Genomic DNA, 57671 nt, shown 5'->3' with positions numbered 1-57671 from the left:
CTTTTTCGTCGGTTGTGCTGCCTCGTCCTACATTAGCATACACACTATCTGGTTTCATACTGCTTATAAAAGTCTCGTCTACAAAATTCAAGGCGGTACCAGGGAGGGTGTTGATAACCAAGTCGATTTCCGGAAGGGCTTGCAAAAGGTCTTCTCTAGAAGTGATTTTTGCTTGGGGAGAAGTACGTGCAAAGAGCTGAACATGACAGCCAAAACCTACCAAGATATCCTTGATGACCATACCAATGGTGCCTGCCCCAAGGATGACTACTCTTTCGTTAAAGAGAAGACGGAGGTCCTTCCTTATGGCATGTCCTACCCATTCCGTTCGTATTTGTAGCTTGGTAAGGGTGTGTAAGCCTCGATATAGCGCCAAAATGCCACCCACTATCGTTTCTGAGCAGGGACGTCCAAACCAGGCTCCCATATTGGCTACCTTGGTGCTGGGGTCTATGATCAATCCTTGGTATTGGTCAAAACCAGCCGATTCAAGTTGCCAATAAACCAGCTTAGTCTCTTTATTCGCAAACCAGTCCATAGGTGGATTCCCTAGTACCACTTCTGCCTTAGAGAATAGTTTCCGGTTATTTTCCTCCTGCTCTCCTTTAAAATCGATCGTATAACCCCTGGGGATATCATTCTCCAGACGACTGACCAAGGGGGCTTCGAAGTTAGAGTGACAATATATATTCATGACACTTGAGTAGGTTGGTGATGGATATAAAGATATAAAATTATAACCTTCGGTTGAGTGATATTGGGGGAAAGTCATCTTTTAATGGTTTATACTCCCCTATCGGTTATCCTAGATTCATTTTGTAGTCTGAGCGCCTCAAGCCCCAGACCCATGGCGCAAAAATGCCTAGGCACAAAGTGAGCGCCTAGGCATTTTTTGAGGTGTAGATTAGCTTAATTTACTTTTTCTCCATTTTTCGTTGGTAAAAGTCCAGGAAGTCGCCAAGCTGCTCCACGGGCATTTTTCGGGCTATTATTTTATGTTCCTTATCTAGTACATATACCGTAGGAGTAGAAACAACGTCAAAGTCTTGGTAAAAATTGACCGTGTTTTTCGTATCCATTGCGTTTTTTAATTCGGCAAGGTGATAGGTGTCTATAAAGTTGGTCCATTCCTCCTTATTTCTTTCCGTGGCTATGGCTATTACTTGAACGCCCTTCTCTTTATAGCTATCATAAAATTCCTTTAGCTTCGGAGCCGACTCTTTGCAATGCCCGCAGGTAGGAGCGTAGAAGAACAATACGGAATAATTTGCCGGTAGGTCATTGGCTTTTATTAACTTTCCGTCAGGCTGGCTTAGCTCCAAGGTAGGGAAGGGCTTGTTGACCAACAGTCGCTCCATGCTTCGCACTTTTTCGGCGATCCGCTTTTTGGTGTCCGCAGTAATATCCATTTCCCCTCCGAGGTAGTATTTTTTAGCCATATGTACCCATACCCCTTCGGTGCCTACTGTCTTAGGGTTTTCATATTGATTCGTTATATAATAAATGACGTACTGTCTTAGGTCTGGATTCACCTCTGTCTTTTTTATCAAGGCATCGGCAGCCAGTATAATGGAGTCTGGGGTTTGTACCAGTAGATTGTGCAAATAGGTGTTAAGCTTTGGCTCCAAAAAGGGGGTGTTCATGATTCGCTTGTCGCTAAAGTCGAATTGATCCCAGTAATGATTTCTATAATAATGGAATGCCCACAGGGAATCGGTTTTTCCATTCGCTAGCTTCGGTGCTGGGGGAACGTCCGGTTCAGCCGCCATTTTTAACAAACTAGTGGTAAATAATGCCTGTTGGTCATCTAGAAGGGATTTTTTGTACTTCTGAAAGGCCTCTTTGGTCTCTTTTTGCTTTTGGGCTAGTTCAGGCGATTTTTCGTCGATTAGGGCTTTGAGTGTTCGTGAGTCGGCGATTAGGCGCTTTTGATATGCGTAAAATACCTCATTTTCGGGGGATCCTTGAACCTGTATTTTTCCTACCAAATCGGTGGTGTCGGTATCGAGCCTGATATCATGCTCTTTGCCAGAATATACGAGTTCGAGCCATTTGCTGTTGCCCGGGAAAAGTATAACATAGAGCCCTCCAGGCAAATTCTCCTTGCCTTCAAAGACTACCTTGCCTGTAGCGTCCGCTTTGGCCGTATCCTTCGGTATAAACTGTGTGTTGCTGCGGCTATAATGCCCCAGGATGAGGGTGGTGTCTTGCAATCCATTGATTTTCGCTTCTATTCGGTAGGCTTGAGCCCAACCTTCAGAAAGAGAAGCAGAAAATAGGATGGAGAAAATAAAAGTGATGTGAGTGAAGTGTTTGATCATTTATATTGATATTTGATAGAAGGTACATGATTAATAATAGACAATAGAACGTATCGCGATTGCCCTTATATGAGCATTTTTAATATCGGTAACGATTCGCTAGTCATAAGCTAGAAATTCGTTTTCTGGAAGGTCGGCCCCTCGAAGGTCGGCCCCTCGAAAGCCGATTGCCAGCCGCCATACGAATCAGTCGTGATAAAGTCTGAGAGACCAGTGCAAATTTAATCCAGAGACCATTAATAATAAAAACTTAAAAGTACATGTTTTATTTTCTTTCTAAAACGATTGATTTTTTCTTAATGCCATTCACTATTGCCTTGGTGCTCTTAGTAATGGGGCTCTGGGGTCCTAAAAAAACGAGGAAAAGAGGCTTTCTGATATCCAGCTTAATGATTTTAATACTGATGTCGAATCGTAGTTTGGTCAATAAAGCCTATAATGCTTGGGAGCCTGAGGCCCGCAATATCGATGATCTGCCTTCTTCTCAGAAGGTCGGCGTTTTGCTAACGGGTGGGCTAATCAACTGGTCCACCTATCGTACCGACCACCTGGGCGTAGGGGAGCATGGAGACCGATTCTTGCAGACATATTTGCTTTATGAAAGCGGCAAGATTAACAAAATAGTGATTACAGGAGCCAATGCAAACTGGATTAAGGAGCAAGGAAGAGGGGAGGGGAGACAAGTAAAAGAGCTACTCGTCAAATGGGGGGTAGAACCCTCAGATATCTTGTTGGAGGAAAAGGCCCGGAATACCAGGGAAAACGCCTTGTATACTAAGGCTTTATTAGATAATTTTTTCCCCAATCAATCCTATGTTCTGATCACATCAGCCTTCCATATGCCCAGGGCTATGGCTTGTTTTAAAAAGGTGGGGCTACAAGTAGACCCTTTTCCAGCCGATTATTATGGTGGTGATTTCTCTTTCGGATTAAGAAATACCCTCCTGCCCGAAGCCAGTGTAATGGGGCCATTTACTACGCTATGGCGGGAATGGATAGGCTATATCGTATATCACCTGGTGGGCTATTGCTAGGCTCCAGCCCCATTCCGCTAGTGATCAAAAGAAGCCTTCCCCATGGTACAGGTTCTGTATCAGTGGGAGCTATCTTTGACCACCTTAGAGTTTCTCGTATCCTACACGCTGAGGATCTTTACCATACGCATCAAATCTTCATTGATAGGCTTTGGCAACCGTATACAATCCTCAAAAGGAGTATATACCAATTCGTTATTAATGATTCCGGCCATAACATTGCGTTGGCCTGCTATAAGCCCTTCAAGAGCACCCAGTCCGAGACGGCTAGCGAGGATACGGTCATATGCCGAAGGAGGTCCTCCACGCTGGGTATGTCCTAGGGTCGTTACACGTATGTCGGCGTCTTCATCCACCTCTTTTTTGATTTTGGCTGCTACTTCTACGGCTCCGCCCTCCTCGTCACCTTCGGCCACGATGATGATCGACGACGACTTCGAACGGCTCCATCCTTGTCTTAGGGTGTCAACCACCTCCGATATGGGCGTAAGTACTTCAGGTACCATTACGAGCTCTGCTCCTCCGGCAATCCCCGATTGTACGGCAATGTACCCGGAGTCACGGCCCATAACTTCTATAAAGAAGATTCGGTCATGAGAGCTCGCAGTATCCCGTATCCGGTCAATAGCGTCCAAAGCCGTGTTGACAGCCGTATCGAATCCAATGGTATAGTCGGTCCCGTATAAGTCGTTGTCGATGGTTCCGGGGGCTCCAACTGCTGGAATTCCGAATTCCGAACAAAATAATTGAGCTCCAGTAAAGGTCCCATTACCACCTATGGCCACCAAGCCTTCTATGCCTAGTTCCATTAACTTGTCGTAGGCCTTCTGACGACCTTCGTGAGTCATAAACTCCATAGAACGTGCCGATTTTAAAATCGTACCACCACGTTGTACAATATTGCTCACCGAATGGGATTCCATTTTGTACACGTCGCCCGATATCATTCCATTGTATCCGCGACGGATACCATAGACCTCAATTCCATGGTACACGGCACCTCTAACTACGGCACGGATGCAGGCATTCATACCAGGGGCATCACCTCCTGAGGTAAAAACTCCAATTCTTTTCATCTATATTTTGGGTTACTACTAATAAAACTCTTTCGTGTTGTTTTGAAGCTATAAAGCACAAGTTCCACAAATTTATCTGGTATTTTGTTAAAATCTGCGACCTATTCTTTAATTCTGCTAAAAAAATACCAGAAGTGGATATCATTTGAACGGTTCATGGCCTTATTATTACTTATATATTTGTGAATGTTAATGAAAATTTAATACCCAAAGGTTTCCATGAAACCATGTATTTTTGCCCTTATTAACCGAATTGAATCTTAAATCAATAACCTATCCATCACTCTAAACCTTAGGTTTTCCCTTAATATTAAATTTTAGTATGAAAAATACCCTATCTTGGAGTCGGCTGTGGCCGCATGTTGTGGCCGTCATCGGCTTTATCTTCCTTTCGATATCCTATGTGTCGCCCGTATTGCAAGGTAAAAAATTGAATCAATACGACGACGTCCAGGCAAAGGCAGCCTCGAGGGAGGTGATGCAATACCACGAAAAAACGGGCGAGTGGTCGGCATGGACCAATAGTATGTTTGGAGGGATGCCCGCATTTTTGATCGGAACCGACTATCCGACAAGTCTGCCCACCAAAATGGGGCAGGCCGTCAACAAGCTCCTGCCAGCTCCTGCCAACTATCTGCTCATCGGCCTGGTGAGTGCTTATGTCTTGTTTTTGGTTTTAGGGGCTAATCTTTGGTTGGCCGCCTTGGGAGCTATAGCTTTTGCCTTTGCTTCTTTCAATTTGGTAAGTATAGAAGCCGGGCACGTCTCCAAAATGATCGCCATTTATTACGCACCGGGGGTATTGGCAGGTGTGCTACTGGCTTTTAGGAAAAACTGGCTGGTCGGTACCGCAGTAACGGCCTTGTTTTTATCCCTAGAACTATATGCTAACCATGTCCAAATTACCTATTACCTTGGATTGAGTATCTTACTATTGGTAGCCTTCGAGAGCGTCCGGCTTTCTAAAACCGGAGAAGGCGGGAAGCTGAAGTTGATTCTGCCCGGATTGGCCTTGGCCGCTCTGGTAGCCCTAGGGTCGCATACGACTCGTCTGTGGAATGCCTACGACTATACCAAAGAGACCATTCGTGGAAAGCCAGAGTTAAGTGTATCCAATGGCGCTCAAACAACACCCACCCAAACGGGGCTTGATAAAGAATATGCCTTTTCTTATAGCTATGGCTGGGGCGAACTCTTCACCCTGCTGGTGCCCAATGCCTATGGGGGAGCCTCCAATGGCTCTCTTGATGCCTCTTCCGAAACCTATAAAACACTCACTGGCCGGGGTGTCGATGCTGCGACCTCTCTAAATGTTGTCCAGGCCTTGCCCTTGTACTGGGGAGCGCAGCCCATCGTTGGTGGGCCTATTTACGCAGGTGCTATCGTTGTTTTTCTAAGCCTTTTAGGATTTTTAATAAGCCGCAAATCTCTGAAGTACTGGGCGCTTTCTATGATTGTACTTTACCTGATTTGGGCCTTGGGGAGTAGCTTTTCGGCTGTAAATTATCTTTTCTTCGATTACTTCCCCTTATTTAACAAATTTAGGGCTATTACCATGGTGCTAGCCCTTGCGCAGTTGCTAATGGTCATACTGGCCGTGATGGGACTTGTGCAGCTGGCTCAAAAGAAAATAAGTTGGCCCCAGCTGCAAAAGCCTTTCTTGATTGCGCTAGGTGTCACTGCTGGCCTTTGCTTGCTTTTTGCCGTAATGCCCACCGTGTTTTTTGACTTTCGTTCACCCAATGACGCCCAGGTATTAGCCTCTTTCGAACAAAGTACCCAGGATAAGGGCTTCGCTCAACAGTTGCTCAATTCTATCGTTCAGGACCGAATTGGGATGATGAAGGCCGATGCCTTCCGTAGTCTCATCCTGATTCTATTTGCTGCTGGCTTGGTTTGGCTTTGGATGAAAGAGAAGGCCAAGCCCATCCTAGTTTATATGATTTTTTTGCTCCTGATGGTGGTCGATATGTTTGGGGTTGACAAACGTTATCTGAACAATGATGACTTTGTTAGCAAGTTTGCCGCCGAGGCATCTCTGGCTCCATCGGCAGCCGATACCCGTATTTTGCAGGATACCGACCCCAATTTTAAGGTCTTGGATCTGTCCACTTCCCCGTTTCAGAGTGCGGCAGCGTCTTATTTTCATAAATCACTAGGCGGATATCATGGTGCCAAAATGCGCCGTTATCAGGAATTGTTTGAAAGGCAAATCGCTAAGGCCAACCCCAATCCGGGAATCCTCAATATGCTTAATGCCAAATACATTATTTCGGTCGACCAACAGGGAAATAAAGTAGCGCAGCAAAATCCTGATGCCTATGGGCACGGTTGGTTTGTCGATTCAGTCAAGATAGTCCCCAATGCCGATGCCGAAATGAAGGCTCTGGATTCCTTAAAACCGAACCGTGTAGCCGTAGTGGATCAACGCTTTGCCGAAAACCTACAGGGGCTGAAATTACAGGCCGACTCTACCGCCAAAATAAGTCTGATAACTTATAAACCTAATGAGCTCGTCTATGAGTCCCAGTCGGCGGTGGAAGGTCTGGCCATTTTTCCGGAGATTTATTATAATGTACGCGACGAGTGGCAAGTAGATATAGACGGACAACCAGCCAAAATGATACGGGCCGATTATGTCCTACGGGCCTTACGGGTACCGGCAGGGAAGCATACCATCACATTCCGTTTCAAGCCCATCTCCATTGAAATAGGTAGTAAAATAGATTTGGCAAGTTCTATCCTATTGGTTTTGCTCTTAGTAGGAGCAGTATACGCCGAATTGAAAAGAAAAGAGAGTGAGGTGGGTAGGGATTAGGCGGTTAAAGCTGCGCGACACTTGAACAGTAACGACAGCCTATATTAGGTTTTAGGTTGTTAGGGGTTAGGGATTAAAAGCGGCCGCCGGGCGGATAAAGGTTAAAGGTTAAATGCGGCAGCAGGGCGGTTAAAGGTGTGCTACATTTGATCGGCAACGAAGGCTTATTGTTTAGAGCTTACAGCCGCTAGCGTGCGACACTTGAACAGTAACGACAGCCTATATTAGGTTTTAGGTTGTTAGGGGTTAGGGATTAAAAGCGGCCGCCGCGGGGTTAAAGGTTAATAGTTAAACGTGGTGCCGTCGCACAGTTAAAGCTGCGCTACACTTGAACAGTAAAGACAGCCTATTGCTTACAGCCTCCTATGTTTACAAAGTTAATTCAAGCGGGTGGATAAAGGTTAAATTTGTAGGATAAAGTGATAAAAGGGTGAGAGTGGATTAAAGCCTAAATAACTCATGAAGTATATTGTGCTATAGAAATTGCCTCATCCTTTTTCATCTTTTCGAGTCTGAACAGAATGTAAGGAATTGAGTATTGCTCAAGATCCAGAATATCCAACCAGGAGACAAGACTAAGGGAGATTCATCACTTTATATTCACCCTTAACTTATAGAATGATGAGAGCTTTGAAACAAGTATTGGGCGTAGATGTGGCTCAGAAAGAATTAGTGGTTACGTTAGGTCGGCTGCTGGAAGATTTGAGTATAGAATTGTATGGTCATAAAGTTTTTAGGAATACCGAGAAGGGTTTTTCGTCTTTGCTCGCGTGGACTAAAAAGTTTACAGATTCCGACTCAGAAGTACGGTTTGTGATGGAAGCCACAGGAGTTTATCATCAGAAGTTTGCTTATTTTCTGGATGATAATCGTTGTGCTTTAAGCATAATTTTACCCAACAAGATTAGCAATTATATCAGGACCTTGGAGGTTAAAACAATTACTGATAAAAGCTGCTCTGAGGCTATCGCTAGATTTGGATTAGAGCGAAAGCTAGACAATTGGACACGCCCTAAAAAAACGTATCGAAGCCTCCAACAACTTACTAGAGAGCGTGATCAGGTAGTTTTAGAGCGCTCTGCGGTAAAGAACCAATTACATGCTGAAAGTCAGGAGGCGGAGCCGCATGAGCGGAGTTTAGAGCGATTGAATGAGCGGATCAGGTTTCTCAACAAGCAAGAAAAAGAAATTAAAGGAGATATAGAACAGATAGTCAACAAGCATGCTGAACTGAAAAAGGAGGTAGAGATTATCAGTAGTATTCCAGGTGTCGGAGAATTGACGGCTGTTATTATTTTGGCAGAAACAAATGGCTTTGATTTGATACGAAACAAGAAGCAACTAACCAGCTATGCGGGCTTTGACGTGAAAGAGAAACACGGGGGCGCCCGTGCGATCAGGAACTTCGGTAAAAAGCAAGCCGAGGATATCAAAAAAAGGAAACCGAAGTTTAAGAAAGGCAATGTATTTGCCTTCAATGGCAGCCGTAAAATGGGATGATAATTTCAGAAATATGTTTGTGAGAATCGTCAGTAAGCAAGGTATAAAGCCGGGTCGCCGGTGCGATGAAAGCATTGATAGCTGTCCAAAGAAAATTATTAGAGTTAGCCTATACGCTATATAAGACAAAAACAAGCTATGACAAATCATACGAAAGCAAAAAGGCAGAGCAGAAAAATAGCATGTCAGCACAAAAGGCGTAAACATGCTATACTGGCTGGCTCGGAGCCGCCTTCAAAACAAAGGTATTAAAAAATAAAATATTTATAGGTTTCCAACACAGAATCTATTGCTTATAGCCTATCGCTTACAGCTTAGAGCTTACAGCCGCTAGCCCGCTACACTTGAACAGTAAAGACAGCCTATTGCTTACAGCCTATTGCTTATAGCCTATCGCTTAGAACTTAGAGCTTACAGCCGCTAGCGCGCTACACTTAAACAGTAACGAAGGCTTATTGCTGACAGCTTAGAGCCTACAGCCGCCCGTGCGCTACACTTGAACACCAACGATAGCCTATTGCTTACAGCTTACAGCCGCTAGCCCGCTACACTTGAACACCAACGACAGCCAAAAAAATGCTTGCAATTTACTTCCAATTCAATGAGTAAATTGCAAGCATTTTCAGTTTGCCACCTAACCCCTAACCCCTAACCCCTGACCCCTAATCCCCAACGTCCTAAAACTTACTTTTCAAATACGCCAAGCTGAGCTTGTAGGCATCGGCAGTGGCGGCGGCATCGTGCTTGGGGTTGCTGGGATTGGCGAAGCCATGTACAGCATCATACATTTTTACCGTTAACTTTTTGTTAGCCGTCTTCATATCTTGCTCGAATTTGGCGACTACCTCCGGGCTTATTCCCTGGTCCTGGCTTCCAAAAATCCCGAGTACATCTACGGGTAGTTTTTTGAGGCGGCTGATATCCTGCTCTGGACGGCCGTAGTACATCACACAACCTACCACCTGGTCGGCACCGATGATGGCATTTTGAAGGGACAACATCCCTCCGAAACACCAACCGATGCTAGCGACTTTGGCCTTGGGCCCTACATAGGCGAAGGCACCTTCGGTAATAGCCTCGAGGCGTTCTTTAGAGGCCGCTTGCATGAGCTTGCCGGCCTCTTCCCGAGTCGTGCCGATTTGGCCGTCGTACATATCGAGGGCCAATACATTGACCCCTTCCAAGTCCTGATAGAGCTTGAGCGATTCTTGCTTGATATGATCGTTAAGCCCCCACCATTCCTGGTAAACAAACAACCATTTGTTCGATTTTTTTGCCGATTTTATAAGGAATCCGGACCCCATTTTCCCATCTGGCGTCTTAAACGTAACGGTCTCTCCTTGTCCCTGATAGCGAAAAGGTGCCGGTAGCTCATGCAGCATCTGGAAATTGGGATCTGCCGCCATGCTGGCCATGTCGTTGACGGTCGTATGACAGATGGGGAGCGAAATGGTACTTGTAGTTGGTTCATGGACTGTATAGGCGTTTAAGCCCAGAGCCGCCAGTAGTAGCAAAAATTTCTGATACATGATTCGATTTTGTTTAAGAGTGAAATAGTTTTTTTTTTGAATGAACAGGTGAATATAACCATAATTAAAAGGCATACTGGGTTGGAGGTAGAAATGTTCCTTAAGAATTACGAGGGGGGCAATAAGAAGATTTTATTAAGTTATTATTTCGGTGGGTGAATAACACCAAAGAGCCGTTTATTTTGTGCCGTATTAGAGCTTATTTCTATTTTTCGACCACTCAACCCACCATTTATGGTATTGCCTCTTGAGGAGGTTGAGCCACTCGATACTTAAACCATCCATCTCATATGCGGTTTTATTTCTATAAAAAATTAATGACCATCGCCCTGCTTGCTAGCTCGGGCTGTGCAATGGCCCAGGCCCCTGCTGATAAGTTGAACATCGTACAATCCTATTCAGTAGATGCCCTTGGGGCCTGCCAAGGAGTGGCGCGTATTAACGGTAAAGTGTACCTCTATGGCGACCGTGAGGTAGGGGTAATTCGGGAATATATTCCAGATAGCGACACCTTACGTTATACACAAAATGAGATTTTACTAACGGTACAAGGCGAAGACCTCATCAACCACCCGACTGGTCTTGCCTTTCATACTGGCCTGCCTACCTTCATAGGCAACAGCATTCGGCTCAATGCTGAGGGGACCAAATGGAGGGCTGTGATATATCGTGTCGATTGGCAGGGGCTATTGACGATCAAAAAACTGGATGCTAATCTTATTAATACCATTGAAGACGACGCCTGTATTCAAGGAACAAGGCCCGAATACGTCCAGTATCAGGGTAAATGGTATGTCGCCACTTCGGACTATGGCGATGCTGGAAACCAGGTGAGGCTTTATGATCCAGAAAAGCTTAGTAAGGCCAGCAAGACTTCGGAAGATGGCGTGTTGGCATATCAATTTACCTGTGGCCCTTGGGTGCAAAATCTCCATTATGATGTGGAGCGTAAAGTGCTGGTACTAATTCAAAATCAAATCGAAGGAAGAAAATGGAGACTTACCTTTTTGGATCTGGAGAAGTCTATTGCCTCAGGGACACAGCATATTATTCAGGTTTTAGATGGCGATCGTCCCGACGAATTGGAGGGATATATAGCCGCTTTTGAGGGTAGGCCTGCTGTAGCGGTAACCTCGTCTCGTCGTCAGAATGTTCATTTTGTGGGGCCCCAATAGTCGACCATTTATTAAAATATTTACAAAATGGTAATAGTGATTTCGCTTTGAGGTAATACCAGGAAAATAGTTTTGCTATTTCTATTAATCACGGTTCTGTGAGAGATAGGGTGTATTTTAAAAACTATTTTATATTGTTTTATTACAATCAAAGTTAACTCACTACTATGAGAAAATTTCTATTTGCAATGTTGCATACGTCGGTGGCGAGCATGCTGGTATTGATGCCAGGTAGCAAGCTCCAAGCATATGCCTTTGCGGCCGAGCGTTCGACGATGAATGCGGCGTCAATGAGTTCAAAGGCCGACCTTACAAGTGGGAGGGTGTTGGACGAGAATGGGGATCCTTTGATAGGGGTTACCATCCTCGCCAAAAGCAGCAATACAGGTACAGTTACCGACCAAGAAGGGAAGTTTTCTATTGAAGTTATGGAGGGAGCGACCTTGGTATTCTCTTTTGTAGGGTACATCACCCAAGAGGTTCAAGTAACTAAGCGTAGCCTCTTAGAGATTCAGCTTAAGCCCGACGCTATGATGCTCAATGAGGTAGTGGCAGTAGGGTATCAGACCTTACGGAAGAGTGATTTGACAGGAGCTATTTCCTCCGTGAAGGCCAAGGAGCTAAACCTGACCACCCCTACAGTCGGCCAAGCATTGGTAGGGAAAGTAGCTGGGGTGCAAATCTCCCAGGTCAGTGGGGCGCCCTATGTAGGTACCAAAATCAGGGTACGGGGTGTCGGTTCGGTGAATGCCAGCTCCGATCCCCTTTATGTCGTAGATGGCTATCCGGCCGGTACCGATATATTTATCAATCCCAATGATATAGAATCGATAGACATCCTTAAGGATGCCGCATCGGCGGCCATATATGGCTCAAGAGCCGCTGGCGGTGTGGTGTTGATCACGACCAAAAGAGGTAAGGAGGGTAAAGGGACCTTGGAATATGACTATCAGTTTGGTGTGCATCAATTAGCCCATAAGGTAGACTTACTTAACGCTTCTGAATTTACACAATTATTGATCGATGCCCGTAACAATACTTATCGCGATTTGATGGTCAATTCGGGTAAAGCTTGGAATGATGGCATGTTCAGTGACGACAATGCGACACGTATCAAAAACGTTGGCTCGGCTAGTGCCGTGAGTATACCCACTGACTTGTATGACCTGTCTACCCAGCAGATGATTAAGCCCCAATATGATACGGACTGGCAAGATGAACTGTACAGAAACGCAGTGGTACAACGTCATAATGTCTCGTTTAGTGGTGGCAAGGATGGCGTTCGTTACGCCTTGAGTGGTGGGTATTTGTCTCAGGAAGGGATTATGAAAGGAACCGGCCAAGATCGGTACAACTTTAGGGCCAATATCGATGGACAAGTTAATCGACGGCTGACAGTTGGAGCCAATTTGGCCTTTACTTCCAATAAAAACAAAGAGGTGCGAGAGGGTCGTTTTAATCAAGGGCCTATCCTTGGAGCGTTAATCTACATGCCAATTTTTAAGGCTTATAATGAAGATGGTTCCTTGGCCAAAAATGAGGCGGCGTCGCTAAGTTCCGCTTTTGGGTATCAAACCATAGAAAATCCCATAGCTTTGGCCACCGAAACACATATTAACAGGAACGGATTGCGAGGAACCTATAATGGGTTTGTTACCTATGAGATCCTTCCCGCCTTAAAATTCAAAGTTAATCTAGGACTTCAGACGTATCAGGAGAAGTACGAGTTTTACCAGCCTACTAGTCTGTCGAGCTCAGCAAACCCTCCCGGTTCACCGCAGGCTATAGCAGCGGCATATGCCGTGGCTCAGACGCAGAATCAGGTGGACCAAATGGCTGAATTTACCTTCGATTATAATAAACAATTTGGGGATCACCGTATCTCAGCCTTAGCTGGTTATACCGCTCAAAGGAATTCATCGGATGTGATTTCGGTTACTGCCCGTGGTTTTCAAAACGATAATATCGAAGAAATTACCGCCAAAGGTGCCGACGCCACAGCTTTTGGTCTGAATTCGGGAACAGGGAAAGTCAACTGGAGCTTGTTGTCCTATTTGGCTCGGGTCATGTACCAATATGATAGCCGGTATTATCTTACTGCCTCCTTCCGTACCGACGGTTCCTCACGCTTTGGACCTAATAATCGCTGGGGTAATTTCCCGTCGGTGTCGGCCGGTTGGAACCTTTCTAATGAGTCGTTTTACGGCGATTGGCTAGGGAAATCCTCTACCCTAAAGCTAAGAGCCAGCTGGGGGCTTAGTGGTAATAATAATATAGGTAACTACCGGTTCCTTCAAACCATGGCCACTCCAGGAGGTGTGGTATTTGGAAACGGAACGGTCAATACCGCCATGTGGGCCGAGGGGATCAAAGATCAGGACCTGGGCTGGGAATCGACCTCTCAGTTTAACTTTGGGGCTGACCTAGGTTTGCTCAACGACCGACTCTCTATTATTGCCAACTATTACATTAGCCGTTCCTTTAATTTGCTGTTCGATCAGCCTATTTCTGCTATCTCTGGATCCTCTAGCATCCTAACCAACCTGAGGAATTCTAAAGTAGAAAACAAAGGGTTAGATGTGCAGGTGGATGCACGGGTGGTATCTACTAAAGATTGGACTGTCAACGTGAATGGTAATATCTCCATTAACCGCAATAAGGTTTTGGACATGGGAGGTGCCAGCACCATCATTACAAATGGGGCGGAACGATCCTACAAAACACATATTACTGAAGAAGGCCAGCCTATCGGGATGTTCTACGGATTCAAGGTGAAGGGTATGGTGAGAGCTTCCGACATGGAAAACTTGGCTATAGATAATGCCAACTACAATGCTTCTACTCAGTCGTTTCCCGATGGTTATGTGCTTAAAGGGCCAGCTAGATCGGCTTCATCTACTAATCCACTTCAACCGGGAGATATTTATTTCGAAGATGTTAATGGGGATGGAGTCGTGAACGATAGCGATAAAACGGTCATTGGTAGCCCTCATGCCAAATTCACCTATGGTTTTGGACTATCGGCGCGCTATAAGCAGCTGGATTTTACCTCTTCCTTCAATGGGTCTTATGGAAACAAGGTTTTGGACGGGCAAGATTATTATCTATTCAATATGGAGGCTTCTGGAAACCAATATAAAAAGGTGGTCAACCGATATCGTTCGGAAGCCGAACCTGGTAATGGCCAAGTATACCGAGCCTCGCGCGGGGGAACCCAAAGCAATAGTACCCGTCTTTCGACTTTCTATTTGCAAGATGGTTCTTTCCTTCGTTGTACCAATATCAGCCTAGGGTATAATCTCCCCCAGATAGCCCAATATACCAAAGGAGCGATGAGTAATCTCCGGATATACGCCAGCGTGGATAACGCCTTTACGGTTACCAAATATTTGGGTTATAATCCGGAAGTGGATTATAACGACGGAGCCAACCTGACTCCAGGAGTCGACTACGGGAAGTATCCATTGGCCAGGGCCTATAGTATTGGCGCAAAAATTACCTTTTAAGATCTATCGACATGAATACCATAAAAAATAACCTGTTACGCATTGGGCTAAGCGCAATGTTAATGACGTTTGGCGCTTGTTCTTCTGACTTTATAGACCTGCAAGATCCCAATGCAGTGGCCAGTTCTACCTATTATAAGAATGAAAATGATGTTCTATTAGGGGTGAACGGCATCTATCAGTCTTTAAGAAGTAGTAATAGTATTGGAGAAAATTCTGGAATGTTCTTCGAAGAGAGGTCGGATAATACGGGTCGGAATGACAACCAGTCCAGCTCTGGAGAGCCGTTCCAATTCAATGACTTCTCGCTGCTGCCTAGCAATGCCTACCTGAAAAATCACTGGGTAGCCTTGTATGAAAGCGTATCACGGGCCAATCAGGTCTTGGAAGGAATAGAAAAGGTGACTTTTACTACTCCCAACCTAAAGGCTCAGTACGTAGCCGAAGCCAAGTTTGTAAGAGCGCTTATCTATTTTCATTTGGTGCGTAAATGGGGGGCTGTACCCTTGGTAACGGTGCCGTTCAAAACTACTACAGAGGTAGAAGAGGCTACATTCAGGGCAGAAGAATCGGTAGTGTACCAGCAAATTGTAGCCGATTTGCAAGAGGTAGTCGCCAGCCCATTGGAAAACCTGCCCTCGGCTAATAACAAAGGGCGTGTATCGCTGGCCGCTGGGAATGCCCTCTTAGGACAGGTGTATCTGACGATGGCCGCTACCTTGGATGGAAGCAATAAGGCCGCGTATTTGGCCGAGGCAAAAAAATATTTGACCGCCGCCTATAATATGAGGAGCTTTGGCCAGCTCAAGGAAATCCCTTACCAGGATGTCTTCGACGTAGCCAAAAAAACGACCTGTCCCGAACTGATCTTTCAGATCGTTTATAAACAGGGTGATATCAACTATTCTTCCTCTATTGCACGTAATAACCAGGCGAAGGGCGAAACCATCAATTCCTTATTTGCTAGCAATGGATTGGGTGGGAATGTAAAGCCCGATCTGGTAAACGACTATGAGTCTGGAGATGCGCGTAAAGATTTTTCGATCAAATACGCCGAAAGTGCTACTGTAAAGGACTATTTTATTACCAAGTACCGGGATAACAGTGCCGCTGCAGGTACCAATGGCTATGGGGGTAACGACTGGATCCTGATTCGCTATGCCGACGTGATCCTGATGTTGGCAGAAGTAAATATGCAGCTGGGAGATGATGTAGCGGCCATCGGTTTCCTCAATCAGGTAAGGGAGCGTGCTGGTATGCCTACTTATGAAGTTTCTATTCAAAATGCCGCATATAAGGTGGCGTATCCCTCCCTCAAGCTGGCCATTTTGCATGAGCGCCGGGTAGAACTGGCCTTCGAAAACCACCGCTGGTACGATCTGCTCCGTAATTTTACCACGGCCGAATTGGTGGCCTATTTTAAGGCTAAGAACCAAGCGGATTACGGGATTGCCAAACTAAGTAATTTTGGTCCAAAAGACCGGTACTATCCAATTCCTTTCGACGAATTCAAACTAGACCCCGTAAGGATGTATCAGAATGATGGTTACTGAGTCGGAGGGCAATCAAAGCCCAATTTTACGATGACGTGACGATGTCCAGAGGCCGCCCCAATAAGGCGGCCTCTATTTATTTGGGGCCCTAGGATTTCCGCTGTTGCCTGGGCTTAGGCACGTATTTTGTAGGACGCCCCACTAACATACTTATTCCTCAAGGCGCTTGTGCAATTCATGTAAACGGTTGAACAGGTCTATCCGGAAATAGGTATCTTTATATTGATTATAAAAATAAACTAAATGGAATCATGAAGAATTCAGATAAAAATAAGAAAGAAGAGAAAGAAGAGTTTGAAGGATATCCCCTTTACCCCTCAAAAGATGATGTATACAATAGGGGCTTGGTAGAGCGCGAGATCGATCCTGAAGATACGGACCATCTCAAAAAATGGAAGAAGGAAAACCCCCATGCTTGGAATGAAAAAGATTTCGAGCAAGACCTTGTTGGCGACGATCTGGATGTGCCCGGCGCCGAGCTTGACGATGCCGATGAAATAATTGGGAATGAAGACGAAGAAAATAATTACTACAGCCTAGGAGGCGATAATCATAATGATTTGGAAGAAAATAGAGGAGATTAGTGGCTCATATGGAACCGGCCGATTTTACTCCTTTTGCTATATCAAGCGGGCCCATCTTGGTCGGGGAGTAATCCTGATTTTTCGCTAAGACAGTGATCTTTTGTTTTCTTTTTTATTAAAATTTAATAATATCCTTATTGTTTTATAAAAATTTAATAAAATAACCTTCTGCTTTAAATTTTAGAAGTGCTTACTATATATTTGTCCATATATCGTATCCACTACATAAAATTCTAATGAAATTATTATTTGCCAATTTATTTTTGGTTTTGCACATTTTGGCTATTCCGGCTATGGCTCAGAACAGTTATGAGCTCAATAAAGGCTGGTTTGGTAGCCCCATCGAGAAGGTAAAGGACTCAGGAGTTAAAATATCACAACCTGGCTATTCTCTTAAAAGCTGGAAGCCGGCCGTTGTACCTGGTACTGTCCTAACGACTCAATTAGAAAATAAGGAGATACCGGATCCCTTCTTTGGGTTAAACAACGAAAAAATTCCAGATATCTTTGATACGGGCAACGACTTTTATACTTACTGGTTTGTCAAAGACTTCACTGAGCAAGCGAAAGCGGGCGAACAGGTATATCTTCACTTTCGTGGAGTGAACTATAGTTTTGAAGTATACTTAAATGGAAAAAAAATAACCCAAGAAAGGCCTGAAGGGATGTTCCTGCGCAGAAGCTATAACATCACAGAGGCGCTTCAGAAAAATGGATCCAACCGCCTGGCGGTGATCGTGTTCCCTCCCGACGTAGTAGGGGAGGCCAATGGAGGTCAGGGCGGTGACGGCCGTATTGCCAAAAATGTGGCCCACCAATACGTGGCAGGCTGGGATTGGATTCAGCCTATCCGCGATAGGAATACTGGAATTTGGGATAAGGTAATCATAGAGAAAACGGGGAAGGTTAATCTTAAAAATCCTCATGTGATCACCATGGTACCTGGTATACGGAAGCCTGGTGAGTCCCAGAACCCCGCCCTAATCCGCGTAAGCACCGAACTTGAAAACGCCACTGCCACTGCCGTGACGGGGACGGTATCCTATACCATTGCCGGCAAAACGGTGAGTAAGACGGTAACTGTGAAGGCCAATGGTACGATGGAGGTGGACTTGCCAGAACTTAATCTGGAAAATCCAAAGCTATGGTGGCCACATGGGTATGGGGAGGCTTACCTATACCCCATGGACTTGAAATTTGTAGAAAATGGAGTAGTGTCTGACCAGGAAACCCTCCAGGTTGGTATCAGGGAAATAAAAGCGGAGACTAACGCCCATACCAATAGCAAGCAGATATTTGTCAACGGTCAGAAGATATTTATTAAGGGAGCCAACTGGATTGTCTCCGATGCGATGTTACGCTTTACCGACGCTCGTTACGATGCTGAGATACGGTTTCATAGAGATATGAATCTGAACCTTATTCGGATATGGGGTGGTGCCCTTACCGAAAGACCAGAGTTTTATCAGGCCTGCGACCAATATGGCCTCTTGGTGATGCAAGATTTTTGGGGTTCGGGCGACTGCAATGGACGTTGGCTCGACCCCAAGAAAAAGGATGACCAGTGGGTGCGGCGGCAGTACCCTGACGACCATGGGCTATTCCTGGAGTCGGCCGCCGATCAGATCAAGATGATTCGTAACCATGCCTCATTGGCGATGTGGTGTGGAGGCAACGAGATCACCCTCCCTCAGGATATCATGTTCCCGCTTAGAGATTCCATATTACCACAGTTGGACGGAACTCGGTGGTTTGTCGATTATTCCAATTCCGACGATATGTCGTTTAACTTTTTGGGTGGCAATGGCGACGGCCCTTACGGCATACAGCCCCTCGATCGTTTCTTTAGCCATCGTACATGGCCTTTCAACTCCGAAATCGGATCGGTAGGCGTTGGGGATGCCGTTTCATTGAAACGTTTTCTGCCCGCCGAAAACCAGGTTCCACCCATCTATAACCCACTTACTCGTAAAGAGAAAGTGGATCCGGTATGGGCCTACCACAAATACATTGGCTACGAACAGCATCTTCAACCCTATGGGAAAATAGCGGATATGGAAGATTTTGGTAGAAAAGCACAGCTGGTAAACTTTGACCAATACCGTTCGATGATGGAGGGCTTTACCGCTCATATGTGGGACTGGTACACAGGGATGATGATCTGGAAGACCCAAAACCCTTGGACAGCTTTGAGAGGACAGATGTACGACTACTATCTTGATCCGAATGCCTGTTTATATGGATTGAAGTCGGGAAGTGAGCCCTTGCATATCTTCCTGAATCGGGCCGATAGCACCGTTATGATCGCCAACAATTCTTTTGAGCATGCCTACGACCAGATGATGGTCCTGACGGCCTACGACATGCAGGGGAACGCTACTTCCCTTGGACAGTCGTTTGTAGAGATGGGCCCCACCACCGTGCGCCCCATACTTTCATTGAGCAAGGCCATTAAGGAGAAGGCCCTAAAGGAAGGTATGTTCTTATCGTTGCGGCTATTAGACCTCAATAAAAAAGTGGTGAGTGATAACTTTTATTGGCTTGCCGACGGAGAAGGCCAATACAGCGGCCTGTCTTCTATGGCTCCCGTTAAGCCTGTCGTTGAAACGAAGCTGTTGGCCAAAGGAAAAGTGGCCGTAACGCTTACCAATGCCAAGGGCAATCCCGTGGCCTTCTTTAACCGCCTGTCTATCGTCAACTCGGATTCTAAAGAGAGGTTACTCCCGGTTTTTTATGAAGACAATTATGTGTCCCTCCTGCCGGGAGAGTCCAAAACGGTAGTGATTGAATACCCCACTACTTCCAGCAAGCGTCCTGTGGTTGCCTTGGAAGGTTGGAATGTATCCGAACAGTTCATTCCTATCAAAGATTAAGCTGCCTGTAGCAGCGTAGTAAGTCGGTTGGTGTTTCAAGACGCCAGCCGGCTTTTGTCGTTTTAGGGACTTAAAAACCTTTTTTCTTGCCTCTAGCCATCTAAAGCAGTTATCTTTGAAGACTATCCTAAACCATGAGTCAATCTGATGCGCATCGCAATACCCCTATATAAATCCTTGTTTTTAATTACCTTTTTGCTGTCGGTGACGGGCCTTTCGGCACAGACACAGCGTTATGTTTATGAAAAAGGGATGATGGGATCCCCTTTTGTACTCACTTTTTATGCCAGCTCCGATAGTCTAGCCAAATGCGCAGCTGACAGCGTTTTTAGCCGTATCCAACAGCTCAACGACTCCTTGAGTGATTATCGGGATGGAAGTGAAATTAATAAATTATCGGCCACCGCCGGCACCGATCGTTGGGTGGATGTTAGCGATGATTTATATCGGATACTAGAGATTTCTCAGCAGTTCAGTGTCCAAACAAAGGGTAGCTTCGATGCTAGCCTAGGGCCCGTAGTACAGATATGGCGCCGGGCGGTTCGGAAAGAATACCTGCCCGAAAAAAAAGATATACGAGAGGCCCTGGACCGTACGGGATATAAAAAGATTCTGTTCGATAAAGAGAACCGACGAATTAAGTTGGTACAAAAAGGAATGCGCCTTGATATAGGAGGATTAGGAAAAGGCTATGCTGCCGACCGAGGCATGGAAGTGATGCGCCACTTTGGAATTACCGCAGCCTTGATCGACGCTGGAGGGAAACTAGCCATCAGCGATCCACCTCCGGGAAAGGAAGGATGGAACGTGGCGATATCTACGGGTCGTGATTCCGTAGGGACTGTTACCTTATCCCATGTAGGCGTAGCCACCTCGGGCCCTACTTACCGTTTTCTCAAGATTAATGGTACGATATATTCCCATATTCTCGATCCCAAAACGGGGATTGGGCTGTTGTACAATGTGCGTACGACGGTTATCTCGCCCAACGCCACCGATGCCGATGTGTTGGCCACCGCCTACAGCGTGACGGGTATCCGTAAGGGTAAGAAATATGCCCGTAAGTATTATAAGGATACCCTAGTGTGGTTAGAAGAGTCCCGAAACGGGCATGTAAAAGAATGGAATACGATACTCCCTTAGGGGTGTATGAGCAGGTCTCGTTCAAAGCTTAACGGTTAGTTAATAGCCCGAGGAAAGTATATATGATGGAGTACACCGATCTTCGCCTTTTATTGATGATTTTCCACCCTTTTTTATAATTGCATATGAAGTTTTTTCGACTGTGTTTAATCCTTTTGTCGTTGAGTAGCTCGGTATTAAAGGCCCAAACACCCCAGACTTATACCCCTGCCAACGCCCATTCTCATAACGATTATGAACAGCAGTTCCCCTTTGAACTGGCCTACAAGCAAGGGTTTGGTTCTATAGAAGCCGATGTATATGCGGTGAACGACAGTCTTTTTGTGGCTCATGACCGCAAAGATATTCGTTCCGACCGCAGCCTCATCAGCCTTTATTTGAAGCCTATCCACGATTTACTCCAGCAACATCATGGTAAAATTTATAAAAATTCGGATCAGGAATTACAGCTATTGATCGACCTCAAAACTGATGGAGCCCTAACCATTCCTATTCTGGTAAAGGAATTGAAAAACTTTCCGGCCCTTACGGCTCCTGGCTGCCCCGTCAAAATTGTACTCAGTGGGAGCACTCCCGCCCCCGCCGATTTTGATCAATATCCCGATTATATCCTCTATGACGGCCGTCCGGAGATAACCTACACCGCTAGCCAGCTAAAGCGCGTAGGGCTTATCAGCCAGGCTTTTTATAAATATTCCAAGTGGAATGGCAAAGGAGTGCTGACCGACGAGGATAAGCGGAAAGTCAATGAGGTGATTGAAAAGGTGCATAGTCAAGGGAAAAAGATTAGGCTATGGGCCACCCCTGACGCCGTCAATCCCTGGAAAATGCTGATGAATCTGGGGCTTGACTATATTAATACCGACCATGTGCAGGAGTTGGGAGCGTATTTAAAAGGAAGAGAAAAGGCCGAGTTTACCAACGCCGTCCCTCATAGCCTATATACCCCTACCTATAAGAATAATGATCAACGAAGCAGGGTTAAGAATGTGATATTGTTGATTGGTGATGGCATGGGCCTCGCTCAGATCCACGCCGGCCTGACGGCCAATCATGGTGCCTTGAATCTTACTCAGTTACTTAATATTGGATTTTCCAAAACCGCCTCCGCCGATAGTTATATTACCGATTCGGCGGCAGGAGCCACTGCTATGGCCACCGGGCATAAGACCCATAACCGTGGCATAGGCGTCGACGCAACTTTTAAAGCAGTGGACAACTTACCCGAAATGCTAAAAAGCAAGGGTGTTAAAACGGCTTTGATCTCGGCAGGAGATATTACGGATGCTACTCCTGCGGCCTTTTATGCCCATCAGCCGTTTAGGGACTATAACCGGCAGATTGCTCACGACTACCTACGCTCCCCGGTAGAGATCCTGATAGGAGGGAACTATGACCTGTTTCATCGGGAGAAAGTATTGGATTCTCTGCAACTGATGGGCTTCCAAACCTCTAACCGTTGGGCTGACTTACCTAGCCTGAAGGCCCCCTTCGTCCTACTTGACGACTCCAAAACCACTTCCATTCAAAAGGGACGGGGAGACTTCCTTTCCTCTGCCTTCAAGGCCAGTGTCGATCGGCTCAAGACCGAACCTAATGGGTTTTTCTTGATGGCCGAAGGCGCTCAAATCGACTATGGTGGCCATGGCAATAACGTAGGGTATGTAGCCTCCGAAATGTTGGATTTCGATACGTTGGTAGGAGAAGCACTACGCTTTGCCGATACTAACGGCGAAACCCTCGTGGTCATTACCGCCGACCACGAGACGGGAGGCCTTACCTTGCTCGACGGCGATTTTGAGAAGGGGTACGTCGACGGGCAATTTAGTACCAACGACCATACGGCCATTATGGTCCCCGTGTTCGCCTATGGTCCCCATAGCCTGGACTTTAGAGGGGTTTATGAAAATACGGAGATCTTCCAAAGAATTAAAAAATTACTGCTTCAGAAATAAGCTTGCTGATCTAGCCCTGAAAGGGCCTAATTTCCCCCTGCACTGCGCCGGCCTTGTGCGGGGAAATTAGGCTTGAGAAGGCTCCAGGACGGTTTGGCCAATAAAAATATTGGTAATTCTTTCCTCTGGTTTTTATTCAGCCCTCGAGGATGCGACTTCACCTCCTCGAGGGCATTTTTTGGATAGGGGGCTAAGCGGTTGCATATGATCGATACAGCCCCCGATTTTGATGGCCTTGCAGCCCGATTCTTTATATACTCATCCCAAATAGAAATGGAGATTTGCATCCATGATAGCAATAATTAATAGCTGATCGTACTTCGTGCTGAATACGATGTACAGATCGTTTGATACCCAAGATTGCCTCAAAGCTATGATGCTAGGCCCATTAAGGGTTCTTTTTCATAAAGTTATAAACGGCTACGATTGCAGCCCCAAATGCCGCTCCGATTACAATATTAATTTCTGATTTTTTATTTTCCGACATGATTATGACTGTAGCATATGGACATGCATAGGCCGATCATTAGCCGTATCGACCTTAGTTCTTAGAAGTTCATCGATATGAGGAGCATCGACAACTTAATGGCTCAAGTTAATATTTTTAGCGTAGAAAGACCCCTTTAATTTAGTTTAACCAAAAGAAAATACAATAGATCATCCCCAAATTGAAAGCGGCATGGCCAAGGATAGCTCCCCAAATGGAGCCTGATTTTTTCTTGAAGAGGTAAAACACAATACTAACCATAAACATACTGATCACCCATAGGATGGTGGGGAAAAGTAGGAAGTTCCATTCATCGTGGATGAATATTAGTCCAAAATGCGCAATATGTGTTAGAGCGAAAGCCATACCCTCCATGATAGCGGCTTTTGAGTCTCCAAAGGAATGGGCCAAACTCCCATGTACGATTCCTCTGAAGAATAACTCTTCTCCGATAGGGCTGAAAATCATACCTGTTATGGCCATAATGGCAAATAGGGTTAATTTGTCCGATGCCGTAATTCCAGCTGAAATATTGTAAGATTTACCGATATAGACATACCAATTACTGATGGTGTCCGAATAGGCCACTTCGCCTAAGAAGTAGAGCAGGATGCTATAGGCGAGCCCTGAAATAAAGGCCATAAAAAGCCAGTGGTATTTCCTGGGCCTAGTCAGGCCGATAGTTTTAAGGCCGTTTTTGTTTAAAAAAATAAAAGGAGCCAAAGCCGAAATGACCATAACCAGGCCGATAAAACCATAGTTGGCCGTTTTATTAGCATTTAATACCAGGAGGAAACGAGGAATGCAGACTATTAAAATCAAAAAAAGCCCGAATCGCCAGTTCATGGTGATATGTCTTTGCCAAAAGGGTCTTAATTCGTTTTTCATATTCCGGCTGCTGCTATTAAATGTTGGTAAGAAACTCCTTTTTCGTAATCCATCGGTCAAGGACTTAATACCAGGAGGTGGAGTCCTTGCAATGATACCAAATTTCTCCTGATAATCCAGCTTGTCAGTTTATGGCTTATAGTTTCTGGGAAGGGGTATCATTATTTGTTTATATTTAGCTCATCATGGGGTAACCTACTTCCTGCAATTTTGCAGTACGATGAAGGTACTACGAAACATCATAATCTCCCTGTTGACTGGAATACTGTGGCTTGTGGTATTGCAGTATTTTTTAGGCAATCGGTATACATTCGCCGATCAGGCGGCATACAAAGGGGATAGCCTCTTTAACCCGTACCAAAGGATAGATAAACCCGAATGGCTTAAAGGGAATTTTCATGCCCACTGCCATGCCTGGAATGGAATTACCAATGGGCATGGAAGTGCAGAAGAGGTACACAGGGCCTACGATTCTCTGGGGTATGCCATTCATGCCCTCTCCAATTATCATGAAATAGATACTAGCTTACATCGGAGGCCAGCCTATATTCCGGCTTACGAGCATGGGTATAATATTCAGAAAACCCACCAGCAAGTTTTGGGTGCCAGGGCCATCTTTTGGAATGACTTTATTTTTCCCCAAACCGTACATAATAAGCAGTCAATTCTTGCAGCACTTCAAAGAGACCCTCAGGCCGTGATCGTGCTGAACCATCCTTCAAAACGGCAGGGTTATACTTTAGAGGACTTAAAAGTGCTTACCGGATATCATTGTATGGAAGTGGTGAGTGCCGCTGCGAAGTCGTTTGAGGAATGGGATACGGCCTTGTCGTCGGGAAAGCGGGTGTATATTATAGGCAACGACGACCTCCATAATGTCCGTACTGGCGATCGTCTCGGGAGGGTTTGTACCATGGTATATGCCCCCACGCAGCGTCAGGAAGATATCCTCACCGCCCTCAAAGAAGGGCGTGCGTATGCCGCTGAAATAGGTGCCGGCCAAGACCCCTACCGAGTCCCCGCACTACTGGGCTTGAAAGTGCACGCCGATACCGTGTCGGTGGTGTTGACCGACACCGCCCAGGCGATACGTGTGATAACAGAAAATGGACGTCTGTGGAAGTCCTTCGCCCATTGCCGTGCGCTTAGTTTCCGGGCCGATACCACTCATGCCTATTACCGGATTGAAGCGCAGTTTGAAAATGGCACCGTTCTATATTTTAATCCGGTGTTCTATTCGGAAGGAACCTCCCCAGCTACTATTACGGCTAGCATCCGCCCAGTTGCTACTTGGTGGCATCGAGCCATAGGGCTGCTTATCCTCTTGGGCTGGTTGTTGTTGGTGAAAAGGCTTTGGGGGCCGGGAAGCAAGCGGGGATGGGGCAGGGGGCGTCTTCAAAGGAGTGAGTGAAAACGAGGATTCGGAGGGCTGGTTGGGGATACTTTGTTGATAATCTTCCTCATATAAGGTCGTTATTGAAAAAGGGAATTATGGAAAAGGTCTGGTTACCAGACGATTCGTAAGGTTAGCATCCTATTTGTAGGAAGGTGATCAAAATAAACACCATCGTATGAAAATATCGAATCATCAATTATTTTTCCGCTGGGCACCTTTGTGGATACTGTTTGGCTTGGCCATCATTCAGTCTTGTAAAAAGGATCCGCACAATATGACGAAGGAAGAACTTGAACAGAGTCTTTCTGAAGGAAAGACCCATCAGTCGTTGTTGGAGTATGCCGCCCTTTCAGGAATCGATACCAGTTCATATACTACTAAAGGGGCACCTATCTTCGGATTGTTGGAGGAGCTAGCCTATGGCCATAAACCGGAACTGAGGTATATAGCGAAGACCTGGCCGGCCGATACGGCCCGTTTAAGGGACGCTGCCGAGGAATTGTTGAAAGGGCAGACGGTTCCTAAGGTTATGTCCTGGCTGGAGCCTCGTTTCTCGGCCTACCAACACCTCCGAGAAGCCTACCAAAACAGGCTCAAAGCTGGGGATACGCAAAAGGCCAACCTTATTGCAGCGTCATTGAACGCTTATCGCTGGATGAACCGACAGTCGCAAGGTGCTCCAAGGCTGGTGCTGGTCAATATTAGAGGTGCTTACCTGAAAGCGCTGAATACGGACGGGAAGGATGAGCTTTACATGCGCACGGTGGTAGGAAAAGGGGCAACACCGACGCCTACCATGGATACTTATGCAACGAGCATCGTTACGCATCCCTATTGGAACGTCCCCAAAAGTATAGCCCTCAAGGAAATGTTGCCTAAAGTGCTGGCCGATGAGTCGTATCTGTCCAAAAATAACATTCAGGTGATTGGCGAGTCGGGGGAGGTGGTGGACCCGTCAGATATCAATTGGAAAAAAATAGACCGGAAGAATAGTTTTCCTTATCGCTTCCGGCAAGATACCGGCGAAGATAACTCATTGGGCTTGTTGAAGGTGGAAATAGAAAACCCTCTGGCCATATACCTACACGATACTAATGCCCGGTATTTGTTTGGGTCGGACCAGCGTTGGCGTAGCCATGGTTGCGTAAGGGTGCAGTCGCCTGCTGAGTTGGCCAATTTTATGGCGGGCCATCAGCTACTTCAAAACGATTTCTTTACAGAGCCCGACACCACTGCGCAGCCACCAAAATGGAATAAGCTCAAGGAAAAGATCCCTGTCTTTCTGCTTTACCTCGGTGCCGATACCGACCAGAATGGTAGGGTCGTTTATATGGAGGATGTATACCGTAAGGACGATTCCGAAGGCTGATCGTTGGAAAGCTGCGATTGGATGGTAGCTAGCAGTTTGGAGCCATTCAGGTACGCTTTATCCTTCGAATAAATAAATAGTCCGGCACCGTTATAAAGCAGCTTGATTACTTTTTTATGATCCTTCAGTGAGATGGCCGGACAGCCCAGGCTACGGCCTAGTCGACCGGTATTTTTAATGAATGATTCGCTCACATAGTTGGCACCATGCATCACAATGGCGCGTTCGAAGGCCTTGTCATTAATTCCTTTTTCGAGGCCTTCGAGGCGTAGCGATAGCCCATGCTTTCCTTGATAGGTGCCTAAGGTTCGGTAAAAGCCTAAGCTCGATTGGTAGGACTCATTGGCGTTGGAAAACTTGCGGGCATATTCATTACCCGAATTCCGTCCATGGGCCACAAAGGTATTGACCAAAAGCTTTTTCTCGTTCATGTCTACAATATAGAGCCGTTTGCGGGTCGAAGACTGACTAAAATCGGCAATGGCCATGATGGGACTGGTAAATTTCATTTTTTGAAAGCCATACCAAGCATAAGCGAAGGCGGTTGGGGAGAGCCCTTTGTCGGCTAAGTCTAAGGAGTCATAAAGTACTTGCCATTCTGCCACGTTGGCCCGTAGGCTATCGGTCGGGCTGGACTGGGCATGATGCGGAGCGGGGGCACTATTAAAAGATTGGATGGCTTTAAAACCAAAAGAAGCACTTAGGATAAGAAATGAAGCTAAATATACCAGACGGATCTTTGTCATTGAAACGGATTTATATGCAATAGTAAATTGTAAAATAATAGGGTGGATTGCCTATAAAGTATTGGTAAATAAGTAGATGTCGAATGAAGATAACGGAAGTGATTCCGAAATGTTGCTGCCAAAGTTTAAAATTCTTATTGGCTAACAGTCATTTAAGACTGAGAGGTTCCCTTATGTGCCCCAAACTTGCAAATAGGGTTTTGGTGGATATGGAACTTGATAAAAAGGGATTATGTTCCTTGTACGTTTGACATACCATCCCTAAATATCGCAATTCCATGGAAGATCTTAAGTTCCCTATTGGCCGTTTTCAATTTAAGGCCGACTACACGCCTGCCGAACAAGCGGAAATCTTTCAAACCATCGAAACCGCACCGAGGTTGTATGCCGAGCTTACGGAAAACCTCGATGCCGATCAATTACAAAAAACGTATAGGGAAGGTGGATGGAATATTCAGCAGCTCGTCCACCATGTTGCCGATATGCATATGCTGCATGTAGTTCGCATGAAAAAGGCACTTACTGAGTCGGACTATAAGGAGGCTACCATGGTGAATATGGATGGCTGGGCCGCTACCGCCGACGCCACAAGCGCCCCCATTGCCGACTCATTGGATATACTCCGAGGCGTGCATCCCCGCTATGCTGCTTTAGGGCGCTCCATGACGGACCAACAGAAGCAAATCGCCTATTATCATCCTATCAGGAAAATCTCCTACAACCTTATGACTGCCTTTGCACTGACGGCCTGGCATTCGGAGCATCATTTGGCCCATATCAAGATCGCTTTGGGATTGTCTCTGTGAAATAATAATTTTTTTATTTATTATTGTAACCGAACACTATATTTATCCCATAACACTAACTATCTCCCATATGGTAACTTTATTATATTTGGGCTTAAGTACTTCCGAGCTATCGTTGATTCTGATTCTTTTAATAGGCCTTTACCTGGTTGCACTGACATTGCTAGCGATGCAACCTGGAAATTGGAAAATGAAAATGGTTTGGGTCTTTATGATTTTTTGTTTCCCTATCGTGGGAAGCCTTCTTTTTATTATGATGAGGGCTTTCTGGTCCGGTCGTCTGCAGACACAGATGCGATGATTGGAGAGATAAAAAAATCCCCCATGGTTCATTGCTGTTCCATGGGGGATTTTTTGCTTATAAGCGTGCTAGCAGATCCGACAATTGGGCATTGAGGCCCTGTATTTCCTCGGTGCTAAGGTTGATATCCATGGCTGCGGCATTTTGAACGGCTTGCTGGGCGTTTCTGGCTCCAGCCAAAGCGATGGTAATGCCGGGTTGTTCGATGGTCCAGCGCAACACCAGTTGGCCTAAACTCGCCTTTTTCTCTTCGGCTATGGGACGTATCGAGTCCAGAAATTCATTGATTTTAAGTAAGTTCTGTTCCTGGAAAAAAGGGAGATTGGCCCTATGATCATTTTCTTCGAAGGCGTGTCCTGGCTTTATCTTACCGGTCAGAAGTCCCCTTTCCATAGGGCTATAAGCTAAAATACCCTTATTAGTTTCTAGGCAATAGGGTACTGTTTCTGCTTCTATATCCCTCTTAAGCATGCTGTAAGGTACCTGATTGGACACGATGTCCACGTATTTGGAGGCTTCGGTTAGCTGCTCCACATTATAATTGCACACGCCTGCAAAGCGTACCTTGCCTTGTTGAATGAGCTGTGCTACGGCCTCCATAGTTTCCTGGATAGGGGTGGTGCTTTCAGGCCAATGGATCTGATACAGGTCTATATAGTCCGTCTTTAACCGGCGCAGGCTGTCCTCACATTCTTTGATGATGCTCTCCTTGCCGGCGTACTTGTAGATATCGATATCCTGGCCCTCATTGTTTTTGCTGTGCATGCCGAAGTCTCCTTTTTGAAGGTCCCAGCGCATGCCGAATTTGGTAAGGATTTGTACCTTGTCGCGGGGGATGCCCGCAATGGCTTCGCCCACGATCTCCTCGCTGAGGCCTTGGCCATAGATGGGAGCCGTATCGATAGAGGTGACACCGGCATCGAACGACTTCTGAATAGCCTCTACGGCTTCTTTTCTTTCGGTTCCTCCCCACATCCAGCCTCCAGCCGCCCAGGCGCCAAAAGTGATCACCGATAATTCTAAAGATTCTTTTTGGGTACCAATTTTACGGTATAGCATTCTAGTAGGTTTAGTTGAAATAGATATTTCTGAATTGACTCAGATAACCTCTCCAAAAACCGTTCCTACCCTGCGATTAGTTCCTATTCGCCCAGGTTTTAGGCCTCCTTAGCTGTAAACTCTCCGCAGTTTTATATTTTCGACAGGCCGGATGATCAGGGGTATCTTCTCGATTTTTACCGAGCTACTATCCAGCCCAAACCATTTGTCTTCGGGGGTGGTAAAGTCCTTGACAAAGAAATAGGTCTTCATCACCAGTTGTTCTATAAAGGGAAGGTCGTTTTCGAAAGAAAGGAACCTTTCTAAAACGACGAAGCGGAAATCGCCGGTGATGTTCTGCCTGTTAAGGGACTCGTATCGGCTGGTAATATCCACCTCCTTGTTGAGCACCATATCCTCGACTACTTTTCTGAAGAAAAGGTTGATGCGTTGCTCGACTCTAAATCCTAAGCGGAAATTGATTTTGATGATATTGTCGTCGGTATCCTCATCGCTGAGCACTTTATACTCCATGGTGTAAGGGTCGTCGGTGGTGTCGACGTGTATAAACCAGTAGACATCGGCACGCTTAGGACGCTTTTGGAAAATAGAGTAAATGATCTTTGTTTCTATTTCCGATGGCTTGGAAGCATTGGTCATAAACACCAAATGGGTAGCATATTTAGGGATGCTAATATCTCTGCTGAGTTCATGAATAGCGGGGAGGTAATTCTCCAGCTTGGTGTATTCAGTAAGTCGGAGTTTAATATAAAAGGCACGAAGCCAGACCGTCATCAGGGAGGCAACGATAGTCGCCATCAAGATGGTAAACCAGCCGCCGTGGGAGAATTTCAGTAAGTTGGCACCCAAAAATGCCCCTTCAATACTCAAATAGAGCAATAGAAACAGAATGACCAGATAGATGTTGACCTTTTTGATGTACAAATAATAAGACATCAGCAGGGTAGTCATGACCATGGTAAGGGTAATAGCCAGGCCATAGGCGGCTTCCATATTGGCTGATTCCTTAAAATATAGGACTACCGCCATGCAGCCCAGCCATAGCAACCAGTTGATACTGGGAACATAGAGTTGGCCTTTTTGATTACTAGGGTATATCAACCTTACTTTTGGCCAGAAGTTGAGTCGGATGGCCTCGGAGATCAGCGTAAACGACCCGGTAATAAGGGCCTGGCTAGCTATCACAGCTGCTAGAGTGGCGATGCCTACTCCAGGCAACAGCCACCAGTCGGGCATGATTTCGAAAAAAGGCTTGCGGCCCGACAGTAGGGTGCCGGTTTGGGTCAAAAGCCAGGCGCCTTGTCCTAGATAGTTGAGAATAAGCGCACTTTTTACCATCACCCAGCTCACCCGAATATTGTCTTTTCCGCAATGGCCTAAGTCCGAATAGAGTGCCTCGGCTCCTGTTGTACAGAGGAAAACGGCTCCTAACATCCAGAATCCACCTGGATGCTCGGCCAGTAAGGTGTAGCCATAAAGGGGGTTGAAGGCCTTAAAAATTTCGGGGTGGTGCATGATCTGGCTGACCCCTAAGATGGCGAGCATCGAAAACCAGATCACCATGACCGGTCCAAAGGCTTTTCCTACCACCGTGGTTCCAAAGGCTTGGATCAAGAAAATAATGGTAATGATCGTCAGTACGATGGGGATGATCTGAATATGCGGGTAGATAATCTCCAGCCCTTCTACAGCTGAAGATATTGAGATGGGCGGGGTTATGATCCCATCGGCCAACAGGGTGCTACCGCCCAAAATAGCGGGAACGGTGAGCCAGCGGGCATTCTTTCTGACCAATGCGAAAAGTGCGAAAATTCCCCCTTCTCCACGGTTGTCGGCCCTCAGGATCAGAATTACGTATTTGACGGTAGTCTGTAGGGTGAGGGTCCAGATGATACAAGACAGAGACCCAAAAATAATTTCTTCCGAAATAATCTCATTCCCTATAATGGCCTGCATCACATAGAGTGGGCTGGTGCCTATGTCTCCGTATATTATACCAAATGCTATGAGTAGACCAGCGGCCGATACCTTATCGATTTGATGCTTCGATTCCATGTACTAGTTTTGATAATGGGGGCGAAAGTTAGGAAACCATATTCAAACATAGTAATTCATGCCGGAAAATTACTTTTATACATTCATAATCTTCTATATTAAAGTAACAAAGAGCAAATAAGCGTTCAATCCCATGATAATTAGGGAGACAGTCCAGCTCAGAATCTTTAGAACCGAAGAGTTGGCAAAAGATCCCATGATGGTTTTGCTGGAGGTAAAGAATACCAGAGGCACTACCGCAAAGCTAAGCTGTAGGGATAATATGACCTGGCTAAAGACCAAGAGTTCGGCCGTGCCACGTTCGCCGTAGATCATCGAGACGATCAGGGCTGGCACAATGGCAATAGCCCTGGTGATGAGCCTACGCATCCATGGCTTCAGGCGGATTCTTAAAAAACCTTCCATTACGATTTGTCCTGCCAGGGTTCCTGTTAAGGTGGAACTTTGACCGGACGCCAAAAGGGCTAAGGCAAAACAGATGCTCGCTAGGCTTACGCCCAGGATTGGGTCGAGTAGGTGATAGGCATCGGTAATATCGGCCACCTCGAAATGACCATTATTATGGAAGGCTGCCGCCGCCAATACGAGAATGGAGCCATTGATAAAGAACGCCAGTGCGAGCGAAGCAGTGGAGTCGATGGTGGCAAACTTAATAGCTGATTTCTTGCCTACATCATCCCGGCGGAAGGCGCGGGTCTGTACGATGCTGCTGTGCAAATAAAGATTGTGAGGCATTACCGTGGCTCCCAGTATTCCTATTGCAATGTAAAGCATACCAGGGTTGGTAACTATTTCCATTTTTGGGATCAACCCTCCAGCCATAGCCGATACGGATGGCTGACTCACAATCATTTCATACATAAAGCACAAGAGGATCAGCCCCATTAGGCCGGCCACTATGCTCTCAATAATACGAAAACCACGCTGTTGGAAGTATAAGACGATGAGTACGTCGAATACCGTGAAGAATACCCCCACGGGTAGTGGTAGGCCGAAAAGAAGGTTTAGGGCTATGGCCGAGCCAATCACTTCGGCCAAGTCGGTGGCTGCAATGGCTATTTCGGCCAATACCCACAGGATCATGGACACAGGCTTAGAATAATAGTCGCGGCAGGCCTGGGCCAGGTCGCGCCCCGTAGCAATACCCAATTTTAACGCCAAATGCTGCAAAAGCATCGCGAACAAATTAGAAATTAGGATGACCGTCAGGAGGGTGTAGCCGAATCGGGAACCCCCTTCAATATCAGTTGCCCAGTTGCCTGGATCGATATAGCCAACGGCCACCAGCAAGCCTGGGCCTGCAAATGCCCTTAATTTTTTCCAAAAGCCTGCTCCTTCAGGGACCTCAATAGAAGAATGTACTTCGGGTAGAGAAAGGTGAAAATCGGTTTTTTTATCTTTAGTACTTATCAAAGAAAAAGAGTCGTTTGGGTTGTAATATAGTTAATGGCCAGTTAAATGAACGGGTTGGGGTTGCCAAAAACAAAGGTACATTATTGTTTAAATATATTTTTAGGTTTGTCTAAATTTTTTTAATTCTAAATAGTAAATTGTACTTTTGCGAATATCTGCCTATAACGGAGGTTTACAAACATGATTCAGAATTCTTTCACAGAAGAAAATTACCTCAAGACCATACACGCCTTATCGGGACGGGAGGGTGTGGAGGTGAGCACCAATGCCTTGGCTGAGAGCACCTCTACCCGTGCTGCATCGGTAACCGATATGCTCAAAAAGCTAGCGGAAAAGGGCTTGATCAATTACAAGAAATACCAAGGGGTTACCTTGACGGAAGTAGGGGAGAAAGTAGCCCTGAACGTCATCCGTAAGCATCGCCTTTGGGAGGTTTTCTTGGTGGAGAAGCTGGGTTTTGGCTGGGATGAAGTTCACGACATCGCCGAAGAGTTGGAGCACATTCCTTCGGACGTGCTGGTAGAAAAACTGGATGCATTTTTAGGACATCCCCGGTTCGACCCACATGGCGATCCCATTCCTGACGCCAAAGGCAACCTGTTGGATCCAGACTACCGTCTGCTCACAGACATTCAGATTGGTGAAAAAGTGTTGATGATGGGCGTCTTGGATCATGCCTCTTCCTTTTTGCAACACCTTGACCGATCGGGGATTACCTTGGGCAGTGTTTTGGAGGTACAGGATATAAACGAATATGATAAGTCGGCAACTGTACAAATTAATGGAGAAAGAACGTTATTTGTAAGTCTGGAGGTTTCTAAAAATTTACTCGTTCAACGCCGCTAAGACTTAGCACTATATGAAAATACTGGATCGTTATTTGATCAAAAACTTCCTGATAACCTACCTTTTTGTCGCCTTCGTGATTGTACTCATCATTTGTATGATTGACTACACGGAGAAAGTCGATGATTTTTTGGAAAAGGATGCTCCACTCAACGCCATTATCTTCGATTACTACCTCAATCTGATTCCCTACTGGATTAACTATATTAGTCCCTTGATGGTCTTTATTGCCACGGTATTCTTTACGTCTCGTATTGCAGCACGTACCGAAATCGTGGCCATGCTAAGTAGCGGCATCAGCTTTATGCGGATTCTACTGCCCTATATGGTGGGGGCTGTAGTACTAGGTGCCCTTACCTTCGTACAGGTTGGGTGGATATTACCGATGGCCAATAAGGTCCGAAATGGGTTTGAGAAGACCTATGTAAAGAGTGAGTTTTATTTTAGTGGCCGAAATGTGCATATCACCATCGCTCCCGATGTATATGCCTATTTGGAAAGTTATAATAACAGCACTAAAACGGGTAATAAGTTTACCATGGAAACCGTGGAGGGGACCAAGCTCAAACAGAAACTGTCGGCAGATAAGATCGTGTGGCAGGAAGATAAGGGCAAATGGCTATTGAGTAACATCCAGGTTAGAACGTTGGATAGCTTAAAAGAAAGCATCTCTTATCCGGCAGATCAAGATACTACGATCAATCTTTCTCCTAAGGACTTCGAAAGCGATTATAATCTTTTCGAGACCTTCACCTTGCCAGAACTGAATAACTATATCGATCTACTTAAAAGCAGGGGAGCCGATGGTCTTGAGGTGTATATGATCGAGAAATATACCCGGTTTACTCAGCCCTTCGCCATCCTGATTTTGACTGCCATTGGAGTCATCGTATCGGCACGGAAGAGCCGCAGAGGGGTGGGCTGGCAAATAGCCTTAGGGTTTATGTTGGCTTTTATATACATCCTGTTTTTCCTGCTTTCGAAGGGGGTGGCCGAAGCCGGTACTATCAATACCCTTTTGGCGGTCTGGTTACCCAATATTGTCTTTTCTTTTATTGGCATGCTTCTCTATAAAACTTTACCTCGTTAAGCGTCATGTTGGAATCTGGGAATATGCGCTCCTACTTGCATCTTCATTTTTTGGTGCTGATATGGGGCTTTACCGCCATCGTAGGGTTGCTGGTGACGGTATCTCCGGTGGTCTTAGTCTTGTACCGAACGGCGGTATCGGCCTTGGTGCTTGGCCTCATACTATGGTTTAGGAAAAAAGGCTTTAAGGATATAGGGTGGCGCAAAGCCGGACAGCTCCTATTAATAGGCACCTTGTTGTCGGCCCATTGGATGTTGTTTTTTGCCTCAGCACGCATCGCTACTGCGTCGGTGTGCCTGGCTGGCTTAGCCACCACCTCATTATGGACCAGTCTTCTGGAGCCTCTGGTATACCGCAAGCCCGTGAAGGCCTTGGAAGTGGGCTTGGGGGTTTTGGCTTTTTCGGGCTTGTATTTGGTATTCCGCTTCGAGCTCGACCATGCCTTGGGGTTAGGATTGGCCTTGCTGTCGGCCTTGCTAGCCGCTATGTTTACTGTTGCCAATAGCAAATTGGTGAAGTCACAGTCTGCCATGGTCATTACTTTTTACGAAATGATAGGAGCCAGCCTGTTTTCCTTAGTTTTTGCCCTGTTCGCCACGCTACTGCACTGGACGGAGAATACCGCATTATGGCCTCAGTCTGGCGACTGGATCTGGATCCTGTTCTTGGCATTGGTTTGTACCGTTTATGCTAGCACCATGGCCACTCAGCTCATGAAGCAGTTTTCCGCCTATCTTATTAACTTGACTATCAATCTGGAACCCGTATATGGTATTACCTTGGCTTTTCTGATATTTGGCGAAAAAGAGAAAATGACTCCTGGTTTTTATGCAGGTACTGGGGTGATTATCCTAGCCGTGGCGCTTTATCCCATTATTAATGGCATGGTGATGCGTAAAACTCACCGAAGAAACCGCTCGTTAAGTTCCTGATAGTGGCCCTAAATGGTTGAGCCTTAGGGATTGTTCTGAATTGATTATAAGGTTTTTATAATTCAATCGGGATATTTCTTAAATCCAATGGACATATCTCCTATTTTTGCGCTGCCAAACAATCAAACTATACATGAGTGAACCGCGACTGCTACTGGTAATACCCTGTTACAACGAGGAAGCGATTCTGGAAATGACTTACACCGCCTTATGCACCTATTATGCCAATCTGAAGGCAGAAGGAATCATCGCTAAGGAGAGTAAGCTATGTTTTGTCAATGACGGTAGCCGGGATAAAACCTGGGAAATCATAGAGTCGCTCACCCTACGCGACTCCCAAGTGATCGGCGTACAGCTTTCTCGAAATTTTGGACATCAAAGCGCCATTATGGCCGGGCTGGAGAGTCAGCTCGACTCCTTCGATTGCTTTATCACCATCGATGCCGACCTTCAGGACGACGTGCAAGCCATGACCGGAATGCTGGAGAAGTATAAGCAAGGGGCAAGGATTGTATATGGAGTGCGTTCGGACCGGGGTTCCGATAGTTGGTTTAAGCGTTCCACCGCCGAAGGCTTCTATAAGCTCATGCAAAAAATGGGTGTGCCCGTTGTGTTCAATCACGCCGACTTTCGGCTAATGGACCGCCGGGTGTTACAGGAATTAGGTAATTTCAGAGAAATAAATCTGTTTTTGAGAGGCGTGGTGCCGCTGATAGGCTTTAAGAGTGAAAAGGTATTTTACAGCAGGCTCGAACGACAGGCCGGCGAAACGAAGTACCCACTCAATAAAATGTTGCTTTTTGCCTGGAATGGTATTACATCTTTCTCTACCTTCCCTATGCGCCTGGTGCTGTATTTTGGGTTTTTTAATTTCTTGGTCGCTATGGCCATTGTGATGTATATACTTTTTTCTTATATGATCGGCTACACCGTTCCGGGATGGACCTCCACCATGTTGCCGATTACCTTCTTTAGTGGTTCCAATATGATAGCCCTTGGGCTAATAGGGGAGTATATCGGCAAAATATATGAAGAGGTAAAGGGACGCCCTCGTTACATTATTGATAAAATTATAAATGAATAAGCTATACAAAAAATACAGAGTCGTAGGAAACTGGATCAACGTGGGCATCATGGCCACCGTTTTACTGCCGTTACTCTTTTTGGCTCGCTTCAACCACCCTTCTCCTGCCGACGACTATTGCTATATCGATACCGTATTTAAATATGGGTGGTTAGAAGCCATGAATTACTACTATTCAGGCTGGACAGGGAGGTATTTTGGAATCTTACTCAACCATTCCAATCCCTTGCTATTTCATTCTGTCCTAGGATTTAGGGTGTTATCGGTGCTGTTGCTCCTGACGGTGGTAGGCACATTATATGTTTTGATGCGTCACCTCACGCCTACTTTGTCCCGTATGGCGCATTTGGGCTTTGCAGGAGTGCTGTTCTTCCTTTATATCCTTAATATGGCCTCCGTAGTAGAAGCCTATTATTGGATGGCTTCTTTCGTTACCTACACGGTGCCTAATATACTCACGCTCCTGTGGTTGGTATTGGCATTGCGTTGGTATCGGCAGGATTCGCCCAAGCCACGTAGGCTGCTGGCCTTTGTGGCCGGTTTTATGGTGTTTGCTGTAATCGGTAGTAGCGAAACCAACCTTTTAGTCATGGTATTGCTGATTGGCACTTGGTGGCTATACAAGCTTATTTATAGTCGCAAAGTGGATGGGTTTATGATCGGCATGCTGCTGACGGCCGTTGTTTCCTGTTATTTCTTTTTTACCTCCCCTGGCAATCAAGCCCGCATGGGTGCTAACCCCCTCGGTGGAGACCTTATGTTCTCCTTTATTTCAAGCTTTCAGAAAGTAGGCTTATTGTCTATCGATTGGGTTTTTAAGTCGCCTTTGGTGTTCTTTACTATTCTTTGGGTTTATATCTTATCGAAACTTTCGGCTGGGGCACGCAATTATTTTTCGTTGCCCATATGGATAGCCGTTTTGGGCTTTGTAGGAGTCGTTACGGCTCAGTTGTTCCCGTCCTACTATGGGGTAGGGATTGAGCCGACACCCCGAGTGGTCAACTGCGTATACTTTTTCTTCCTCTTAGGCTGGTTCTATGTGGCAGGGGTGATCTACCACCACTACCGTGTATATAGCCAAGCCCCATTCCTGCTTTCGGAGTGGCGTTTTGGGATGGTATATGTGGTGCTACTCCTGATGGTAGCCTTGGGTTTTTATCGTAGTGCCAATGTTAAGATGATATATTCCGATATTCTGTTAGGAAGAGCCGCAGCTTTTGACCGAGAGAATAATCAGAGATACGCCCTCCTTAAAGATAGCAAGGAAGCGGTGGTGTATTTGCCAGCCCTAAAGGTTCGGCCACAATCGCTGTTTGTAGAGGATATTAAGCCCGAAAAGGACCATTGGTGGAACAAATGCATGGCGGGTTATTTTGGTAAAGAGGCTATTTACATGATCGATTAAGGTGTTGACAAAAAATAAAAATATTCTCGGAATACTCCTCGTGCTTCCTGTGGTGGTGTGGCTCTTGGTCATCGCTCATTACTCGGTGGATGTCCCCTGGTACGACGACTTCGACCCCTTTCCCGATTTTCTGAGGCAGTGGATTCATAGTGAGTCGTTGGGCGAGCAACTGGCCCTGCTCTTACAACCCAATAACGAACATCGTATGGTGATTGGGAAACTGGTGGTCTTGCTGTATTACTGGCTAACGGGCACCTTGAGTTTCACCTTTATCCATTTCGCTGGCGCGGCATTCTCATTGGGTACAGCTTACCTTTTTTGGCGGTCGTTTAGCACAATGAAGCTGAAATGGTGGTACTTTCTTCCCGTCGTATTATTGCTCTTTCAGTTGGAGCATCATTTGGTATACCTATGGGCCATTTGTAGCTTACAGCATCAGCCTGTCGTTTTTTTTCTATGCTTATCCATGTTTTTGCTTTCCAAAGACAGGCTGCTATGGGCCATCGGGGCTGCAGTATGTGCCAATTATGCCATGAGCAACGGAATATTCGTATGGGTAGCAGGTGGGGCCGTTTTATTCTTAAAGTCGGATTATAAAAAATTATCTTTTTGGGTACTTGCTGGAGTGATATCTATCAGTTTGTATTTCCATGGCCTTACTACCATGGGCAACGAGGCTAGCATCGCCTATCTGAAGCAGTTTCCCCATTTGTCGGTCTTGGGGTTCTTTGCTTTTTTGGGAGGGCTCTTCGATTTATTCCCCAATCAGCCTATCCAAATCCGTACGGCATTACCTGTTCTGATGGGGCTGCTTATTATGCTTTGGGTGGTCCGATGGATATGGGGGATCTTTATGATTTGGCTTAATAAACAAAAAAACAAAAGGGCTCCGGGCGGTGACGAAGGATCTATTACCTATTTTCTGCTGGGCATCATGGTGTTCTTGCTAGTGAATGCACTGGTCATAGGCTTGCTCAGGCCTCGATTCGGCTTTTTTGTAATGGTGGTGAGTAATTATAAACTCTATCCAGCCCTTTTTCTTTGCGTAGCCTATCTTTCCGTTTTGTCGGGACAGCTGGCCCTTAGGTGGCGGCAATGGGGGATGGTCGTAGGCTTTCTATTGAGCGTCATCATCTGGAGCCTATCGGGTTACAGCTATTTGCCCGAAATTAGCGAAAGGAGCAAGTATCTCAACGTAAACGCTTGGAATCAGCAGCATAATGGCTTCGGCCTAGGGCATGTGCCCTATTCCGACGGGGCAGCCTATGTAGACACCCTCATGAAAGGAATGATCGAGGAGGGGGTTTATACCTATCCTGCTAGTATCGACAGAGTGGCTAACGCCGTGGGACGGGTACAAGGGGCTATTCCTAAAGACTTGGGCGTACAGGTATCGGTTGCGAACGACGAAATAGTGATTTTGGAGCCTAACCAGACTTATGACTTATCGAAAAATCATGGACAATATGTTTTTCTGCAAAACGATACCCATCGGTTCTTGTATAAGATGAATCAGAATCTCTATACAGGACGAAATATTTTTAGGATTTATGATAAAGGGGTGCACCTGATTCTCTCCATGAAGGATATAAAACCAGGAACGTATCAAATAGGCTATCTGGATCTGCATGGCTCCCAAGCGGAGGGTGGGGTCATCGAAACGATCCAGGTTCCATAGGAGTCTAGCCCGACCGGGAGGCATATCGATCCTATAAATTTCGTTAATGCCTTGAAAACTGTATTTTTGCCGAAATCGCTAACATATACATAACTATTTTAGATTGAACTTACCTCAAATATCAATTGTCGCACCACTATATAATGAATCAGAAACATTTCCGATGCTGGTGCAACGGCTCAATGCCTTAATGGATACGAGTCCGCTGGCTATTGAAGTAGTGCTTATCGACGATGGTAGCGGTGACGACACGGCCTCCAGGATTCGACAACTAGCCCTCACCGATTCCCGGTATCATGGGGTACTACTGTCCCGTAACCATGGCCACCAACTCGCCTTAACGGCCGGTATTGCCGCGGCCCGTGGCACAGAGGCCATCTTTGTGATCGATGGGGACCTACAAGATCCACCAGAACTATTGCCGGACTTTTATCGACTCCTCCAAGAGGGTAACGACGTGGTATATGCCGTTCGGAAAAAAAGGAAAGAAGGGGTGGTGAAACGGATGGGATATTATTGGTTTTACAGGATTTTACGCTCTATCTCCTATGTAGATATCCCTTTGGATAGTGGGGACTTCGCTCTGGTAAGTCGCCGGGTGGTGGACGTGCTCAACAAAATGCCTGAAGAGAGCCGATACCTCAGGGGCATGCGCTCATGGATAGGCTTCAAACAAGTGGGCCTAGAGTACGAAAGAGATGCCCGGGCAGCGGGGGAATCCAAATATAGCTTTAAGCAGCTGTTTCAGTTGGCATATAACGGGATCTTCAATTTTAGTGAATTTCCCATTAAGTTTATGAGTAAGACGGGCGCCGTAGCCATCACGATTTCTTTGATCTATTTTCTAATCGTCGTGGCCAAAAAGCTCTTTTTTACGCAGGTCATTGAAGGGTTTACTGCCTTGCTCTTTGTGATAATCCTTTTCAGTGGGGTTCAGCTACTGGCCCTAGGTATCATTGGCGAATATGTGCTAAGGATTTTCTTTCAGTCCAAGAATCGTCCCCTGTTTATTGTAAAAGAAGAAATTGTAAATCGAGAGTATATCTGATCCAATGTTATTTAATTCCATTCAATTTCTTGTCTTTTTTATAGTCGTTACGCTGGCTTATTTTAGCTTGTCATGGAGAGGACGCTGGTTCCTACTATTGGCAGCCAGTTGTTACTTCTACATGGTTTTTAAGCCAGTGTTCATACTGATTCTGTTTGGAACCATTATCATCGATTATTTTGCGGGTATTTGGATCGGTCAGGCTAAGGAACAGAAACACAAAAAACTCTTGCTGATTCTCAGTCTGATTTCCAATATCGGTATTCTGGCTTTTTTTAAATATTACGATTTCCTAGGCGACTCCTTCAATGCCCTGTTCCATATGGCAGGATTGCGCTCCTACGTGCCTCCGTTGACGGGCCTGGTGCCTCATGAGCTAGCTCAATGGATGGTCGATGGAGCTGGCCGGGTGATTCTACCTATCGGGTTGTCTTTTCACACTTTTCAGGCCATGAGCTACACCATTGAGGTATATCGTGGCAATCAAAAACCTGAACGGCATTTTGGCGTATATGCTTTATATGTGATGTTCTATCCCCAGCTGGTGGCCGGACCTATCGAAAGGCCACAAAATATGCTGTTTCAATTTCATAGCTATTTTAAGTACGATTTCGAAAGGTTAAAATCGGGATTGATGCAAATGGCCTTCGGGTTCTTTAAGAAACTGGTAATTGCCGATCGACTGGCCGAAGTAGTAAACCATGTGTATGACAACCCGGCCGATCAAAATGGGTTGTCGCTGCTGATAGCCACCATGTTCTTCGCTTTTCAAATCTATTGCGACTTTTCGGGTTATTCCGATATCGCCATTGGAGCGGCCCGGGTGATGGGCTTTACCTTAATGGACAACTTCCGCTCTCCATACGAGTCGGCTTCTATATCCGAATTCTGGGGGCGCTGGCATATTTCCCTATCTACTTGGTTCAGGGATTATCTTTATATCCCACTCGGAGGCAATAGGAAAGGGGAACTCAACAAGTACCGAAATCAATTTATTGTGTTCCTCGTCAGTGGCCTATGGCATGGAGCTAGCTGGAACTACGTGATCTGGGGAGCCTTGCATGGTAGCTATCAGGTAGGTGCTTCCTTAAGAGACCGGTGGATGAAAAAGATGGGCTGGAGCCTGCCTAAAAATCGATTGACCCATCTACTAGGGGTATTCGTTACATTTGGATTGGTTACGATTGCCTGGGTGTTCTTCCGGAATCATATGGCTCCAGTGAGTAGGTCCTTTACCATCCTACATAAAATAGCTACCCTATCCTGGTCCGATACCATCCATACGCCGTACAATTCGGTTGAAATGTTCTTTTGTGTATTTTTGGTCGCCTTTTTGATGGTGAAAGAGCATTATTTTGAGAAAATCCCCACCAAAAATACTGGACAGTTTTTCCTGTTGTTTTCAGTAATTGCCTTTCTTACCTACTTTTTGGGTGTGGTTACCGATAATCAGTTTATCTATTTCCAATTCTAGTCGGGTTTTTTTGAAAACATTTTTTAAAAACCTTTGTTATAATGGTTCCTTCGGAATCCGTATGAACTTGTAGTTTTAAAATATAAATTATATTATGTTCGAAGTTACGTCAGACAATCGCTTACGTAGTCTCATTGTGGTAGGGGACCGGGTGCTGATACGTCCCAAAAATCCCGATGAAAAAACCAGGAGTGGGCTTTATTTGCCCGCCACCATCACCGAAAAAGAACAGGTCCAGAGTGGCTATGTGATTAAGGTAGGGCCGGGCTTTCCCATCCCTGCTGCTTCTGAAGATGAGCCATGGAAAGAGACTGAGGAAAAGGTGAAATATATGCCTCTTCAGGCTAAGGAGGGTGACTTGGCCATCTTCCTCCAACGAAACGCCGTGGAGCTGGAGTACGACGATCAAAAATACGTCATCGTGCCGCAGTCGTCGATCTTACTGTTGGAAAGGTCGGAAGACCTCTTCGAATAAATTCCTTTTATGCTTTTTTCTAAACCTTAAATTAACAAAATGATGGAATACAAATTTTTGGGAAATACAGGTGTGTTGGTTTCTGAGCTTTGCTTTGGTACCATGACTTTCGGTGGCGAGGGCTATTGGGAGGCTATAGGAAAGCTTCAGCAAGAAGAAGGTACGGCCCTCGTAAAAACGGCCTGGGAACACGGAATTAATTTTTACGATACGGCCAATATTTATTCCTACGGTCAGTCGGAAGTTATTCTGGGAAAGGCCTTAAAGGACTTGGGGATTAAGCGCAATGAGGTAGTAATAGCCACCAAAGCGCGGGGCCGAATGTCCGCTGGGCCCAACCGCATCGGCCTCTCTAGGTTACACCTGATGGACTCCGTTAACGAAAGTCTTCAGCGCTTGGATACCGACCATATCGACCTGTTCTATATTCATGGCGTCGATGCCTATACCTCCCTCGAAGAGACCATGCGGGGCCTCGAGGATATCGTCAGGTCTGGAAAGGTGCGGTACTTAGGGATTAGTAACCATGCCGCCTGGCAGATTATGAAGGCCAATGGCATTGCCGATAAAAACGGATGGACCAAATTCGTGGCTTGCCAACATTATTATTCTATTGGTGGGCGCGACTTGGAACGCGAACTCATTCCGATGATGGAGGACCAGAACTTGGCCCTGATGCCTTGGAGCCCGTTGGCAGGAGGCTTCCTGTCGGGCAAATATACCCGTGGCAATGAAACAAATGGAGACAACCGCCGTGACAAATTCGACTTTCCACCCATCAACAAAGAACGGGCCTATGATATTGTGGAGGTGATGGAGCCCATTGCCCAAGCTCATGGTGTGTCGGTAGCTCGAGTTGCCCTGGCCTGGGTGTTGCATCAAAAGCCGGTTACGAGCCTGATTGTCGGTGCTAAAAACCCCGATCAACTCATCGATAATATTGCAGCTACCAAGCTCAAGTTAACTGCTGACGATTTGCAGAAACTAGACGCCGTGAGTGCTTTGGAAACGGAATATCCCACCTGGATGTTTGCCCGGCAGGGACGCGACCGTTTGCCTCAGTAAGGAGCCCTAAGGATCATACGAAGCGGGGGAGGTGAATTTTTAAAACCTCCTCCGTTTTTTTTCATCGGCATAGCGTGTTACTGTTCGAAGGATGTACCTTTGTGCCATGTCCGAACAAACTTACCTAGCCAATACCTTAAAGGCCCTCGATATAGCGGCCTTGAATACCATGCAAGAAGAGGCCCTAAGGGTCATCTCCGATCACGATGAGGTGAAGCTTCTGTCACCTACTGGGTCTGGTAAAACCCTTGCCTTTTTACTTCCCCTCTTGCCTTTGCTCAATGCGTCGGTGGATCAAGTACAAGCATTGGTGATAGTACCTACCCGTGAGCTTGCCCTGCAGATAGAGCAGGTATGGCGCAATATGCAAACGGGCTATAAGGTAACCTGCTGCTATGGTGGCCATGATATGCAGACCGAAATACGAAGCCTTACGGAGCCGCCCGCTTTGCTGATCGGAACCCCTGGGCGGCTGTTGGATCATATGCATCGACAGACCTTTTCTTACCGAAGCATACTCACCTTGGTGTTGGATGAATTCGATAAGTCGCTTGAAATGGGTTTTCAAGAAGAAATGACGGAGATTGTTCGTAATCTTAGAAATCTGCGCAAAAAGATATTGGTATCGGCTACAGCTGGAGCCAAGGTTCCTGGCTTCGTGGGTTTTAAAAGTGCCGTTGAGTTGGACTTTGTGTCCGACAATACCCATGCCGACGGGTTGACACTCTTGCAGGTGCTGGCCCCCGAAGGTGGTAAAATGGATGCCCTTGTTCGCTTATTAGGCGTATTGGGGCAGGAAGCCTGTCTTATATTTTGTAATCAGCGCGATACCGTCGAAGGGATTAGCCAAATGTTGGCCAGTAAGGGTATTGTTAGTGGTTTTTTTCACGGAAAGCTTGAGCAAGAGGATAGAGAGCGCACCCTCATTCGTTTTCGAAATGGTTCGGTACTGTATTTGGTGGCTACCGATTTGGCGGCAAGGGGGCTGGATATTCCCGATGTGAAGCATGTGATTCATTTTGAACTACCAATGCGTGCCGATGAGTTTACCCACCGCAATGGGCGTACGGCCCGCATGCTTACCGAAGGAACTGCCTATATATTAATGGCTGAGAATGAGTCCTTACCCATCTATCTGCCTCGTCAACCCAAAATATTAAGACTGCCCCGGCAGGCGGTTCAGCCCGATTCATCCAAATGGACCACCGTTTATATTAGTGGTGGAAAGAAAAATAAACTCAATAAGATGGATATTGTGGGTTTCCTGATTCAGAAGGGGCAATTGGATAAGCAGGACCTGGGCCTTATAGAAGTAAAGGATACCGTTTCGTTCGTGGCCATTAGGTCGCATAAAGTGGATGCGATGCTCGTAGCGGTTAGGGTGCAGAAAATGAAAGGGAAGAAATTTAAGATCGAGGTGGCACGCTAGCACTATCAATAAAGCGTAAGGGCACAAAAAAAGCATCCCCATTATCCTGGGATGCTTTCAAAAATGCCGTCAGTTGAAATTAGATCACGCGAACGTTCACTGCATTCAAACCTTTTCTTCCATTTTCTACGTCGTAAGATACTTTGTCGTTCTCACGAATCTCGTCCTGAAGACCTGAAACGTGTACAAAAATATCCTTTTCCCCATTTTCTGGTTGGATGAATCCAAATCCTTTGGAATCATTGAAAAATTTAACTGTGCCTTCTGCCATTAGTATTGTTCTTATAAGTATTGAAAATCAAATTTATGCAGATTTTACGGAATTACAAGTTTCTTTTTTAAAATGACTGTAATATTTGCTATTTTGTATTCATTTCAAAAACAGTACTTTATCAAGTAAAGGGGCTGCCGTTCTGTGTAAAATTATATATCGTTTTCTAAGTGAAAGGTGTTCGGTTTTGTAACTGTTTACTTTGATATTGGATACAGAAAAGTGAAGTAAGCAGCCTTTCTTGAATTTAAAATATGGATTACATACCACCTTATTGGCTTCCTAACGGACATTTTCAGAGTATTTTCCCCTCTTTGTTTCGTAAAGTTGAAGGCGTCAATTATCGCCGTGAGCGCATTAATACCCCAGATTCCGACTTCCTAGACTTGGATTGGTCCCTGGCCCAACTCCCAGAGGAAGGATCTCAGCCTCCCTTAATAATCCTATCGCATGGGCTCGAAGGAAGTAGTTCTAGCCAATATATGTTGGGGATGATCAAATTTTTGAATCAACAGGGTTGGGATGCCCTCGCCTGGAACTTTCGCAGCTGTAGTGGAGAGATGAACCATACCTATCGCTTCTATCACAGTGGTGCCACCGACGACCTCGATCTGGTGGTGAACCACGCCCTCGCCCAAGGCTATAAGCGCATAGGGCTGATGGGCTTTAGCCTAGGAGGGAACCTTACCCTGAAGTATTTGGGAGAAAAGGGACGGAACCTGGACCCGCATATCGAGAAAGCACTGGTATATAGTGCCCCACTCGACCTTAAGGCTTGTAGCTTGGCTATGATAGCCCCTCGCAATAAAATATATATGTACCGTTTCCTGAAGACACTAAAACCGAAGGTTTATGAGAAAGCACGCTTGTTTCCTAGAGAGATAGACCTGAATGCCTACGAACGTGTAAAGACGCTCTACGACTTCGACCACCTTTTTACGGCTCCGATTCATGGTTTCAATGGGGCTGACCATTATTATACCAGCTGTAGTTCCATGCATTTCGTGAGCGAAATAGCCATACCTACTTTGGTAGTTAATGCTCATAACGACCCCATCGTTCCTATTGGTAGCATACCAGTGCCTACTTTGACGGCCAATCCGCATATATCCTTCCAAAGCCCGGCTCAGGGAGGGCATTGTGGCTTTCGCCCGGCTCGCATCGTCGACGATGTCTATTGGTCCGAACTCCACGCTTATAAGTTTTTTGAATCATAACCCTAACTTATGTCCCATGGGTAGGAATACTGCTGTTTCTTGGTGAATAAGCTAGGGGCCGTCTTTTATTGAGCGGAATTGATCACTTTCTGCTCCCGTTTTTTAGTTCATTAAAATTTAATAAGAATAATTCTAAATAGTTTTGGAGGGCTATGCTTTTCTTGTACTTTTGCTGGCGTGTTCAATATATAATCAGTCTAAATAAATACAATGAAGCATTTTGTAGCTTTTATACTATTCTTCTCCATGGGGTGTTATGCCCAGGCGCAGAAGGTGAAAGGAGTGATTACTGATAACGCCCAAAACGCTTTGGTGGGTGTATCGGTGATGATTAAGAACCATGAAATCGGTACCCAGTCCGATGAGAAGGGGTATTTTGAGTTGTCGGGTGTACCGGAAGGAGAGCACGTGTTGCTGGTTAGCTCGGTAGGATTTAAAACCAAGGAACTTCCTTTTCAGGCTATAAAAGGGAGTGTGGACCTCAAGGGAATTATACTTTTTGAAGGGGATGAGATCCTGAGGGAGGTTGTAGTTTCCGGTGAAAGGGATAATAAGTTTTCAAGAAATGAAACGGCCTATGTTTCCAAACTCCCCATTCGGGATTTTGAAAATACGCAGGTATATAGCACCATTACCAATTACCTATTGCAATCGCAAATAGTGACCAATTTTGACGATGCCCTAAAAAACGCTGCGGGAGTGGATAACCTGTGGACGAGTACGGGTAGAGGGGGTGATGGAGCGGGATATTTTACGCTTCGAGGGTTTTCAGTTCAGCCTAAGCTCGTCAATGGCCTTCCGGGACTTACCAATGGGACCATCAACCCTGCAAACATAGAGCGAATAGAAGTATTGAAGGGGCCTTCTGCCACCCTGTTTGGGAATGCAGTAAGTGCTTATGGAGGACTTATTAATGTAGTGACCAAAAAACCGTACATCGGAACCGGTGGAGCTTTGTCTTTTACGACGGGGTCTTATGGCCTCAATCAACTTACGGCGGATTTTAACACCCCTCTGAGCAAGGAGAAGCAAATATACTTTAGGCTCAATACCTCATATGCCACGCAACAGAGCTTTCAGGATGCCGGATTTCGAAAGTCGTTCTTTATCGCTCCATCCTTATCTTATCAGGTCAATAATAGGCTGTCGTTTTCCTTTTATGGCGAAATCACCCAGGCCGAACAGACCAACCCGATGTTCTTGTTCTTAAACCGGGCGGCTCCAACCAAGGCGAAAAATCTGGAAGAATTGGGCTATAATAATAAATTGTCCTTTACTAGCAACGATCTGTCGCTCAAGAATCCTACCCAAAATTATCGGGTAGAGATGGACTATAAACTATCGGATCGCTGGCAATCTCAAACCTTGGTGTCCAAGAGCAACACGTCCACCAAAGGTTATTATTCTTACTTGTACGACTTAGGTGTATTCGATACGGTAACCTTCACCCGCTTTGTCAATAAGCAAAATGCCAGCACCCAAACCGGTGACATTCAGCAGAATTTTATAGGTGATTTGAAACTAGGTGCCTTGCGGAATAGAGTCGTGATCGGTTTAGATTATTTTACAGCCACTGCTATTAGCAATAATAGTGGTTATGCTTTTTATGGCAATGTTACCCCCCAGGGAGGGGCTAATGGCGACTACCCTTATACCGCCGCCGTCGAAGATACCGCATACCCCTTGTCGACTTCAGGGGTAGATGCTGCCTTGTCTACTCAGCCAGTGGGCAACTCTAAAACCCAATATGAAACATTTAGCGTCTATGCCTCCGATGTAATCAACTTTACCCGTCGACTTTCCGGAATGGTGGGCCTTCGCCTCGACCGATTTAATAATCGGGGCGATTTGGATACCTCTGATGATGATTATAACCAAACCACCTTGTCGCCTAAATTTGGCCTGCTCTACCAACCTGTATTGGGTCAAGTATCGGTGTTTGCCAATTATCAAAATGGTTTTACCAATGTGGCTCCTGCATTGGTGGGGAATCCTGACGAGGGTCCTCAAACTTTTAAATCATTCAAGCCCGAACAGGCCAACCAGCTTGAATTTGGTATAAAGACCAATCTCATGAAGAATAAGTTAAATCTTACGCTAAGTTATTACGATATTAAGGTGAAGAACCAGGTGATCACCGACCCTACTTCTATTTTTAATAAGATTCAAGGCGGGGAGGTTTACAGTAGGGGCTTCGAGGTAGAGCTAAATGCCAATCCTGTAAAGGGGCTTAATATACGAGCGGGCTATAGCAATAATGATAGTGAAACTACCAAGTCGGATAACGAAGAGATTCTGAATAGAAGGTCCTTAGATGCAGGTGCCAAGACCTTGTACAACTTCTGGGCCAATTACGAACTTCCAGTAGGAAAATTAGAAGGATTTGGATTTGGCCTTGGCTTTAATGGTTCTAGTGAGCGCTTTGCCATTAATTATGCCTCTACCAATGAATTTATCCTCCCTGCCTATACCATTGCCAATGCCTCCTTGTTTTACAGAGCCTCCAATTACCATATAGGACTTAAACTTAATAATGCCTTTAATAAGGAATATTACAAGGGTTGGACGACCATTACCCCTCAGACTCCTAGGGCAATTTTGGCTAATATTACTTATAATTTTTAGAAGATAACCTCCAAAAGAGCAGACTCCGGTTTGCTCTTTTTACGTGTTTGAAAAGATGAACGTTAGAAAATTATTATTCGAGATTCATAAAATCCTGGGTTTAGTAACAGGCGCAGTGGTATTTGTGGTGGCTATTACCGGTTGTTTTTGGGCTTTTAAAGAGGAGATAGAAGGGCTATCTGACGATTATCAAAAGGTTGTGCCTCAGCAACAAGCCATGATAACCCCCTCCCAGGCCAAGGAGATAGCCCAAGGTGTTTTTCCCCAGAATAGTATCCATGGTACCATTTATAAGAAGGCGGGAGATGCCTTGGAGGTGGTATTTTATGATAAAACTCCCGAATTCTATCAAAGTGTGTTTCTGAACCCCTACTCGGGGGAGATCATACGCGTTGAAAATCGCTTGGAAGGATTCTTTGCCTTTATTTTGAAAGGACATTTACGGCTTTGGCTGCCTAGAGAAATAGGTGAGCAGGTGGTTGCTGCCTCTGTATTGCTCTTTTTGCTCATTATCGTTTCGGGTGTATGGTTGTGGATACCCAAAAAATCTAATGGATTAAAACAACGTCTGAAATTCGATTGGAAGGCTACCACCCGATGGAAAAGGAAGAACTTCGATCTGCATACGGTGGTTGGTATATACGTATGGATTTTTGCCTTTACTTTAGCATTCACTGGCTCATTAATTAGTTATAACTGGCTCAAATACGTCGTTTATAAATCAACTGGCGGGGAGAAAGAGGCCAAGTTTATTATTCCAGAAAATGTAGGAAAGCCTACCGATTCCACCACGGTTGCATACGATAGGTTGATCGATCAGCTTCAGCGGGAATCGCCGGAGGCCAAGGCTTACGAAATTCATTATCCCGCTAGTAAGGATGAAAGTGTCTATGTAGAAGTGTCGAATAGTGAAGGGCTTTTCTATGATACCGATTTTAGATTTTTCGACCAACATACGCTGAAAGAGCTGGAAACCACTGGAATATATGGTAAATATGAACAAGCCAAATTCCCGGATAAAATATTAAGGATGAACTACGATATCCATATAGGGGCCATTGGAGGACTCCCCGGCAAAATCATCGCTTTTTTGTCGAGCCTGGTAATTGCTAGCTTGCCTGTAACGGGGGCTTTACTTTGGTTTGGAAGGAAATTTAAAAGGAAAGGGAGCAAGACTTACCCAACTATCGTGGAAGCTTAATGCCGAAAGGCGACGTAAGTACGCCGTACTACGCTCCTTACCACTAGTATCATTCTATCACGCTAAAGCCTATTATTCAATTTAAAACATTGAATAATAGGCTTTTTGCATGATAAATGATTCCCTTTCTCTGCTCCATCGACTGTGAGCTCCAAAAGTCGGAGGGGGTACCTAAGTTGTCTTATTTGTAACTTTAGGGTACAAGTAAATTGCCTGTCCCCTTTTTCTAGTACGATTAGTATTTATCAAAGATTGTTGGTCAAAACTCTGATATTAAGTCACCTAGGTTTAATTGTTGTATCTTCCTATATATCTGAAATATTAACATCAATTATACTTCATATAGAACTTAGTTTAACATTGGAAAAATACAATAAATTGGCCCCAAAAGTATATGAATACTAAAATAGTATTGGTTCTTGCTAATTTTGTTATAAGTCTATCTCCGTATACAAAATACATTTGTATATAATTCTATTAATAGACTGTAAATTCATATACCCTAGGCGCAAGTGGGTGTAAAATTAAGAGAAGTGTTTTTTTTATTGTTAAATGTTGACATGGTGCATATTAGTACTTCCTGAGCGTATTTATAAGCATTTGAAGGATTAGGGTTTTATATAGGCTGATAACAAGTAGGTTAATAGGTTGTTAGGCTATAGACAGGCTCCGTCATGTCTTCTGATTCAAAAGAACGATTCATTAAATAATACTATTTGGCCATATCGGTTACATACGGGTTTGGTTTGAACTTTATTACCATCAGAAATCTGATCATTCTATGAAGAAAAGGATAGACTGTATTCCTATGAGAGTAGGAGTTTTTGTATTTTTACTTGTGCTAGCTAGTTTGCCCACTCTGGCGCAAACGGTGAGTGGTACGGTCACCGGCCCCGAGGGCGAGCGCATACCCGGGGTGACGGTCCTCCTCAAGGGTACTCAAAATGGCACCACCACCGATGGGGAGGGGTATTACCAGATAAAGGCTCCTGCCAAAGGGACCTTAGTTTTTTCTTTTGTAGGATTCGTTACGCAGGCAGCCAGCATTGGCGGCAAGGCTAAGCTAGACGTACAGCTTATGGAGGATGCAGTGCAACTGCAAGAAGTAGTAGCAGTGGGGTATGGCACCCAGAAAAAGAAAGAAGTAACCGGGGCCGTGGCACAGGTAGATAACGAGGTGTTGAGCAAGTCGTCGACGTCGGATTTGGGGACGGCCTTGCAGGGGCAAATCGCCGGGGTGTCGGTACAGTCGAGTTCAGGAGAGCCAGGGGCCAGTTCTAATATCCAAATCCGTGGTATCACCTCGGTGACTGGCTCCAACCAACCCTTATATGTAGTAGATGGAATTCCGTATTGGGGCGATCCTAAGTTAAGTATAAGTGAGATCGCCACCATCGATGTACTGAAGGATGCCGCCTCGGCATCTATCTATGGAACCAGGGGATCGGGAGGGGTAATCCTGATAACGACCAAGCAGGGGAAAGCTGGAACCATGAAGGTGGACCTAGACGGCTATTACGGCATTCAAAACATTACATCAGGGGTTCCTAGGACCAATTTCGAAGATTATATGTATAGCTATTTTCTTTGGCAAAAGAATCAGAATGGTACGAATCTGGGGAACACCTGGTCTCCCTTAGAGAACACCACCGATGGCTTTCTGCACAATACTGATTTGACGAATGTCATAGAAAAAAATAATGCGGCCATACAGAACTATAGCCTGAATGTTCGGGGAGGGACGAAGGATTTGACCTATAGTGTCAATGCCAATTATTTTGGGCAGGATGGGATGATCATTAACTCGGGATACGAAAGGTTCAATGTTAGGGCCAATACCTCTTTTACCAAAAACAAATGGACCATTCGTACGAGCTTGGGACTACGGACCGAAAATCAGCAATATTCGCCATATGGAATGCTGTCGAGGATCTATCAATACGCTCCCTACCAGCAGCCAGTGGATCCTAACCTGCAGAGCATTACCAACGCAGGCGCCAATGGAAGTGGCCAAGCACAGAATATGGGATATTTGGCCGCTACTTTCCAACAAAAAGATCGTAGAAAAGGAGGCCAGTTCAATGGGAATATCCAGGCAGAATATGCGATTACGAAGGATTTGAAATTTATGACGCGGTTTGGAGGAAGCAGTACCGCCGACACGCGCGTGCGGATCAACCCGCTCATCAAGACCTACGATAACGATGGGGTACTGCTGCCGCAACAAGTACGCTCGGGGGTGTACAATTTCAGTGATCGACTCTCCAATTTCGCCTTTGAGAATACCCTTAGTTATACCAAAACTTTTGGAGGCCATCATCTCGATGTTTTTGGAGGTATTACGGCGGAAGAATATACCTATAGTTCATTTTTTGCTCAAAAGTACGATTTGTTAAGCAATGACATTACGGTCTTGAACGGGGCTACTCTGGATCCTAATGCGGGGTCGGGTACGGGCTATAACCAAAACAAGACCAACACCTTACTCGGAATGCTCGGAAGGGTTCAGTATAATTATAAGGGGAAATACATGCTGAGTGTGAGTGCCCGTAGAGATGCCTCCTCCAGGTTTTCTAAGAAGTATCGCTGGGGATTATTCCCTTCTTTTTCGGCGGGTTGGAATGTTTCGGACGAAGAATTCTTTAAGCCATTGCTCGATAAGATCAGTAGCCTAAGGGTCAGGGCGAGCCAGGGAACGACCGGTAACCAGAATTTCCTAGATTATAGCAATGCCGCTACGATCACCCTCAACAAAGATTATGCCTTCGGGCCTGACGGCTCGGAGTTGCTGGGCCTTGGCGACACCCAAACGAGCTATGCCAATAAGAATGTGAAATGGGAGACTTCTGTTCAGAGTAATATAGGAGTGGATATGTCATTTTTTAAAAATAAATTCACGTTTACCGCCGACTTCTATAATACGCAGAAAAGGGATATGCTGTTTCCATTGGCGGTTCCTCCCACTACCGGAGCGGGTAAAAACGCCACAGTGGTACTCAATGTCGGGGACATGACCAATAAAGGAGTAGAGTTGTCGGCTGGTTATAGAAAAGTGGGGAAATTCTCCTGGTCCACCAATGCCACCTTTACCCGCAACATTAATACCATCACGAAAATGTCCGGAACCAATACGGTCAACTACCTTTCGGGAGGGTACGTCGACAATGTGGATCAGGTGACCGTCATTCAGGTGGGGCTACCAGCAGGGGCGTTTATGGTGATGCCAACCAATGGGATCGTCAAATCGCAGGAGCAACTGGCGGCCTATCAGAAACTGGTGCCTACGGCCAAAATGGGAGACCTTATTTATGTGGATAAGAAAACGGTGGATACCGATGGAGATGGTGTGCCCGACCAAGGCGATGGCCTGCTCAATAACGACGACCGGGTATATGCGGGTAGTGGAATTCCTAAGTTTACGATAGGGCTGAACCTCAATGCTAGCTACAAGAATTTCGATATCAGCATGCAATGGTACGGGTCGTATGGTGCCAAGCTAATCAATGCCACCAGAACGGCTGCCTATCAGTATGGAACCGCTCAGGATCTGGTATATCAATATTCCTCCGATAATCAGAACTCTAATATTCCTGCCTACCGAGGTGGCTCACATCTGAACGCACGGGGCTGGTCTGACTACTGGATTGAGGATGGTTCCTTTATTCGGTTGCGTAACGTGAGTTTGGGTTACGAGTTCCCGGCCAGCGTTCTTAAAAAGGCTAAACTAAATAAATTGAGACTCTATGTAGCGGCACAAAACCCGATTACCCTCACTCGATATATGGGCTTTAATCCGGACGTAGGTGGTGACGGACTCGCCTCGAGGGGGATCGACAAAGGGACTTATCCCATGAGTGCACAATACCGAGTAGGTTTTCAATTGGGATTCTAATCGCTGACATTTTAAAAAATTACGATGAAAAAAATACGATTCAAATATCTACTGCTGGTACTGGCCCTGCTGAACCTGACCGGCTGCGACGATTTTCTCACTCAGGTGAACCCCAACGAGATGTCGACGGATAGTTTCTGGCAGAATCTAGATGATGCCGACGCCGGGTTGATTGCTGTTTATAATGCCTTCAAAAATCAAAATATCATGTCGATCGGAGATGAAAACAACCGCGCAGATATGACCTATCCGGGGTATGGGCGGCCCAACACCTCCAATATTTATTATCTTCAAAATTTTAATAATGGTTCCAGCACTCCTAATAATAAATGGATCGCCTTGTACACGGGGATTTTCAGGGCTAACCAGGTGATTAACGCCATTGACAAGCTAATGCCTACTTATAAGGATGAGGCGAGTATCAGCAGAGGTACCATCATCAAAGCACAAGCACATTTCTTTAGGGGGCTGTTCTATTCGTATCTGTACAATTCCTATAATGAAGGGAGCGTCCCGTTATTCGATTTTGTTCCCGAAGATGAAAGCCAATTTTACCAAGGACTCCAGCCCGCCGATAAGGTACTCGAGTTTTTTGTTAAAGACTTGGAATATGCCCGAGAAAATTTGCCCGTCAAATGGACCGCTACAAAGGACATTGGCCGCGTTACGAAGGGGGCTGCAACGGCCGTATTAGGCATGACCTATCTGTACGAAAAGGATTATAATCAGGCTATTACCTATTTTAAAGATGTAATTGAGAATCCCGAATATGGCTATTCGTTGATGCCTAGTATTGGGGATAACTTTACCACCAAATCGGAATTTAACAAAGAATCCATTTTGGAGATCAGCTATTCTTTGGCCTTTAAGTCTCAAATCAATCCATATGATGAGCAACAAGTGTCTAATTTATACAGCTATATGGTAAGTCCGGTAGGGGGGTATCGGTCGGTATACCCTAGCTCATGGCTTATTATGGCCTATAAAAATGAGGCAATGGATACGCTCGATACTCGAAATTTTGTTAAAAATGCGGATGGTACCCAGCGTTTACGGAGCTATTCATTACGCACTTCCTATTCCATTGCCTTGGTGGACGATAAGGACCTGAACTACTACCAGGTGCTTCCCGCACAAGCAGCAGCTTTTAATAATGGGGAAACGGCCTATTATAGGAAGTATTCAAACTGGGATATTGTAACCAACGAAAAAGATATTTTCCCCAATCAGCGGTCGGGGGTTAATGTACGGGTAATCCGCCTGGCCGACGTCTATTTGATGTACGCTGAGTGCCTGATACAAGGAGGAACCGACGAAGCTGGAGTCGCGGAGGCCCTGCGGTATATCAATAAAGTGAGGTATCGTTCGGCTCTGAGGCTAATTGGTCCCAGTGCTTCCAGCGAGCACCCTGGCTCTATGCACGATGAACAGGCTTACACCGCTGCGCAGGTGATGGACCATCTGATGTATGTGGAGCGGCCTTTGGAATTGTCGTTGGAAGGCCACGCCGAAAGGCATATCGATTTGCGGCGTTGGGGTATTACCAAACAGCGATTCGAAGAACTGTCCAAAAAGGTATACTATGGAGAGCATTACCCCTATGTCGATGTAAAAGGCAAGCCTGCCACCCGTTGGGCGAGTGTGTTGACGGAAGGGACCAAGACGGGCTATGTGGTCATATCGGACTATGGCCAGGCGGCACAGAATTATGTGGCCTCCCAGCACGCCTATTGGCCCCTGCCCAACGTAGAGGTAACTACCAATCCATCCATTTTGACTAATTAATGTAACGCGATACGTCGACTATGAAAAAATTAAAGAGCATCATACTTTTGGCCGTGATTGGGTTCCTGGCTGGTTGTTCCAAGGAGTATGTCGAACCCAATACTTTTTCCTCAGTAGCCTGGTATACCAGTATCTTTCGGCAGCCGACCTACGCGGTGGGGCTTAATAAGTTTATATCTTTTGCAGACTTGTCCCAAATGGCCCTCAGTCATAAATGGATCATCAGCGAAGGGAATTATTTTTTGAGTAGCAACGCATCTACCAAGGATACGATACTGGATCCCTTTATTTTGACCAATGCTGGTTTGGAATCAGAGGATAAAACCGTTCATGTTTATTTTAAAAAAAGCGGAATGCAGACCGTCCGACTGATCGATACCTTCCGCGATTCGGTGGCCTATGTAGGCTTGGACACGGTATATGCCGTCAGAGAGGGCGACCACTGGCTTATGGATCATACCTTTATGGTCGATGTGTATGATACCTTAGTGCCTCAGATAAGAATATTGCATGCCGGCATAGAGATTCCGCTTGCAGAAGATACTATTTATGTAAGTTCAGGCGATT

The 57671-nt window shown here is 45.6% G+C and carries 41 protein-coding genes (2 of these 41 cut by a window edge); 31 read left to right on the top strand and 10 right to left on the bottom strand.

The features are described from left to right. Both CLV98_RS15570 and CLV98_RS15565 read right to left on the bottom strand, forming a co-directional pair. Positions 1–694, bottom strand: partial view of a D-2-hydroxyacid dehydrogenase gene (locus CLV98_RS15570; RefSeq protein WP_109675545.1) — the 5' portion only. Its footprint begins 242 nt before the window's first position; 694 of the gene's 936 nt are visible here — the first part of the coding sequence; the start codon lies at positions 692–694; its stop codon lies off the left edge, out of view. A gap of 220 nt (positions 695–914) precedes the next feature. Further along, a complete protein-coding gene (locus CLV98_RS15565) occupies positions 915–2321 on the bottom strand; it encodes a TlpA family protein disulfide reductase (RefSeq protein WP_109675543.1) in 1407 nt (468 codons plus the stop codon). 404 nt (positions 2322–2725) lie between these two features. Here CLV98_RS15565 and CLV98_RS15560 point away from each other — a divergent pair, with 404 nt between their 5' ends. Then, positions 2726–3355, top strand: coding sequence for a YdcF family protein (locus tag CLV98_RS15560; RefSeq protein WP_158281273.1), 630 nt, complete (start codon positions 2726–2728; stop codon positions 3353–3355). 101 nt (positions 3356–3456) lie between these two features. Here the strand turns inward: CLV98_RS15560 and pfkA are convergent, their stop codons facing one another. Beyond that, on the bottom strand, positions 3457–4431 hold the full coding sequence (gene pfkA, locus CLV98_RS15555) for a 6-phosphofructokinase (protein ID WP_109675539.1): 975 nt from the start codon (positions 4429–4431) through the stop codon (positions 3457–3459). A 322-nt stretch (positions 4432–4753) separates the two neighbouring features. Between pfkA and CLV98_RS15550 the strand changes: the two genes are divergently transcribed. The 3 genes from CLV98_RS15550 to CLV98_RS23940 all read left to right on the top strand — a co-directional run bounded on the left by CLV98_RS15550 (position 4754) and on the right by CLV98_RS23940 (position 8873). Next, positions 4754–7249, top strand: coding sequence for a hypothetical protein (locus CLV98_RS15550; RefSeq protein WP_109675536.1), 2496 nt, complete (start codon positions 4754–4756; stop codon positions 7247–7249). Positions 7250–7867: 618 nt separating this feature from the next. Continuing rightward, positions 7868–8749 carry an IS110 family transposase gene (locus CLV98_RS15545; RefSeq protein ID WP_229203406.1) on the top strand — a complete coding sequence of 294 codons (882 nt, stop codon included), beginning with the start codon at positions 7868–7870 and terminating at the stop codon, positions 8747–8749. Then, a complete protein-coding gene (locus CLV98_RS23940; protein WP_229203405.1) occupies positions 8640–8873 on the top strand; it encodes a transposase in 234 nt (77 codons plus the stop codon). The genes CLV98_RS15545 and CLV98_RS23940 overlap by 110 nt, the downstream gene beginning before the upstream one ends. A gap of 553 nt (positions 8874–9426) precedes the next feature. Here CLV98_RS23940 and CLV98_RS15540 read toward each other — a convergent pair. Continuing rightward, positions 9427–10278 carry a dienelactone hydrolase family protein gene (locus tag CLV98_RS15540; RefSeq protein WP_109675670.1) on the bottom strand — a complete coding sequence of 284 codons (852 nt, stop codon included), beginning with the start codon at positions 10276–10278 and terminating at the stop codon, positions 9427–9429. A 290-nt stretch (positions 10279–10568) separates the two neighbouring features. Here CLV98_RS15540 and CLV98_RS15535 point away from each other — a divergent pair, with 290 nt between their 5' ends. From CLV98_RS15535 to CLV98_RS15505, 7 genes are all read left to right on the top strand, one after another. Continuing rightward, the gene (locus CLV98_RS15535; RefSeq protein WP_211320049.1) at positions 10569–11453 is read left to right on the top strand and encodes a hypothetical protein; all 885 of its coding nucleotides are present in this window, start codon (positions 10569–10571) and stop codon (positions 11451–11453) included. 167 nt (positions 11454–11620) lie between these two features. After that, a complete protein-coding gene (locus CLV98_RS15530) occupies positions 11621–14959 on the top strand; it encodes a SusC/RagA family TonB-linked outer membrane protein (protein WP_229203404.1) in 3339 nt (1112 codons plus the stop codon). Positions 14960–14970: 11 nt separating this feature from the next. Further along, a complete protein-coding gene (locus tag CLV98_RS15525; protein ID WP_109675533.1) occupies positions 14971–16512 on the top strand; it encodes a RagB/SusD family nutrient uptake outer membrane protein in 1542 nt (513 codons plus the stop codon). Between the two features lie 251 nt (positions 16513–16763). Beyond that, positions 16764–17096 (top strand): hypothetical protein, encoded by a 333-nt coding sequence (locus CLV98_RS15520; RefSeq protein WP_109675531.1) that lies wholly within the window; start codon positions 16764–16766, stop codon positions 17094–17096. Positions 17097–17332: 236 nt separating this feature from the next. Then, positions 17333–19969 (top strand): glycoside hydrolase family 2 protein, encoded by a 2637-nt coding sequence (locus CLV98_RS15515; protein ID WP_109675529.1) that lies wholly within the window; start codon positions 17333–17335, stop codon positions 19967–19969. Between the two features lie 147 nt (positions 19970–20116). Continuing rightward, a complete protein-coding gene (locus tag CLV98_RS15510) occupies positions 20117–21112 on the top strand; it encodes an FAD:protein FMN transferase (RefSeq protein WP_109675527.1) in 996 nt (331 codons plus the stop codon). A gap of 125 nt (positions 21113–21237) precedes the next feature. Beyond that, positions 21238–23067, top strand: coding sequence for an alkaline phosphatase (locus CLV98_RS15505; protein WP_109675525.1), 1830 nt, complete (start codon positions 21238–21240; stop codon positions 23065–23067). A 628-nt stretch (positions 23068–23695) separates the two neighbouring features. Here the strand turns inward: CLV98_RS15505 and CLV98_RS15495 are convergent. Beyond that, a complete protein-coding gene (locus tag CLV98_RS15495; RefSeq protein ID WP_109675521.1) occupies positions 23696–24442 on the bottom strand; it encodes a CPBP family intramembrane glutamic endopeptidase in 747 nt (248 codons plus the stop codon). A gap of 220 nt (positions 24443–24662) precedes the next feature. Between CLV98_RS15495 and CLV98_RS15490 the strand changes: the two genes are divergently transcribed. Further along, positions 24663–25853 (top strand): CehA/McbA family metallohydrolase domain-containing protein, encoded by a 1191-nt coding sequence (locus tag CLV98_RS15490; RefSeq protein ID WP_109675519.1) that lies wholly within the window; start codon positions 24663–24665, stop codon positions 25851–25853. A 160-nt stretch (positions 25854–26013) separates the two neighbouring features. Continuing rightward, positions 26014–27207 carry a L,D-transpeptidase family protein gene (locus CLV98_RS15485; protein WP_109675517.1) on the top strand — a complete coding sequence of 398 codons (1194 nt, stop codon included), beginning with the start codon at positions 26014–26016 and terminating at the stop codon, positions 27205–27207. Here the strand turns inward: CLV98_RS15485 and CLV98_RS15480 are convergent. Then, on the bottom strand, positions 27165–27953 hold the full coding sequence (locus tag CLV98_RS15480) for a murein L,D-transpeptidase catalytic domain family protein (protein ID WP_109675515.1): 789 nt from the start codon (positions 27951–27953) through the stop codon (positions 27165–27167). The two genes, CLV98_RS15485 and CLV98_RS15480, sit on opposite strands and share 43 nt — an antisense overlap. Before the next feature lie 278 nt (positions 27954–28231). On the opposite strand from CLV98_RS15480, the gene CLV98_RS15475 reads away from it, so the two are divergent. Then, entirely contained in the window at positions 28232–28759 is a 528-nt protein-coding gene (locus CLV98_RS15475) for a YfiT family bacillithiol transferase (protein ID WP_109675513.1), read from the top strand. Positions 28760–29117: 358 nt separating this feature from the next. Here the strand turns inward: CLV98_RS15475 and CLV98_RS15465 are convergent, their stop codons facing one another. From CLV98_RS15465 to CLV98_RS15455, 3 genes are all read right to left on the bottom strand, one after another. Continuing rightward, complete coding sequence (locus CLV98_RS15465) at positions 29118–30119, bottom strand: aldo/keto reductase (protein WP_109675510.1); 1002 nt, start codon at positions 30117–30119, stop codon at positions 29118–29120. A gap of 108 nt (positions 30120–30227) precedes the next feature. Further along, on the bottom strand, positions 30228–32174 hold the full coding sequence (locus CLV98_RS15460) for a KUP/HAK/KT family potassium transporter (protein WP_109675508.1): 1947 nt from the start codon (positions 32172–32174) through the stop codon (positions 30228–30230). A 93-nt stretch (positions 32175–32267) separates the two neighbouring features. Then, the gene (locus CLV98_RS15455; RefSeq protein ID WP_109675506.1) at positions 32268–33587 is read right to left on the bottom strand and encodes an Nramp family divalent metal transporter; all 1320 of its coding nucleotides are present in this window, start codon (positions 33585–33587) and stop codon (positions 32268–32270) included. Between the two features lie 180 nt (positions 33588–33767). Here CLV98_RS15455 and CLV98_RS15450 point away from each other — a divergent pair, with 180 nt between their 5' ends. The 11 genes from CLV98_RS15450 (at position 33768) to CLV98_RS15400 (ending at position 46113) form a co-directional block, all read left to right on the top strand. Then, positions 33768–34433: a metal-dependent transcriptional regulator gene (locus tag CLV98_RS15450; protein WP_109675504.1), complete on the top strand. Its 666-nt coding sequence runs from the start codon at positions 33768–33770 to the stop codon at positions 34431–34433. 13 nt (positions 34434–34446) lie between these two features. Continuing rightward, positions 34447–35523 (top strand): LptF/LptG family permease, encoded by a 1077-nt coding sequence (locus CLV98_RS15445; RefSeq protein WP_109675502.1) that lies wholly within the window; start codon positions 34447–34449, stop codon positions 35521–35523. 5 nt (positions 35524–35528) lie between these two features. After that, positions 35529–36455 (top strand): DMT family transporter, encoded by a 927-nt coding sequence (locus tag CLV98_RS15440; RefSeq protein WP_109675500.1) that lies wholly within the window; start codon positions 35529–35531, stop codon positions 36453–36455. A 133-nt stretch (positions 36456–36588) separates the two neighbouring features. Further along, entirely contained in the window at positions 36589–37539 is a 951-nt protein-coding gene (locus tag CLV98_RS15435; protein ID WP_109675498.1) for a glycosyltransferase family 2 protein, read from the top strand. Then, entirely contained in the window at positions 37532–38944 is a 1413-nt protein-coding gene (locus CLV98_RS15430) for a DUF6056 family protein (protein ID WP_109675496.1), read from the top strand. The genes CLV98_RS15435 and CLV98_RS15430 overlap by 8 nt, the downstream gene beginning before the upstream one ends. Before the next feature lie 4 nt (positions 38945–38948). Then, on the top strand, positions 38949–40622 hold the full coding sequence (locus CLV98_RS15425; protein WP_374755192.1) for a hypothetical protein: 1674 nt from the start codon (positions 38949–38951) through the stop codon (positions 40620–40622). Between the two features lie 103 nt (positions 40623–40725). Next, the gene (locus tag CLV98_RS15420) at positions 40726–41670 is read left to right on the top strand and encodes a glycosyltransferase family 2 protein (RefSeq protein WP_109675492.1); all 945 of its coding nucleotides are present in this window, start codon (positions 40726–40728) and stop codon (positions 41668–41670) included. A gap of 4 nt (positions 41671–41674) precedes the next feature. After that, complete coding sequence (locus CLV98_RS15415; protein ID WP_109675490.1) at positions 41675–43144, top strand: MBOAT family O-acyltransferase; 1470 nt, start codon at positions 41675–41677, stop codon at positions 43142–43144. A gap of 94 nt (positions 43145–43238) precedes the next feature. Beyond that, positions 43239–43619 (top strand): co-chaperone GroES, encoded by a 381-nt coding sequence (locus CLV98_RS15410; protein ID WP_109675488.1) that lies wholly within the window; start codon positions 43239–43241, stop codon positions 43617–43619. Between the two features lie 42 nt (positions 43620–43661). After that, positions 43662–44684 carry an aldo/keto reductase gene (locus CLV98_RS15405; RefSeq protein WP_109675666.1) on the top strand — a complete coding sequence of 341 codons (1023 nt, stop codon included), beginning with the start codon at positions 43662–43664 and terminating at the stop codon, positions 44682–44684. Positions 44685–44790: 106 nt separating this feature from the next. Then, entirely contained in the window at positions 44791–46113 is a 1323-nt protein-coding gene (locus tag CLV98_RS15400) for a DEAD/DEAH box helicase (protein ID WP_109675486.1), read from the top strand. 79 nt (positions 46114–46192) lie between these two features. Here the strand turns inward: CLV98_RS15400 and CLV98_RS15395 are convergent, their stop codons facing one another. Beyond that, positions 46193–46384 carry a cold-shock protein gene (locus CLV98_RS15395; protein ID WP_109675484.1) on the bottom strand — a complete coding sequence of 64 codons (192 nt, stop codon included), beginning with the start codon at positions 46382–46384 and terminating at the stop codon, positions 46193–46195. A gap of 254 nt (positions 46385–46638) precedes the next feature. On the opposite strand from CLV98_RS15395, the gene CLV98_RS15390 reads away from it, so the two are divergent. The 6 genes from CLV98_RS15390 to CLV98_RS15365 form a co-directional block, all read left to right on the top strand. Then, positions 46639–47601, top strand: a complete 963-nt coding sequence (locus tag CLV98_RS15390; RefSeq protein WP_109675482.1) for a YheT family hydrolase — start codon at positions 46639–46641, stop codon at positions 47599–47601. A gap of 210 nt (positions 47602–47811) precedes the next feature. After that, the gene (locus CLV98_RS15385) at positions 47812–50226 is read left to right on the top strand and encodes a TonB-dependent receptor (RefSeq protein ID WP_109675480.1); all 2415 of its coding nucleotides are present in this window, start codon (positions 47812–47814) and stop codon (positions 50224–50226) included. Positions 50227–50281: 55 nt separating this feature from the next. Further along, complete coding sequence (locus CLV98_RS15380; RefSeq protein ID WP_109675478.1) at positions 50282–51427, top strand: PepSY-associated TM helix domain-containing protein; 1146 nt, start codon at positions 50282–50284, stop codon at positions 51425–51427. Between the two features lie 781 nt (positions 51428–52208). After that, on the top strand, positions 52209–55319 hold the full coding sequence (locus CLV98_RS15375) for a SusC/RagA family TonB-linked outer membrane protein (protein ID WP_229203403.1): 3111 nt from the start codon (positions 52209–52211) through the stop codon (positions 55317–55319). Positions 55320–55343: 24 nt separating this feature from the next. Further along, positions 55344–57104, top strand: a complete 1761-nt coding sequence (locus CLV98_RS15370; RefSeq protein ID WP_109675476.1) for a RagB/SusD family nutrient uptake outer membrane protein — start codon at positions 55344–55346, stop codon at positions 57102–57104. 20 nt (positions 57105–57124) lie between these two features. Further along, positions 57125–57671: the 5' portion of a hypothetical protein gene (locus CLV98_RS15365; protein WP_109675474.1), read on the top strand. It continues 299 nt past the right edge of the window; the window shows 547 of its 846 coding nt (coding positions 1–547); the start codon lies at positions 57125–57127; its stop codon lies beyond the right edge, outside the window.

Origin of the sequence: Dyadobacter jejuensis (assembly GCF_003149085.1) — a bacterium.
In the GTDB taxonomy this organism is placed as follows: Bacteria; Bacteroidota; Bacteroidia; order Cytophagales; family Spirosomataceae; genus Dyadobacter; species Dyadobacter jejuensis.
This window is presented reverse-complemented; position numbering and strand designations above follow the sequence as displayed.

What these genes read in the sequence shown, in the direction of transcription:
- CLV98_RS15375 (WP_229203403.1), top strand. Translation starts at nt 52,209, where the DNA reads ATGAAGAAAAGGATAGACTGTATTCCTATGAGAGTAGGAGTTTTTGTA.
- CLV98_RS15405 (WP_109675666.1), top strand. Translation starts at nt 43,662, where the DNA reads ATGGAATACAAATTTTTGGGAAATACAGGTGTGTTGGTTTCTGAGCTT.
- CLV98_RS15440 (WP_109675500.1), top strand. Translation starts at nt 35,529, where the DNA reads ATGTTGGAATCTGGGAATATGCGCTCCTACTTGCATCTTCATTTTTTG.
- CLV98_RS15480 (WP_109675515.1), bottom strand. Translation starts at nt 27,953, where the DNA reads ATGACAAAGATCCGTCTGGTATATTTAGCTTCATTTCTTATCCTAAGT.
- CLV98_RS15435 (WP_109675498.1), top strand. Translation starts at nt 36,589, where the DNA reads ATGAGTGAACCGCGACTGCTACTGGTAATACCCTGTTACAACGAGGAA.
- CLV98_RS15475 (WP_109675513.1), top strand. Translation starts at nt 28,232, where the DNA reads ATGGAAGATCTTAAGTTCCCTATTGGCCGTTTTCAATTTAAGGCCGAC.
- CLV98_RS15395 (WP_109675484.1), bottom strand. Translation starts at nt 46,384, where the DNA reads ATGGCAGAAGGCACAGTTAAATTTTTCAATGATTCCAAAGGATTTGGA.
- CLV98_RS15485 (WP_109675517.1), top strand. Translation starts at nt 26,014, where the DNA reads ATGAAAATATCGAATCATCAATTATTTTTCCGCTGGGCACCTTTGTGG.
- CLV98_RS15505 (WP_109675525.1), top strand. Translation starts at nt 21,238, where the DNA reads ATGAAGTTTTTTCGACTGTGTTTAATCCTTTTGTCGTTGAGTAGCTCG.
- CLV98_RS15415 (WP_109675490.1), top strand. Translation starts at nt 41,675, where the DNA reads ATGTTATTTAATTCCATTCAATTTCTTGTCTTTTTTATAGTCGTTACG.
- CLV98_RS15545 (WP_229203406.1), top strand. Translation starts at nt 7,868, where the DNA reads ATGATGAGAGCTTTGAAACAAGTATTGGGCGTAGATGTGGCTCAGAAA.
- CLV98_RS15430 (WP_109675496.1), top strand. Translation starts at nt 37,532, where the DNA reads ATGAATAAGCTATACAAAAAATACAGAGTCGTAGGAAACTGGATCAAC.
- CLV98_RS15380 (WP_109675478.1), top strand. Translation starts at nt 50,282, where the DNA reads ATGAACGTTAGAAAATTATTATTCGAGATTCATAAAATCCTGGGTTTA.
- CLV98_RS15445 (WP_109675502.1), top strand. Translation starts at nt 34,447, where the DNA reads ATGAAAATACTGGATCGTTATTTGATCAAAAACTTCCTGATAACCTAC.
- CLV98_RS15490 (WP_109675519.1), top strand. Translation starts at nt 24,663, where the DNA reads ATGAAGGTACTACGAAACATCATAATCTCCCTGTTGACTGGAATACTG.
- CLV98_RS15530 (WP_229203404.1), top strand. Translation starts at nt 11,621, where the DNA reads ATGAGAAAATTTCTATTTGCAATGTTGCATACGTCGGTGGCGAGCATG.
- CLV98_RS15390 (WP_109675482.1), top strand. Translation starts at nt 46,639, where the DNA reads ATGGATTACATACCACCTTATTGGCTTCCTAACGGACATTTTCAGAGT.
- CLV98_RS15410 (WP_109675488.1), top strand. Translation starts at nt 43,239, where the DNA reads ATGTTCGAAGTTACGTCAGACAATCGCTTACGTAGTCTCATTGTGGTA.
- CLV98_RS15510 (WP_109675527.1), top strand. Translation starts at nt 20,117, where the DNA reads ATGCGCATCGCAATACCCCTATATAAATCCTTGTTTTTAATTACCTTT.
- CLV98_RS15565 (WP_109675543.1), bottom strand. Translation starts at nt 2,321, where the DNA reads ATGATCAAACACTTCACTCACATCACTTTTATTTTCTCCATCCTATTT.
- CLV98_RS15370 (WP_109675476.1), top strand. Translation starts at nt 55,344, where the DNA reads ATGAAAAAAATACGATTCAAATATCTACTGCTGGTACTGGCCCTGCTG.
- CLV98_RS15515 (WP_109675529.1), top strand. Translation starts at nt 17,333, where the DNA reads ATGAAATTATTATTTGCCAATTTATTTTTGGTTTTGCACATTTTGGCT.
- CLV98_RS15465 (WP_109675510.1), bottom strand. Translation starts at nt 30,119, where the DNA reads ATGCTATACCGTAAAATTGGTACCCAAAAAGAATCTTTAGAATTATCG.
- CLV98_RS15450 (WP_109675504.1), top strand. Translation starts at nt 33,768, where the DNA reads ATGATTCAGAATTCTTTCACAGAAGAAAATTACCTCAAGACCATACAC.
- CLV98_RS15495 (WP_109675521.1), bottom strand. Translation starts at nt 24,442, where the DNA reads ATGAAAAACGAATTAAGACCCTTTTGGCAAAGACATATCACCATGAAC.
- pfkA (WP_109675539.1), bottom strand. Translation starts at nt 4,431, where the DNA reads ATGAAAAGAATTGGAGTTTTTACCTCAGGAGGTGATGCCCCTGGTATG.
- CLV98_RS15400 (WP_109675486.1), top strand. Translation starts at nt 44,791, where the DNA reads ATGTCCGAACAAACTTACCTAGCCAATACCTTAAAGGCCCTCGATATA.
- CLV98_RS15560 (WP_158281273.1), top strand. Translation starts at nt 2,726, where the DNA reads ATGTCGAATCGTAGTTTGGTCAATAAAGCCTATAATGCTTGGGAGCCT.
- CLV98_RS15540 (WP_109675670.1), bottom strand. Translation starts at nt 10,278, where the DNA reads ATGTATCAGAAATTTTTGCTACTACTGGCGGCTCTGGGCTTAAACGCC.
- CLV98_RS15460 (WP_109675508.1), bottom strand. Translation starts at nt 32,174, where the DNA reads ATGGAATCGAAGCATCAAATCGATAAGGTATCGGCCGCTGGTCTACTC.
- CLV98_RS15535 (WP_211320049.1), top strand. Translation starts at nt 10,569, where the DNA reads ATGCGGTTTTATTTCTATAAAAAATTAATGACCATCGCCCTGCTTGCT.
- CLV98_RS15520 (WP_109675531.1), top strand. Translation starts at nt 16,764, where the DNA reads ATGAAGAATTCAGATAAAAATAAGAAAGAAGAGAAAGAAGAGTTTGAA.
- CLV98_RS15550 (WP_109675536.1), top strand. Translation starts at nt 4,754, where the DNA reads ATGAAAAATACCCTATCTTGGAGTCGGCTGTGGCCGCATGTTGTGGCC.
- CLV98_RS15525 (WP_109675533.1), top strand. Translation starts at nt 14,971, where the DNA reads ATGAATACCATAAAAAATAACCTGTTACGCATTGGGCTAAGCGCAATG.
- CLV98_RS15385 (WP_109675480.1), top strand. Translation starts at nt 47,812, where the DNA reads ATGAAGCATTTTGTAGCTTTTATACTATTCTTCTCCATGGGGTGTTAT.